This is a genomic window from Amycolatopsis sp. NPDC059021 (genome assembly GCF_042739895.1).
Classification (GTDB): Bacteria; Actinomycetota; Actinomycetes; order Mycobacteriales; family Pseudonocardiaceae; genus Amycolatopsis.
In genome coordinates this window covers 185,694-237,642 of record NZ_JBHYIQ010000001.1, presented here as the reverse complement: position 1 = coordinate 237,642, position 51,949 = coordinate 185,694, and the positions used below count along the sequence as shown (strand labels likewise).

General features: G+C 70.4%; 46 protein-coding genes and 1 pseudogene. 20 read left to right on the top strand and 27 right to left on the bottom strand.

Features of this window, described 5'->3' with window-relative positions; all coding sequences use genetic code 11:
- The first annotated feature begins 309 nt into the window (after positions 1-309).
- The 3 genes from ACFWX1_RS00970 to ACFWX1_RS00960 all read left to right on the top strand — a co-directional run bounded on the left by ACFWX1_RS00970 (position 310) and on the right by ACFWX1_RS00960 (position 3,332).
- A complete protein-coding gene (locus tag ACFWX1_RS00970; protein ID WP_378382739.1) occupies positions 310-747 on the top strand; it encodes a VOC family protein in 438 nt (145 codons plus the stop codon).
- 66 nt (positions 748-813) lie between these two features.
- Entirely contained in the window at positions 814-1,260 is a 447-nt protein-coding gene (locus ACFWX1_RS00965; protein ID WP_378382738.1) for a nitroreductase family deazaflavin-dependent oxidoreductase, read from the top strand.
- A gap of 62 nt (positions 1,261-1,322) precedes the next feature.
- Positions 1,323-3,332: a prolyl oligopeptidase family serine peptidase gene (locus ACFWX1_RS00960; protein ID WP_378382737.1), complete on the top strand. Its 2,010-nt coding sequence runs from the start codon at positions 1,323-1,325 to the stop codon at positions 3,330-3,332.
- Positions 3,333-3,335: 3 nt separating this feature from the next.
- Here the strand turns inward: ACFWX1_RS00960 and ACFWX1_RS00955 are convergent, their stop codons facing one another.
- The 4 genes from ACFWX1_RS00955 to ACFWX1_RS00940 all read right to left on the bottom strand — a co-directional run bounded on the left by ACFWX1_RS00955 (position 3,336) and on the right by ACFWX1_RS00940 (position 7,925).
- The gene (locus ACFWX1_RS00955) at positions 3,336-3,833 is read right to left on the bottom strand and encodes a hypothetical protein (protein WP_378382736.1); all 498 of its coding nucleotides are present in this window, start codon (positions 3,831-3,833) and stop codon (positions 3,336-3,338) included.
- Positions 3,834-4,128: 295 nt separating this feature from the next.
- A complete protein-coding gene (locus ACFWX1_RS00950; protein ID WP_378382735.1) occupies positions 4,129-6,180 on the bottom strand; it encodes a M3 family metallopeptidase in 2,052 nt (683 codons plus the stop codon).
- Positions 6,181-6,273: 93 nt separating this feature from the next.
- A complete protein-coding gene (locus tag ACFWX1_RS00945) occupies positions 6,274-6,987 on the bottom strand; it encodes a histidine phosphatase family protein (RefSeq protein ID WP_378382734.1) in 714 nt (237 codons plus the stop codon).
- Positions 6,988-7,082: 95 nt separating this feature from the next.
- Positions 7,083-7,925 carry an undecaprenyl-diphosphate phosphatase gene (locus ACFWX1_RS00940; RefSeq protein WP_378382733.1) on the bottom strand — a complete coding sequence of 281 codons (843 nt, stop codon included), beginning with the start codon at positions 7,923-7,925 and terminating at the stop codon, positions 7,083-7,085.
- A 149-nt stretch (positions 7,926-8,074) separates the two neighbouring features.
- On the opposite strand from ACFWX1_RS00940, the gene ACFWX1_RS00935 reads away from it, so the two are divergent.
- The 3 genes from ACFWX1_RS00935 to ACFWX1_RS00925 all read left to right on the top strand — a co-directional run bounded on the left by ACFWX1_RS00935 (position 8,075) and on the right by ACFWX1_RS00925 (position 10,398).
- Entirely contained in the window at positions 8,075-9,043 is a 969-nt protein-coding gene (locus ACFWX1_RS00935; protein ID WP_378382732.1) for an aldo/keto reductase, read from the top strand.
- Positions 9,044-9,163: 120 nt separating this feature from the next.
- Positions 9,164-10,177, top strand: a complete 1,014-nt coding sequence (locus tag ACFWX1_RS00930) for a YncE family protein (protein WP_378382731.1) — start codon at positions 9,164-9,166, stop codon at positions 10,175-10,177.
- A complete protein-coding gene (locus ACFWX1_RS00925; protein WP_378323378.1) occupies positions 10,174-10,398 on the top strand; it encodes a DUF5703 family protein in 225 nt (74 codons plus the stop codon). Before ACFWX1_RS00930 ends, ACFWX1_RS00925 begins: the two co-directional genes overlap by 4 nt.
- Positions 10,399-10,457: 59 nt before the next feature.
- Here ACFWX1_RS00925 and ACFWX1_RS00920 read toward each other — a convergent pair whose 3' ends face one another.
- From ACFWX1_RS00920 to ACFWX1_RS00890, 7 genes are all read right to left on the bottom strand, one after another.
- On the bottom strand, positions 10,458-11,204 hold the full coding sequence (locus ACFWX1_RS00920; protein ID WP_378382730.1) for an SRPBCC domain-containing protein: 747 nt from the start codon (positions 11,202-11,204) through the stop codon (positions 10,458-10,460).
- Positions 11,204-11,812, bottom strand: coding sequence for an ArsR/SmtB family transcription factor (locus ACFWX1_RS00915; protein WP_378382729.1), 609 nt, complete (start codon positions 11,810-11,812; stop codon positions 11,204-11,206). Before ACFWX1_RS00915 ends, ACFWX1_RS00920 begins: the two co-directional genes overlap by 1 nt.
- Positions 11,813-11,865: 53 nt before the next feature.
- The gene (locus ACFWX1_RS00910; RefSeq protein WP_378382728.1) at positions 11,866-12,717 is read right to left on the bottom strand and encodes a helix-turn-helix domain-containing protein; all 852 of its coding nucleotides are present in this window, start codon (positions 12,715-12,717) and stop codon (positions 11,866-11,868) included.
- Positions 12,717-13,304, bottom strand: coding sequence for a DUF6879 family protein (locus ACFWX1_RS00905; protein ID WP_378382727.1), 588 nt, complete (start codon positions 13,302-13,304; stop codon positions 12,717-12,719). Before ACFWX1_RS00905 ends, ACFWX1_RS00910 begins: the two co-directional genes overlap by 1 nt.
- A complete protein-coding gene (locus ACFWX1_RS00900) occupies positions 13,240-13,422 on the bottom strand; it encodes a hypothetical protein (RefSeq protein ID WP_378382726.1) in 183 nt (60 codons plus the stop codon). The genes ACFWX1_RS00905 and ACFWX1_RS00900 overlap by 65 nt, the downstream gene beginning before the upstream one ends.
- A 91-nt stretch (positions 13,423-13,513) precedes the next feature.
- The gene (locus ACFWX1_RS00895; protein WP_378382725.1) at positions 13,514-14,398 is read right to left on the bottom strand and encodes an alpha/beta fold hydrolase; all 885 of its coding nucleotides are present in this window, start codon (positions 14,396-14,398) and stop codon (positions 13,514-13,516) included.
- A gap of 22 nt (positions 14,399-14,420) precedes the next feature.
- Positions 14,421-15,743, bottom strand: coding sequence for a M20/M25/M40 family metallo-hydrolase (locus ACFWX1_RS00890; protein ID WP_378382724.1), 1,323 nt, complete (start codon positions 15,741-15,743; stop codon positions 14,421-14,423).
- A 141-nt stretch (positions 15,744-15,884) separates the two neighbouring features.
- Between ACFWX1_RS00890 and ACFWX1_RS00885 the strand changes: the two genes are divergently transcribed.
- On the top strand, positions 15,885-16,640 hold the full coding sequence (locus ACFWX1_RS00885; RefSeq protein ID WP_378382723.1) for a cyclase family protein: 756 nt from the start codon (positions 15,885-15,887) through the stop codon (positions 16,638-16,640).
- Positions 16,641-16,648: 8 nt separating this feature from the next.
- Positions 16,649-17,344 carry a methyltransferase gene (locus ACFWX1_RS00880; RefSeq protein ID WP_378382722.1) on the top strand — a complete coding sequence of 232 codons (696 nt, stop codon included), beginning with the start codon at positions 16,649-16,651 and terminating at the stop codon, positions 17,342-17,344.
- Between the two features lie 68 nt (positions 17,345-17,412).
- Here the strand turns inward: ACFWX1_RS00880 and ACFWX1_RS00875 are convergent, their stop codons facing one another.
- The 3 genes from ACFWX1_RS00875 to ACFWX1_RS00865 are packed head-to-tail and all read right to left on the bottom strand — an operon-like array spanning position 17,413 to position 18,790.
- On the bottom strand, positions 17,413-17,862 hold the full coding sequence (locus ACFWX1_RS00875) for a GNAT family N-acetyltransferase (protein ID WP_378382721.1): 450 nt from the start codon (positions 17,860-17,862) through the stop codon (positions 17,413-17,415).
- Positions 17,859-18,413, bottom strand: a complete 555-nt coding sequence (locus ACFWX1_RS00870) for an AAA family ATPase (protein WP_378382720.1) — start codon at positions 18,411-18,413, stop codon at positions 17,859-17,861. The genes ACFWX1_RS00875 and ACFWX1_RS00870 overlap by 4 nt, the downstream gene beginning before the upstream one ends.
- 29 nt (positions 18,414-18,442) lie before the next feature.
- Positions 18,443-18,790 (bottom strand): ArsR/SmtB family transcription factor, encoded by a 348-nt coding sequence (locus tag ACFWX1_RS00865; RefSeq protein WP_378323390.1) that lies wholly within the window; start codon positions 18,788-18,790, stop codon positions 18,443-18,445.
- 293 nt (positions 18,791-19,083) lie between these two features.
- On the opposite strand from ACFWX1_RS00865, the gene mgtA reads away from it, so the two are divergent.
- The 3 genes from mgtA (at position 19,084) to ACFWX1_RS00850 (ending at position 24,950) form a co-directional block, all read left to right on the top strand.
- Entirely contained in the window at positions 19,084-21,723 is a 2,640-nt protein-coding gene (gene mgtA / locus ACFWX1_RS00860; protein ID WP_378382719.1) for a magnesium-translocating P-type ATPase, read from the top strand.
- A 120-nt stretch (positions 21,724-21,843) separates the two neighbouring features.
- Positions 21,844-23,583 carry an ABC transporter permease gene (locus ACFWX1_RS00855; RefSeq protein ID WP_378382718.1) on the top strand — a complete coding sequence of 580 codons (1,740 nt, stop codon included), beginning with the start codon at positions 21,844-21,846 and terminating at the stop codon, positions 23,581-23,583.
- Positions 23,584-23,609: 26 nt separating this feature from the next.
- Positions 23,610-24,950: a nitrate/sulfonate/bicarbonate ABC transporter ATP-binding protein gene (locus tag ACFWX1_RS00850; RefSeq protein ID WP_378382717.1), complete on the top strand. Its 1,341-nt coding sequence runs from the start codon at positions 23,610-23,612 to the stop codon at positions 24,948-24,950.
- A gap of 140 nt (positions 24,951-25,090) precedes the next feature.
- Here the strand turns inward: ACFWX1_RS00850 and ACFWX1_RS00845 are convergent, their stop codons facing one another.
- On the bottom strand, positions 25,091-26,662 hold the full coding sequence (locus ACFWX1_RS00845) for a Na+/H+ antiporter (RefSeq protein ID WP_378382716.1): 1,572 nt from the start codon (positions 26,660-26,662) through the stop codon (positions 25,091-25,093).
- 200 nt (positions 26,663-26,862) lie between these two features.
- On the opposite strand from ACFWX1_RS00845, the gene ACFWX1_RS00840 reads away from it, so the two are divergent.
- Complete coding sequence (locus tag ACFWX1_RS00840; protein WP_378382715.1) at positions 26,863-27,717, top strand: class I SAM-dependent methyltransferase; 855 nt, start codon at positions 26,863-26,865, stop codon at positions 27,715-27,717.
- A 39-nt stretch (positions 27,718-27,756) separates the two neighbouring features.
- Here ACFWX1_RS00840 and ACFWX1_RS00835 read toward each other — a convergent pair whose 3' ends face one another.
- The 3 genes from ACFWX1_RS00835 to ACFWX1_RS00825 form a co-directional block, all read right to left on the bottom strand.
- The gene (locus ACFWX1_RS00835; protein WP_378382714.1) at positions 27,757-28,398 is read right to left on the bottom strand and encodes a gamma carbonic anhydrase family protein; all 642 of its coding nucleotides are present in this window, start codon (positions 28,396-28,398) and stop codon (positions 27,757-27,759) included.
- Positions 28,399-28,506: 108 nt separating this feature from the next.
- On the bottom strand, positions 28,507-29,085 hold the full coding sequence (locus tag ACFWX1_RS00830) for a GrpB family protein (RefSeq protein WP_378382713.1): 579 nt from the start codon (positions 29,083-29,085) through the stop codon (positions 28,507-28,509).
- A gap of 17 nt (positions 29,086-29,102) precedes the next feature.
- Positions 29,103-29,540: a winged helix-turn-helix transcriptional regulator gene (locus ACFWX1_RS00825; RefSeq protein ID WP_378323398.1), complete on the bottom strand. Its 438-nt coding sequence runs from the start codon at positions 29,538-29,540 to the stop codon at positions 29,103-29,105.
- Between the two features lie 146 nt (positions 29,541-29,686).
- On the opposite strand from ACFWX1_RS00825, the gene ACFWX1_RS00820 reads away from it, so the two are divergent.
- Positions 29,687-30,880, top strand: a complete 1,194-nt coding sequence (locus ACFWX1_RS00820) for a thiolase family protein (protein WP_378382712.1) — start codon at positions 29,687-29,689, stop codon at positions 30,878-30,880.
- Between the two features lie 94 nt (positions 30,881-30,974).
- On the opposite strand, the gene ACFWX1_RS00815 is transcribed toward ACFWX1_RS00820, so the two are convergent.
- On the bottom strand, positions 30,975-31,451 hold the full coding sequence (locus ACFWX1_RS00815) for a cobalamin-dependent protein (RefSeq protein WP_378382711.1): 477 nt from the start codon (positions 31,449-31,451) through the stop codon (positions 30,975-30,977).
- 323 nt (positions 31,452-31,774) lie between these two features.
- On the opposite strand from ACFWX1_RS00815, the gene ACFWX1_RS00810 reads away from it, so the two are divergent.
- The 4 genes from ACFWX1_RS00810 (at position 31,775) to ACFWX1_RS00795 (ending at position 36,409) form a co-directional block, all read left to right on the top strand.
- Entirely contained in the window at positions 31,775-34,690 is a 2,916-nt protein-coding gene (locus tag ACFWX1_RS00810; RefSeq protein ID WP_378382710.1) for a type 2 lanthipeptide synthetase LanM family protein, read from the top strand.
- On the top strand, positions 34,665-34,847 hold the full coding sequence (locus tag ACFWX1_RS00805; RefSeq protein ID WP_378382709.1) for a hypothetical protein: 183 nt from the start codon (positions 34,665-34,667) through the stop codon (positions 34,845-34,847). The genes ACFWX1_RS00810 and ACFWX1_RS00805 overlap by 26 nt, the downstream gene beginning before the upstream one ends.
- Before the next feature lie 31 nt (positions 34,848-34,878).
- Complete coding sequence (locus tag ACFWX1_RS00800; RefSeq protein ID WP_378382708.1) at positions 34,879-35,076, top strand: hypothetical protein; 198 nt, start codon at positions 34,879-34,881, stop codon at positions 35,074-35,076.
- Positions 35,077-35,311: 235 nt separating this feature from the next.
- Entirely contained in the window at positions 35,312-36,409 is a 1,098-nt protein-coding gene (locus ACFWX1_RS00795) for a hypothetical protein (protein WP_378382707.1), read from the top strand.
- An 8-nt stretch (positions 36,410-36,417) separates the two neighbouring features.
- On the opposite strand, the gene ACFWX1_RS00790 is transcribed toward ACFWX1_RS00795, so the two are convergent.
- The 4 genes from ACFWX1_RS00790 to ACFWX1_RS00775 form a co-directional block, all read right to left on the bottom strand.
- A complete protein-coding gene (locus ACFWX1_RS00790) occupies positions 36,418-37,419 on the bottom strand; it encodes an agmatine/peptidylarginine deiminase (RefSeq protein ID WP_378382706.1) in 1,002 nt (333 codons plus the stop codon).
- Positions 37,416-39,239 (bottom strand): ABC transporter ATP-binding protein, encoded by a 1,824-nt coding sequence (locus tag ACFWX1_RS00785; RefSeq protein ID WP_378382705.1) that lies wholly within the window; start codon positions 39,237-39,239, stop codon positions 37,416-37,418. The genes ACFWX1_RS00790 and ACFWX1_RS00785 overlap by 4 nt, the downstream gene beginning before the upstream one ends.
- A gap of 148 nt (positions 39,240-39,387) precedes the next feature.
- A complete protein-coding gene (locus ACFWX1_RS00780; RefSeq protein WP_378382704.1) occupies positions 39,388-40,368 on the bottom strand; it encodes a dimethylarginine dimethylaminohydrolase family protein in 981 nt (326 codons plus the stop codon).
- Positions 40,365-41,114 (bottom strand): phosphatidylserine decarboxylase, encoded by a 750-nt coding sequence (locus tag ACFWX1_RS00775; protein WP_378382703.1) that lies wholly within the window; start codon positions 41,112-41,114, stop codon positions 40,365-40,367. The genes ACFWX1_RS00780 and ACFWX1_RS00775 overlap by 4 nt, the downstream gene beginning before the upstream one ends.
- A 602-nt stretch (positions 41,115-41,716) precedes the next feature.
- Between ACFWX1_RS00775 and ACFWX1_RS00770 the strand changes: the two genes are divergently transcribed.
- The gene (locus ACFWX1_RS00770; protein ID WP_378382702.1) at positions 41,717-44,614 is read left to right on the top strand and encodes an AAA family ATPase; all 2,898 of its coding nucleotides are present in this window, start codon (positions 41,717-41,719) and stop codon (positions 44,612-44,614) included.
- A 92-nt stretch (positions 44,615-44,706) separates the two neighbouring features.
- Here the strand turns inward: ACFWX1_RS00770 and ACFWX1_RS00765 are convergent, their stop codons facing one another.
- The 3 genes from ACFWX1_RS00765 to ACFWX1_RS00755 form a co-directional block, all read right to left on the bottom strand.
- The gene (locus ACFWX1_RS00765; protein WP_378382701.1) at positions 44,707-45,927 is read right to left on the bottom strand and encodes a sulfite oxidase; all 1,221 of its coding nucleotides are present in this window, start codon (positions 45,925-45,927) and stop codon (positions 44,707-44,709) included.
- Between the two features lie 63 nt (positions 45,928-45,990).
- Positions 45,991-46,935: a non-homologous end-joining DNA ligase gene (ligD, locus tag ACFWX1_RS00760; protein ID WP_378382700.1), complete on the bottom strand. Its 945-nt coding sequence runs from the start codon at positions 46,933-46,935 to the stop codon at positions 45,991-45,993.
- Between the two features lie 29 nt (positions 46,936-46,964).
- The gene (locus tag ACFWX1_RS00755) at positions 46,965-47,897 is read right to left on the bottom strand and encodes a LysR substrate-binding domain-containing protein (protein ID WP_378382699.1); all 933 of its coding nucleotides are present in this window, start codon (positions 47,895-47,897) and stop codon (positions 46,965-46,967) included.
- A gap of 245 nt (positions 47,898-48,142) precedes the next feature.
- Between ACFWX1_RS00755 and ACFWX1_RS00750 the strand changes: the two genes are divergently transcribed.
- Positions 48,143-48,922 carry a polysaccharide deacetylase family protein gene (locus ACFWX1_RS00750; RefSeq protein ID WP_378382743.1) on the top strand — a complete coding sequence of 260 codons (780 nt, stop codon included), beginning with the start codon at positions 48,143-48,145 and terminating at the stop codon, positions 48,920-48,922.
- A 17-nt stretch (positions 48,923-48,939) separates the two neighbouring features.
- A complete protein-coding gene (locus ACFWX1_RS00745) occupies positions 48,940-49,935 on the top strand; it encodes an NmrA family NAD(P)-binding protein (protein ID WP_378382698.1) in 996 nt (331 codons plus the stop codon).
- 32 nt (positions 49,936-49,967) lie between these two features.
- Here the strand turns inward: ACFWX1_RS00745 and ACFWX1_RS00740 are convergent.
- Positions 49,968-51,876 (bottom strand): annotated as a pseudogene (locus tag ACFWX1_RS00740) (MDR family MFS transporter); the annotation flags it as partial.
- Between the last annotated feature and the right edge of the window lie 73 nt (positions 51,877-51,949).

Here is a 51,949-nt window from a genome sequence, read left to right as displayed (position 1 = left end):
CCGGCCGCCCCAGCCCCCCCCCACCTCAGCCCATCACTGCTTGCTTGCTTCAAGTGCTGGGAGGTGTTCTTCCGAACGGAGCGTTCGCGACACATCGCCGGGCCCGCCGGAATGCCGTAAAGGCCTCCTTACCGGCGCTGAGCGCTGTGAAGGAGGCCTTCACGGCCTGGCGAACCACCCACCAGGCCCCGACTGAGACTGTGATGGGGGTCACAACTGCTGAACGACTACGGATGTCGAGAACGTGGGGCCCGGTCCGTCACAGGGGCACGAGCGGCCACGAGGGCCGCACGGAACCGGGAGGCAATCATGACGATCAAGCGGATGGATCACGTCGGCATCGTGGTCGAGGATCTCGCGGCCGCCATCGCGTTCTTTGTCGAACTGGGCCTGGAACTGAAGGGCCAGACGACCGTCGAGGGCGCATGGGCGGACCAGCTCATCGGACTGGACGACGTCCACACGGACATCGCCTTCCTGCGGACCCCGGACGGGCACAGCCAGGTCGAGCTGTCGACGTTCCACACGCCCGTGTCCAGCACCCCCGCGCCGAGGGCGCCGGTGAACGTCCCGGGCATCCCTCGCGTCACGTTCGTCGTCGAGGGCCTCGACGACCTCCTCGACCGTCTGCGCGGGCACGGCGCCGAACTCGTCGGCGAGGTGGCGCGGTACGAGGACTACTGCCGGTACGCCTACACCCGGGGCCCCGCCGGGGTCATCATCGGGCTGGTCGAAGAACTCGGCTGAAGCACCACGGTTCACTCCCGTCGTCCACGGAATCACCAAACCTCCACACCGGAAAGGACCGCCGCCATGGCCGTCGCCGCCGACCTCGACCGCGCCACCGACTCGCAATGGGACTGGGTCGCCGAGCAAACCCGTACGTATCTGGCCTCGGGCGGAACCGAGGGACATGAGTCGAACGGCTTGTACACCCTTCTGCTCGCCACGACCGGCCGCAAGACCGGCATTCCGCGTCGCGCCTGCCTGATCTACGGCACCTCGGGGGACGATTTCGTCGTCGTCGCCTCCAAGGCCGGCGAGGACGACGATCCAGACTGGTTCAAGAACCTCCAGGCCGAGCCGAGTGTCGGGGTCCAGGTCGGCACCCGCCGCTTCACCGCCCGCGCCCGTGTCGCCTCCCCCGCCGAACGCGAACGCCTCTGGCCCCAGATGGCGCGCATCTTCCCGCTGTACGACGAGTACGCCCAGAAGACCGACCGCGTGATCCCGATCGTCCTGCTCACCCCAGTGGACTGACGCCCGGTCAGGATCCGGCCACTACGCCCCATGACCACCCTCGATGCGATATGGTCGAACATATGTTCGCTACCGATGCCGCCGCGTTCACCGATCTCGATTCCTTTGTGGACATTCCACGCACCGAAGGACTCTGGCTGTCCCCGGACGGACGGCGGATCGTGGTCGGCGTCGCGACCCCCGATCGGGGCCGGAACCGCTACACGACGGCGTTGTGGGAGGTCGCGCCCGACGGCGCGCTCCCGGCCCGCCGCCTCACCAGGAGTGTCGAGGGCGAGTCCGGGGCAGCGTTCACACCCGCCGGTGACCTGCTGTTCGTTTCGGCGCGGCCACACCCGCTCGTCACCGGTGAGGGAGTCGGTTCGCTGTGGCTGCAGCCCGAGCGGGGCGGTGATGCCCGGCTGATCGCCGCGCCCGCCGGCGGTGTGCGCGGCGTCGTCGTCAGCGAGACGGGCACCGTCGTTTTCGGCTCGACGACACCGTCCTCGCCCGAGGCCGGGGCGGCACGCGCGGCCGCGAAGGTTTCGGCGATCCTGCACGAGGAATTCCCGGTCCGCTACTGGGATCACGACCTCGCGCCGGAACGGACGCGACTGTTCGCGGCCACGCTCAGCGGCGGGGAAGCCCCGCTCGACCTCGCCGATCTCACCGGTCACGTGGGCCGGGCGCTGGACGACGAAAGCACCTGGGACACCACCCCGGACGGGCGCGCCGTGGTCGCCGCCTGGACGGTGGCCGAACCCGGTGGCTCACAACGGCACACCCTCGTCGCGATCGACGTCGCGACCGGGGAACGCCGTGTCCTGCTGGACGACCCCGCTCACGAGTATCACGCGCCCCGCATCTCACCGGACGGCACCCAGGTCGCGGTCGAGGTCGAGCGCCGGTCCACTGTGGACGAACCCGAAGACCGGTTCCTCGGCGTCGTCCCGCTCGCCGGCGGCACGATGCGGCCTCTGGCCCAGGACTGGGACCGCTGGCCACGCTCCCCTGGCTGGACTCCGGACGGCGAGGCACTCGTCGTCACCGCCGACGACCAAGGCCGGGCACCGCTGTGGCGCGTCGACCTCGGTACCGGGGCGGTCAGCAGGCTGACAGCCGACCACGGCACGTACACCGACTTCCGGATTTCCCCGGACGGCTATTGGGTTTACGCGCTGCGCTCCGCCGTCGACAGCCCGCCCGCGCCTGTCCGGATCGCCCTCGACGGCACTTCGATCGAAACGCTGCCCGGCCCCGCGGAAGCACTCGGCGTCGACCTCCGCCTGCCCGGACGGCTGGAGGAGGTGACCACGACGGCCGACGACGGCACCCCGCTGCGCGGCTGGCTCGCCGTGCCCCGAAGCGCGTCCGCCGACGCCCCCGCACCACTGCTCCTCCAGATCCACGGCGGCCCGCACATGTCCGCCAAGAGCTGGCACTGGCGCTGGAATCCGTGGCTCGCGGTCGCTCGTGGCTACGCCGTCCTGCAGCCCGACTACGCGCTTTCCAGCGGATACGGCGCGGATTTCATCCGGCGTGGCTGGGAGCGTCGCGGCGACACGCCCTTCCGCGATCTCATGGCCGTCACCGATGCCGCGCAGCGGCGTCCCGAGATCGACGCGAACCGCGCCGCCGCGACAGGCGCGTCCTACGGGGGCTACCTGGCGAACTGGATCGCCGGGCACACCGACCGATTCGCCGCGATCGTCACCCACGCGTCCATCTGGGACTTCGACACGTCGGCGGCCACCTCCGACCTCGCGTATTTCAAGCGGCGGCAATGGGGCGGCGAACCGGCGAGGGACTCCCCGCACCGGTCCGCCGACGCCATCACCACCCCCATGCTCGTCGTCCACGGCGAGCGCGACTACCGTGTCCCGGTCGGCAACGCGCTGCACCTGTGGTGGGAGCTGTGCGCGCGGTCGAAGGCCGACGACGGGTCGGGCCCGCACAAGTTCCTCTACTTCCCCGACGAAGGCCATTTCATCCGGAAACCCTGCAACGTCAAGGTTTTCTACGCGACGATGTTCGCCTTCCTCGATCACCACGTGCGCGGCGTGCCGTGGCAGCGGCCCGAACTCCTCGGCTGATCCTCACGCGGAAACGGGTTCGAGTACGCCGAACCATCGCCGCATCGCCGTGTCGAGGGCGGCCAGTTCCGCGGCATCCGGGCTCGGGGAATCCGATGCCCGCGCCACGTAGCAGTCCGGCCGCAGCAGCAACGCCGTCGGTGCGTCCGCCGTGGCGCGTCCGGTGACGACGTCGACGCGGTCGGTCCGCTCTGACCACGCGGCGGCCACCGAGCCGTCCTCGGTCAGGTCCACCAGCAGCGGCCGCGCGGTCCGCGTCAGCTCAGCGAGCCGGACGATGTCCTCCCCGAGGCGTAGCTCCAGGTCCGGGGCGAACCGGCCGACGGCCGGCTGGGCGCCGGGCGCGCCCATGTCGTAGCGGACATCGGTGCCCGCGATCAGCTCGGCGACCCGCCGGACGGCGTCCCGGTCCGCCAGCAGTTCGGTGAACAGCTCGCGCAACGCGGTGACCTCGGTGCCCGGCGAGATCAAGGCCTGCTGGGCATCGGCGTGCGTGATCATCCGGCGGGCCGCCCGCCGCCGCTCGACTCGGCAGTTTTCCGCGCCACCTGTATTTGAAGGTCTGCGAAGGCCTCCTTCACGGCGCTCAACGCTGCGAAGGAGGCCTTCACGGATCACTAACCCATAGAGAAAACTTCAACGCGAAGTCGTATAGAGCGTTATACATCAGTCGCGAGTGTGCGCTCAGGTGAATGTCCATTGCGGACGGTCTACTGTGGAGCGGTCACCGTTGTGCTGCCCGCTCCGATGGCGGGCCCCCCCCCCGGGGGCGGCCCCCCCAAAAAACGGGACGTGCTCAGGCTCCGGTCAGGCCACGACGCTTCAGCAGCGGCTCGATCTCCGGATCGCGGCCGCGGAACGCGCGGAAGGCGGCCATCGGGTCGACGCTGCCGCCGCGGCCGAGCAGCTCACGCCGGAAGTGGTCGCCGTTCGCCCTGTTCAGGCCGCCGTTCTCGGTGAACCACTGCACGGTGTCGGCGTCCAGCACCTCGCTCCAGATGTAGGAGTAGTACCCGGCGCTGTAGCCGCCGCCGAAGACGTGGTTGAAGTACGTGGTGCGATACCGCGGCGGGACGCTCTCCAGCGCCACGCCCGCCTTCACCAGCGCGTCGGTCTCGAACCGCTGGACGTCCTCGACGTGATCGTCGACGCCGAGCCCGTGCCACGCCTGGTCGAGCAGCGACGCGGCCAGGTACTCGGTGGTCGCGAAGCCCTCGCCGTACTGCTGCGAGGCGAGCAGCTTCTCCACCTGCTCGGCGGGCAGGGCCTCGCCGGTTTCGTGGTGCTTGGCGTAGTTCGCCAGCACCTCCGGCCACAGCATCCACATTTCGTTGACCTGCGAGGGATATTCGACGAAGTCGCGCGGCACGTTCGTCCCGGAGAACGTCGGGTAGGTCACCGACGACAGCAGCGAATGCAGCGCGTGCCCGAACTCGTGGAACGCCGTCACGACCTCGTCGAAGGTGAGCAGCGTCGGCTCCCCCGCCGGCGGCTTGCCGACGTTCAGCACGTTGACCACCACCGTCTTGCGGTCCAGCAGCCGCGACTGGTCGACGAAGTTGTTCATCCACGCGCCACCGCGTTTGGAGTCGCGCGTGTAGTAGTCCATCAGGAACAGGCCGAGCGCGCTGCCGTCGGCGTCGAAGACCTCGAAGATCCGGACCTCGGGGTGGTACTTCGGCAGGTCGTCCCGCTCGGTGAAGCTCAGGCCGTACAGCTTGCCCGCGGCATGGAAGACGCCGTCGATCAGCACCCGGTTCAGCTCGAAGTACGGGCGCAGCGCCTCGGTGTCGACCTGGAACCGGCTCCGCCGCACCTTGGCCGCGTAGAACGCCCAGTCCCACGGCCGCAACGTCGCGCCCGGCTCGTCGGCCGCCAGCAGTTCCTGGAGTTCGGCGGCCTCGGTGCGCGCGTTGGCCACGGCCACCGGCGCCAGCCGTTCGAGCAGGCCCACCGCCGCCTCGGCCGTCTTCGCGGTCTCGTCGGCGATGATGTACGCCGCGTGGTTCGGATACCCCAGCAGCGCGGCCTTCTCCGCGCGCAGCCGGACCAGCTCGGCGACCAGTGCGTTGTTGTCGAACTCGTTGCCCCGGTTGCCCCGGGAGACCGACGCGGTGAAGATCCGCTCCCGCACCGCCCGGTTCTCCAGCGATTCCAGCGCGGCCTGCGCCGTCGGCAGGGTCAGGTTGAGGACGTACTTGCCGTCCTCGCCCCGCGCCGTCGCGGCCTCGGCAGCCGTCGCGATCGCGCCCTCGCCGAGCCCGGCCAGCTCCGCGACGTCGTCGATGACGACCGCGAGTTCGTTGGTGTCCTTGAGCAAATGCTGCTGGAACCGCGTCTGCAGCGTCGACAGCTGCTCGTTCAGCTCACGCAGCCGGGCCTGCTCGGCCGCCGGCAGCCCGGCACCCGCGCGGGTGAAGTCGGTGTGCCGTCGTTCGAGCAGCCGCAGCGACTCCGCGTCGAGCCCGAGGTCGTCGCGGCGCTCGTACAGCGCGTTGATCCGCGCGAACAGGCGCGGGTCGAGGTGGATCGCGTCGGCGTGCGCGGCGAGCTTCGGCGCCATCTCGGCCTGGATGGCCTGGATCTCGTCGGTGGCATTCGACCCGGCCAGGTTGTAGAACACGCTCGACACGCGGTTCAGCAGCTCCCCCGCGCGTTCGAGGGCGACGATCGTGTTCTCGAAGGTCGGTTCGTCCGGGTTGCCCGCGATCGCGGCGATCTCCGCGGTGTGCTCGGCCAGCCCCTCCTCGAACGCGGGGCGGTAGTGCTCGTCCGCGATGCGGTCGAACGGCGGCAGGGCGTAGGGCAGTTCGCTCGCGGTGGCGAACGGATTGTCCGGCGAAATCATCGGGTGTGCTCCTGGTCGAATCGGCGTTGCCGCCACCCTACGGGGTTTCCGGCAGGCTCCGGCACGGCTTTCCGTAGGGGATCGCGCGGCGCGTCACCGTCCGGTGGAGCCCCCGACGACGGCGTCGCTGGCCCCGGAGGCCCGCTTCGCCTTGCCCTTCTTGGCCTTCGGCGCGGGCGGCACGATGCCCGCCAGATCGCCGCCGTGCTCGTTGACGCGGAGCACGAACGGGCGTGTCTCGGTGTAGCTGATCGCCGAAACGGACGCCGGGTCCACGACGATCCGCTGGAACGCGTCGAGGTGCTGGCCGAGGGCGTCGGCGAGGATCGCCTTGATCACGTCCGCGTGACTGCACAGCAGCCAGACCGCGTGCTCGCCGTGCGCCGCGGTGATCCGCGCGTCGTGCGCCCGGACGGCGGCGACCGCGCGGGCCTGCATCGCGGCGAGCCCCTCCCCGCCGGGGAACACCGCCGCCGAGGCGTGCGCCTGCACGACCCGCCACAGCGGCTCCTTGTAGAGGGTCTTCAGCTCGCGGCCGGTCCACTCGCCGTAGTCCACTTCGGACAGACCGGGTTCGACGGTCCTGGTCAGGTCCCGCGCGGCGGCCAGCGGCGCCAGCGTCTGCTTGCAGCGCAGCATCGGCGAGGTCACCAGCTCGGCCAGCGGCACGCCGTCGAGCCGCTCGACCAGCTTGTCCGCCTGCGACCGTCCGGTCTCGTCGAGCCCGACCTTCGGCGTCCGCCCGGCCAGGATGCCCGAACCGTTCGCCGTCGACCGGCCGTGCCGCACCAATATCACCGTACCCACGAGCCCCACCCTACGTGCCGCTGAAAGGGACGTACGCCGTGAAGGCCTCCTTCACAGCACTGAGCGCTGTGAAGGAGGCCTTCACGGACCATCGATCAGGTGTGGGCGGGACCGGCGTTCGGGTCGAGGACGCCGGTGAAGATCAGCAGGAACAGGATGAGACCGAGCGCCACCCGGTACACCACGAACGGCACGAAGCTGCGCTTCTTGATGTAGGCCATCAGCCAGGCGATCACCAGGTACCCGGCGCCGAACGCGACCAGTGTCGCCAGGATCGTCGGCCCCCACTGCGCCGTCTCGCCGTTCTTGCCGATGTCGGTCAGCTTGTACAGCCCGGAGCCGAACACCGCGGGCACCGCGAGCAGGAACGAGTACTCGGCGGCGTCCGCGCGGGTGTAGCCCATCAGCAGCCCGGCGCTGGTCGTGCCGCCCGAGCGCGACACGCCGGGGATCAGCGCCAGCGCCTGCGCGAACCCGAAGCCGAGGCCGTGCGGCACGGTGAGGTGGTCGAGGTTCCGCCGCTGTTTCGCCACCCGGTCGGCAACCAGCAGGATGAGGCCGAACACGATCAGGGTCGTCGCGGTGATGCGCAGGTCGCGGAACGAGCGGTCGATGGCGTCCTGCAGCAGCAGGCCGAGCACCACGATCGGCAGCGAGCCGACGATGATCAGCCAGCCCAGCCGCGCGTCCGGGTCGTGCCGCCATTCCTTCTTGTACAGCGAGAAGAACCAGGCCATCAGGATCCGGCCGATCTTCTTCCCGAAGTACAGGATGACCGCGAGTTCCGTGCCGATCTGGGTGACCGCGGTGAACGCGGCGCCGGGGTCGTCCCAGCCCGCGAGCGCCGCGGTGATGCGCAGGTGCGCGCTGGAGGAGATCGGCAGGAACTCGGTCAGCCCCTGGACGAGGCCGAGTACGAGTGCCTCGAACCACCCCATCAGCCCACCCCCGCCAGTTCGATCGCCTGTTCCGCCGGTGCCAGGTTTCGTCCGATTCGCACGAGCGCAGACCCTAACGGGCATACCTGCGGCGACACGTGCTCACCTTGGTCAAGTCACGCGGGGTGCTCCGGCTAGGCTCGCGGGTCGTGGAAAAGCGACAGCTCGGCCGGTCGGGACTGCGTGTCTCGCGGATGGCCCTCGGCACGATGACCTGGGGTGGTGACACCGACGCCGAGGAGGCGGCCAGCCAGCTGGTCGCCTTCGTCGACGCGGGCGGCACGCTGGTGGACACCGCGGACATCTACAGCGAGGGCGAAGGCGAACGCATACTCGGTTCGCTGCTGGGCGATCTCGTCCCGCGCGAGGACGTCGTCGTCGCCACGAAGGCCGTCGCCCGGCGCACCGAGGGCCCCTTCGGTGGCGGGGCGTCCCGGGGCGCGCTGCTGACCGCGCTCGACGGTTCGCTGCGCCGCCTCGGCACCGACCATCTCGACCTGTGGCAGCTCCACGCCTGGGACGCCACGGTCCCGATCGAGGAGACCCTCGCGGCCCTCGAGTATGCCGTGACCAGCGGCAAAGCGCGCTACGTCGGCGTCTCGAACTACGCGGGCTGGCAGCTGGCCACCGCCGCCGCGCGGGCGGGCACGATCGCGCCGATCGTGTCCACGCAGGTCGAGTACTCGCTGCTGGAACGCGGCGTCGAACGCGAGGTCGTGCCCGCCGCCGGCCATCACGGGATCGGGCTGCTCGCCTGGGCGCCGCTGGGCCGTGGCGTGCTGACCGGCAAGTACCGGACCGGGACGCCCGCCGACTCGCGCGGCGCGTCCAGCGTCTTCGCCGGGTATGTCGAGCACCACCGGACCGACCGCGCGGCGCGGATCGTGCAGGCGGTCGCCACCGCGGCGGACGGGCTGGGGACGTCTCCGCTGGCCGTCGCGCTGGCCTGGGTCCGCGACCGGCCCGGCATGGTCGCGCCGGTGGTCGGCGCCCGCGACACCGGACAGCTCACCGGCTCGCTCGCGGCCGAGGAGATCACGCTGCCGCCCGCGATCCGGTCGGCACTCGACGACGTCAGCACGCTGGAATTCGGCTACCCGGAGCGCTGGCCGCGGTGACCCGGGGTGTCGATCAAGTTGTGGCTTGGATGACCGTTGGGTGACGCGCACGTGACGCACAGGGCAAGGTGGAGCATGCTGGACGGAACCGTCCGCCGAGGAACAGCTGGAGGCACCAACGTGAGTCGGCGCGCCGCCGTGTCACGGATCGCGATCCCGCTCGCCGGTGTCCTCGTGCTGACCGGATGCTCCTCGGGCAAGCAGCAGGCCGACAGTCTCCAGGTCGTCGCGAACCCGGTGGCCGCCACGGCCGCGCCGTCACCCGCCGTGACGGCCAAGCCCGCGGGCCAGGTCCTGGCGGCGCCGGCGGTCTCGGCCATGGCCGCCGACGCCGCCAGCCACAGCCTCGTCGTCGCCTTCGCGCAGCCGCCCTCCCTGAAGATCTACGACGTCGGCGCGGCCCCGGCCGAGAAGGCCACGATCGCGCTGCCCGGTCCCGCCGAACGGCTCACCACCTCGCCCGGTCAGGTCCTCGCGAGCATTCCGGCGAAGGGCCTGCTCGCCCGCGTCGCACTGCCCGGTGGGCAGCTGACCACGACGCCGATCTCCGGGCAGCCCGCCGCGGGCGTCGCCGACGGGGCGCAGACGCTGGTCGCGGTGCGTGATCGCAAGGCCATCGACGTGCTCGCCGACGGCAAGGTCACCAAGACGATCACCGGCGATCTCTACAGCGCCGACGACGTCGTGGCCACCGGCACCGGCGTCGTCGTGCTGGATCGCCTGCGGACCGCGCTGCTCTCGGTCGACGTCGGCGCGGGCAAGCTCGGCGCCGGCCTGCGCGCCGGGGAGGGCGCCGCCAACGCCGTGGCCGACGACTACGGCCGCGTGCTGGTCACCGACGCGCGAGCCGGGGCACTGCTCGCGTTCTCGGCGGACCCGCTGCTGCTGCGGCAGCGCTATCCGGTGCCCGGCGGCATCTACGGCATCGCTTACGACGGCAAGCGTCACCTCGCGTGGGTCACGCTCACCGGCCGCAACGAGGTGGTCGGGTTCGACGTCCGCGGCGGCGAACCGGTGGAGAAGTTCCGGTTCCCGGCCGTGCGCCAGCCCGACTCGGTCAGTGTCGACGACCAGGACGGCCGTGTGTTCGTCGGTTCGGCCGCCGGAGAAGGGATACAGGTGATCCAGCCATGACGACGGTCGACGAGGCGGTGGTCGAAGGGGACTGGGAGTACCGCCGCCTGCGCCTGCCCCCCGGGGTCTCCCGGCGCGCGGCGGCTACCCAGCTCTCGATCCACGCGGAGTTCGCCGGGTGGGAGCTGTCCACGGTCCGGCTCTACGCCGACGGATCCCGCCGCATCTGGCTCCGGCGCAAGCGCCAGCCCGCGCTGGCCGGGCTCCCCCTGATCACGTGAGGTGAGCTGAAGGGGACTTTCCTCGCATCGGATGCGACGAAAGCGCCCTTCAGCGCGTCCTACGAGACGAAGGTCCCCTTCAGCCACTCCTGCCAGAGCGTCTCGGCGGTGGATGCGTCCGTACTGGGTGAGAACACGTGGTGCGAGGCGACCATCGGGCCGCGAAAGCCTTCCAGGAAGCGGTAAAGCGCGTCCGCGGTCCGGATACCGGCGTTGTGCGCGTCCACCGCGTAGACGACGCCCTCGACCGGCTTCCCGCCGATCTCGAGCCGCACGGCGTCCCCGGCCGACGGCCGCGCGGCGAGGCCGAGCGCCGCGCCCAGCTGCGTCCACGCGGCTTCCCAATCCGCCACCGGCGGACCAAAAGCTGTGACCGGTACAGCATGACGTCCGGCGAAATGCGTGAGGTACTCGACCAGCGTGCGGAAGAAGAACGCCCCGCCCGCCGACATCATCTCGAACTCGTCCTCCCAGTCGTCGCCCGGCAGGAACCCGCTCGTGACACAGCGGACGACCGAGCTGCCGCCGTCGCGCCCCTCGATCAGGAACTCGTACGCGACGAACCGGCCGTCCGGCGCGCGTTCTCCGCCGTAGACCAGCCTTTCCAGCGGGTCCCAGCCGGTGATGCGGTGCTCGGGCCGGTACGCCGCGAACGCCGTCCGGACCGTGCCGCCCTCCCCCGCCTCGACCTCGTTGCGGCCCATGAACCACGAGTCGATGCCCGGCCCGGTCGCGATCGCGTCCCACACCTGCTCGGGGGTCGCGTCGATCTCGGCCTGATCGGTCAGCTCGAATTCGTGGCCCATCAGGACTCCTCGCCCGTCGTCTCGGGGGCATCGGGGACGCTGGGATGCACCGCGACGACCACGCGGTGGTTCCGGCCCTTCTCGGCCTTCTCATCGTGGTACTTGCTCACCAGCGCGGTGACCGCGGTGGTGAGTTCCTCAGCGAACGCCGCGCGATCGGCCGCCGAAGCGAACCGGACTTCGCCGTCCAGCGCGAAAGTCGCAACACGCTTACGCGCCTTCGCGGCTCCGGTGATCAGGAGCCCGACGTCGCGCACCAGTCGTCCGGCAACGGCCAGCAGCCAGCGCGCGGAAAGCCGGTCCGGGGACTGCGCGGGATCCGGCTGAACCGCGGCCAGCGCGGTCGGCGAAATGACGTACGAGGACGCCGTCGCGCGCATCATCCGCTCGGCGACGTTGCCCTTGCGCCGCTCCTCGACCAGCTCGACGAGCCCGTGCTTCTCCAGCGCGCGCAGGTGGTAGTTGACCTTCTGGCGGGGCAGGTCGACCCGCGCCGCCAGCATCGTCGCCGACGCGGGCTGAGCCAGTTCGGCCAGCAGCCGCGCGCGTACCGGGTCCAGCGACACCTCGGCCGCCGCCGCGTCCTCGATCACCGCCACGGGAAACATGGCACCATCGTCGAGCCGAACAGAGAATTTGTCAAGAAGGCCAGATTTGTCGGTCAGAGCTCCCTCCGGAACTCGTCCGCGATGCCGTGCAGGAACGCCCGGCACGCGTCGCCTTCGAGCGCGTGCCGCCGGAAGTGCGCGAACAGCTCCAGATGCTCCGCGACATCGGCCGGGTCACGGAGCGCCAAAGTACCCGCCTCCATCTCGACGGTGACCAATCGCTCATCGTAAACGGCGAAAATGTTGATCGGAACGTTGGCGAACTGCGCGGCGAGCGGGATGACCATCAGCTCGACATTCCCCCGGCGGCTCAAGTTCACCAGATGCTCGACCTGCGCCGCCATTGTCGCCGCGTCCGCGACCCTGCACCGCACCGCGGCCTCGGTCAGCAGGAACCTGAATTCCTTGGCCGGGTCGTCGAGCACGGACTGTCGCGCGAGTTTAGCCTCGACCAACACGTTTAGTTCTGACTCGCTGCCGCGCGACAAGGGGTGGAACACGTCGCTGCGCACGTATTCACGGATCTGCAGCAGCCCGGCCAGCATCGTCGGCAACACGTAACGGACCTGCTTCGCTTGACTCATCAGTGCCGAGAAGTCCTGCTGCCGCCACGCGGATCCCCGTTGACGGCTCCGGCGCCTACTCTCGAAATCGGTATTGGCCGCCCGCGCGAGCTGAAGCAACCGGGCCGATTCTTCCGGAGCGACGCCGAGAGCATGGACAATCCGCTCGACATCCAGTACGGACGGCAGAATCTTGCCCGTTTCGATCCTGGAGATCTTCGACTGGCTCATGTGAGCGCGTAGCGCCAGCCTGTCGCCAGCCAGGTTCTGCGCCTTGCGCAGCATGCGCAGCGCCTCGCCCAGTCCGAGCTGTCCCTCGATCAGGTCGTCCGGCTCGAACATCAGCCCCCGAGACGCTCCTCGAAGTCCAAGAACGGGACCGACCCGGCCACCGCATCTTGCTTGTACGCCAGGTACTCGGACACGTCTTCCGTCGCCAGCAACTCCGGGCCGACCCAAGTACCGTCCGCGTCGTAGTGCACCTTGATGACCGTTGTGTCGTCGAGCAGCATGAAGTCGTAGTCCGGCAACCGGGGCACCGGCATCGTGCGGGAATCGATGATCCTCAGATCTTCACCGGCCAAGGCGAGCTGGTGGTAGTACTTGAAAACGTACCGCTGGTAATCGGTCAAAGGGGTACTCAGCGCGTAGACCCGTTGGGCCAGTTTGCCGTCCGCCCGCCGCTGCCGGGCCCGGGTCAGGGCGGCATCATTGGGATCTATCTCGTAGGTACCGGTAGCGAGGAACTGCTTGAACTCCTCCTCTTCGGCCGCGACCCGGTAGGTCGGATGGATCTGCAACCGAAAGAGGGACTTCCGCATACCACGCGCCAAAGCGGCGTACTCTTCGCGGCTCAGCCATCGGTCAGCGGATCGCACGGGCAGCCTCCACCAGCAAATCGACCGGAATCTCGACGACCGCTTCCCCATTTGGTGCGCCCACGTCCAGCAGGTCACCTTGAACAGCGATCGTTCCCCGATCCGTGACGAAAACGGTAGGACAATCTTCGACGTTCTTGCATGCCCCTGCCAGCCTGACCCACGTCATGGCCACCTCCCCTGCTCAGTTGCCAGAGTAGGGCACGCTACTGACGAAGATCAGGTTCAGTCAGGTTCTCGAATAACCACATCGTGTCAACTCACAGGCCTCGGTAGGCCGTGTGCACCAGCGCCGCTATCCGGGGCAGCACCTGCGCCGACGCCTCCAGCGGGAGCACGTGCCCCGCGCCGGGGAGCACGATCGACGTGCCGTTTTCCAAGCCCCGCACCAGATCCTCGACATCGGAGGCGGACACGATCCGGTCCCGCTCCCCCACCATCGCGATCACCGGGAGGTCGCCGACGAGCGCGAGCGCCGCTTCCCGCGCGTACGCGTCCAGCGCCGGCCGGAACAGCGACACCGTGTGCGGCCAGTTGCCGCGGATCATCTTCACGGTCAGCTCGACCTGCTCCGGCTCGGGATCGTCGCCGAACAGCCACCAGCGCAGCCCGGCGCTGACCGCGCGGCTGGTGTGGTCCCGGACGAGTCCGAAGATCTTCGAGCCCAGCACCATCTCCAGATCGCGCGCGAGCCTGCCCAGCGTGTTCGGCCAGGCGGCGGAGGCCTCCGTCGCGAGCCCGCCCGACGAGGTCCCCAGCAGCACCAGCCCCGCCACGCGGTCGGCGAACAGCGCGTGGTGCCGCTGGGTCAGGGACATGATCGCCAGCCCGCCCATGTCGTGCCCGGCCAGGATCACCTTGCCCTCGGGCACGGCCCGGTCGACAACCTCGGCCAGATCGTCGCCGAGCTGCGCCATCGTGGCCGTCGCGCGCGTCGCACGGCCCGATTCGCCGTGGCCGCGGTGGTCGTAGGTGAGCACCGCGACCGGCTGCTCGACGGCCTCCGGGAGCACCGGCGCGATCCGGCCCCAGCACCGCTGGTCCAGCGCGTACCCGTGCGCCAGCACGACGGTGACCGGCGCGACGGGATCGCCCCTGCGCACGAGGCTCAGCGGCGTCCCGTCGGCCAGCACGAAATCGGCCATCGCGGCGGTTTCCCGTGTCCTGTCAGGAAGAGCGGAGGAACCGGTCGAGCACGCGCGTGCCGAACTTCAGCGCGTCCACCGGCACCCGCTCGTCGACACCGTGGAACAGCGCCGAGAAGTCCAGATCGGCGGGCAGCTGCAGCGGCGCGAACCCGAAGTTGCGGATTCCCAGCTTCTGGAACGACTTCGCGTCCGTGCCACCGGAAAGCATGTACGGCAGCGTCCGCGCGCCCGGGTCCTCGGCCAGCACGGCGGCGGTCATCGCGTCCACCAGCGCGCCGTCGAAGGTCGTCTCGACCGGCGGCAGTTCCAGCCACTCCTTCTCGATGTCCGGGCCGAGGATCTCGTCGAGCTCGCGGTTGAACGCCTCCAGCCTGCCGGGCAGGATCCGGCAGTCCACCGCCGCCTCGGCGACCGACGGGATGACGTTCGACTTGTAGCCCGCGGTGAGCATGGTCGGGTTCGCCGTGTCCCGCAGGGTCGCGCCGATCATGCGGGAGATGTTGCCCAGCTTCGCCACCGAGCCCTCGAGGTCGTCCTCGGGGAAGTCCCAGCCGGTGATCTCGGTGACGCCCGCCAGGAACTCCTTCACGGAATCGGTCAGCACCAACGGGAACCGGTGGTTGCCCAGCCGCGCGACCGCCTCCGAAAGCTTCGTGACCGCGTTGTCGCGGTGGATCATCGAGCCGTGGCCCGCCGTCCCGCGCACCCGCAGCTTCATCCAGCGGATGCCCTTTTCGGCGGTCTCGATCAGGTAGGCGCGGACGTTGTCCTTGAGCGTGATGGAGAACCCGCCGACCTCGCTGATCGCCTCCGTGACGCCCTCGAACAGCTCCGGCCGGTTGTCCACCAGCCACTGCGCGCCGTAAGTGCCGCCCGCCTCCTCGTCGGCGAGGAACGCGAACACCAGGTCACGCGGCGGCACGATGTTGTTGATCTTGTAGTGCCGCGCGAGCGCGAGGGACATGCCGACCATGTCCTTCATGTCGACCGCGCCGCGGCCCCAGACGTAGTCGTCCTGCACCGCGCCGGAGAACGGGTGGACCGACCATTCCGACGGATCGGCAGGCACGACGTCGAGGTGCCCGTGGATGAGCAGCGCGCCCCGGCTCGGGTCGGCCCCGGGCAGCCGGACGAAGACGTTGTGCCGGTTCTTGCCACCGGACTCGACGTAGGTGATCTCGTATCCGGCGTCGGTGAGCTTCTCCGCGACGTACTCGGCGGCGGCGCGCTCGCCGACCAGGGTCGCCGGGTCGCCGGTGTTGGTGGTGTCGATGCGGAGGAGCTCGCTGGTCAGCGTGACGGCCTCGTCCGCGGCGGCTTCGATCAGGTTCGGTTCACTCACCTCGCATTCCTATCATTCCCGCAGGGGTGCGGCGCGGCGGTCGCACCGGCCGGGACACCCGCCCCGAACGCCACCCCTCCGGCCCTGGACCGGGCGGGGTCTTCCCGACATGCTCGGTACGGGCGAGCGAAGGGGCGGCGGATGGCGATACTCGGCGAACTCGTGACGGGCCTGGCGAGCGGGACGGTCGAGGTGGTCGATCTCACCACCCCGCTGTCGGAACGGACACCGGTCATCCAGCTGCCGCCCGAATGGGGTCAGCCGTGGTCGTTCAGCCGTGAGGTCATCAGCCGCTACGACGAGGCGGGACCCGCGTTCTACTGGAACAACCTCCGGCTGTCCGAACACACCGGCACGCATTTCGACGCGCCGGCGCACTGGCTGTCCGGCAAGGACCTCGACGACGTCGCCAGTGTCCCGCCCGGTCGGCTCGCCGGTCCCGCCGCTGTACTCGACTTCACCGCGCAGGTGGCGGCCGATCCTGATTTCCTGCTCCAGCGCGAAGACGTCGAAGACTGGATGGAGGAACACGGGCCGCTTCCGGAGCACGGCTGGCTGCTGTACCGGACGGGCTGGGCCGAGCGTGCGCCCGAGGAGTTCCACAACGACGGCGTCTCGCCCGGCGTCGAGGTCGACTGCGCGAAGTGGCTTGCCGAGGAAACGCCGGTGCTCGGCATCGGCGTCGAGACCATCGGCACCGACGCGGGCGCCGCCGCGCTGTTCGAGCCGCCGTTCCCGTGCCACTGGTACTTCCACGGCGCCGGGAAGTACGGGCTGACACAGCTGCGCAACCTCCACCGCCTGCCCGCGACGGGCGCCGTCGTGGTGGCCGCGCCGCTCCCGATCGTCGGCGGCTCGGGCAGCCCGGCGAGAGTCCTCGCGCTGATCGAACGCTAATGTGCACTGTGGACGATTTCGAGGCGGAGCGGACGCGCCGGCGCGTCGAAGAACTCTTCCGGCACAACGCCGAGGACCCCGACCGGCAGGGTTCCTTCACCCTGTTCGAGAAGGAATGGGTGCTGCTGGACGGCGTGTTCTCCCCCGCCGTCACCCCGGCCACCAGGATCTTCACGTCGTGGCTCCCCTACCCTGCCGACGGTCGTTTCCTGGAAATCGGCCCCGGCGCGGGGGTCACCGCCGTCACCGCGGCACATTCGGGATGCGCGTCGGTGACCGCGGTCGACATCTCCCGCGCCGCCGTGGAAAACACCCGCCGCAACGCCGAACTCCACGGTGTCGCCGGGATCGTCACCGCCCGGCACGGGGATCTGTTCGACGCGCTGGACGAATCCGACCGGTTCGACCTGATCTTCTGGAACTCCAATTTCGTGGAAACCGCGCCCGACGCGGTGAACGAGACCGAACTGCACCACGCGTTCTACGATCCGGGTTTCCGGGCACACCGGCGTTTCCTGGCCGAAGCGCCCGGCAGGCTCGCGCCCGCCGGACGGCTGCTGCTCGGCTTCAGCGACATCGGCAGCTGGAAATCATTGCGCAGCCTGTGTTCGGAACTCGGTCTCGCCATCGAAGTCCTGCGCACCGAACGCCTGGACCTCGACGACCCGGTGTCCCTCCAGCTCCTGGAGTTGCACCCAGCCTGATCACGCGAGATCTCCTTCCCGTCACCCGAGATCTCCCGCTGATCACGCGAGATCTCTCGCCGCGCACGTCAGCCGTGACACAAGCGGAGCTTGTGCGCGGCGGGCCGTCCGATCTCGGCGAACCCGAGCCGCTCGTAGAACGCCTTCGCGCGGACGTTGACCTCCAGCACGTCGAGGACGACCGGAAGGCCGCGCTCCGCCGCCTGTGCCACCAGGGTCCGGACGACGTGCCCGCCGATCCCCCGCGACTGGTAGTCCGGATGCACTTCGATGCGGCCGAGGTAGATCTCGTCCGGCCGCGTTTCGACGATGAGCGAGCCGGCGTCGATCCCGTCCGCGGTGATGATCTGCGTCCTCGCCGCGCTGAACGCGAACCGGGCCCGCTGCTCGGCCTCGTCCCAGCCCCAGATCTGGTCGACGTACGGGCCGAGGGTGTCCTCGTGCAGGCGAAAACAGTATTCGGCGTCGGCGAAGGTGGTCTGCCGCAGTGCGACCCGCACTCCCCCAGCGTCGCTCACGACACCCTCGCCTCCGTCCACGCACGAGCCAGGATCTCGTCCACGGTCTCCTCCGGTGTCTGATCCGAGGTGTCCAGCCACAGCCCGAGCCGTGGCGTCTCGTTCCGCAATGCCTTGTCCAGAGCCACAATCGACCATTCGTCGTAGGCGTCCTTAGAACGGGCCCGCTCGCGCGCGGCGACCGCCTCGACGGCCGGGGCGAGCACCACGACCAGCAGCGGCCGCGCGGTGATCAGCGCCGTGGTCTCCGCGAGGTACTCGCCGAGGATCACGTCCTGGGCGACGACGCTGAATCCGTCCCGGAAGTATTCGTCGCAGGCCATCGCCGTCAACCGATGGCGCAGCCGCAGCTGCCGCACCGCTTCGTCGGACGGCTCGGGCGTCATCTCCGCGCGCCCGCCGGCCACCATGCGCCGGAACAGATCACCCCGGACGTGCGCGGACCGCGGCAGCCGTTCGGCGAGCAGCTGGGCCACGGTCGACTTCCCCGAGGCCTGGATCCCCGTCAGGAGTACGACGGCTTGCTCGTGAGGAGAACGCGAGGAACTCACGCGTTAGCAGTACCACATCCGCGACGCGCTCAGCCGAGGGCTCCGAGCCCGCCGTCCGCCTCCACGCCGTGGTGCGCCACGGCGAGCTTCACCAGCTCGACGACGCGGGGATCGTCGACGAGATACACCTGCCGTTTGCCTTCCCGCCGCGACCGCACGAGACCGGCGAGCTTGAGTTTCGCGAGGTGGTGGCTGACCGTCGGCACACTCTGCCCGACCTCCCCCGCCAACGTCCCGACGTCCCGCTCGCCCGAGGCCAGCAGCCACACCAGCTGCAGCCGCACGGTGGCCGAGAGCAGGCCGAACGTGGCCGCGGCGTCCTGGAGTACCCCGGGCGGCAGCGCGCCCGGCGGGTCGGGCAGGGATCGGACTGGCAAAGGACATCCTTTCGAGTGACGCTCCCAGGGTGACGTAGCACCCAACACTTGCGCAAGTGTTTGACTGAAAGGTCGTGGTCCGGTCTACTGTTACCGGTCGCGCCCGCACGGGCCGCGATCGGGTTGTGCGTCGAGCGCGGAAGGAGGTGAGCCGGGTGACCGGCGAAGGAAGTAGTCCCAACGGCCACGCGGAACACCGGCCGGAACCGGGAGCATCCCGGTAACCGCACACGGTCCGCGTGGAAGACAACGTTGTCAGCACGGCAGCCACCTCCACCGACAGGACCGTTCTCATGGTGCGTACCTCCCCCGCCCCCGTGACCCGCCCCCACGGCGACGCGCGGCTGGCCGATCTCGCCGACGCGCCGGTGCTGACCGTGTTCCAGAGCCTCGAAAGCTCCCCGAAGGGTCTCACCGAAACCGAAGCCGAGGAACGGCTGAGCCGCCACGGTGACAACACCGAGCCCACGACCGCCGGACACGGCCTCGCCGCGCACGTGCTCGACGCCGTCCGCAGCCCGTTCGTCGCGCTGCTGACCGGACTCGGCGTCGTCTTCGTCGTCCTGGGCGACCTGCGCGGCACGATCACCGTCGCGATCATGGTCACCCTCAGCGTGGTGCTGCGGTTCTGGCAGCACACCCGCTCCGACCGCGCCGTCCGCGCGCTGCTCGGCCAGGTCGACACCACCGTCACCGTCCGCCGCCGGGGCGACGCGACGCTCCCGCCGCTCGACCGCGAGGTACCGCCGTCGGATCTCGTTCCCGGCGACGTCGTCCGGCTCGGTCCCGGCGACATCGTGCCCGCCGACCTGCGGGTCGTGGCGGCGTCCGATCTCGTCGTGGACCAGTCCGCGCTCTCGGGCGAGGGCCTGCCGGTCGCCAAGCGCGTCCCCTCCCCGCGTCCGCGCCGGCTCCGCGCGCCGGACCGCCCCGGCCTCGTCGACGCGCCGTCGCTGTGCTTCGCCGGGACGTCGGTGGTCTCCGGCAGCGCCACCGCCGTCGTCATCGCCACCGGGGCGCACACCTACTCCGGCTCGCTCGCCCGCGCGACGGCGACCCCGCGCGCGGTGTCGAGCTTCGACCTCGGCGTCCGCGCGGTCGGCTGGACGCTGATCCGCTTCATGCTCGTCATGGTCCCGATCGTGCTGGTCGTCAGCGGGACCGTCTCCGGTGACTGGCCGCAGGCCGTGATGTTCGCCGCCGCGGTCGCGGTCGGCCTCACGCCGGAGATGCTGCCGGTCATCGTCACGACGAACCTCGCGCGCGGGGCGTCCCGGCTGTCCCGGCGCAAGGTCATCGTCAAGCGGCTCAACGCCATCCAGGACCTCGGCGCGATGGACGTGCTGTGCGTCGACAAGACCGGGACCCTCACCGAGGACCGCGTCGCCTACGCACACAGCGTCGATCTCGCCGGGCGGCCGGACGGCGAAGCCGCCGAGTACGCCTGCCTCGCCGTGCAGTTCCAGGACTTCCCGCACAACCGCCTCGACGAAGCCATCCTCGAACAGCTCGCGGATCCCGAAGACGCGCTGCTCGCCGAGGCGATGTTCACGCCCGTCGACGAAATCGCCTTCGATCCGGCGCGGCGCCGCTCCACGGTCATCCTGCGCGGCCCGGAGGACGGGCACCTGCTGATCACCAAGGGCGACCCCGACGACGTCCTGTCCCGCTGCACGCACGCGCGGGAATCCGGCGCGATCGTGGAACTCGGCAAGACCGAACGCGCGCAGGCCGCCGACGTCGTCCGCGGCTATGCCCAGAACGGGATGCGAGTCCTCGCTGTCGCCGCGAAACAGGGCGAGGCCCGGTTCGTCCCGTACAGCGAAGACGACGAACAGAATCTCGTCCTCGTCGGGTTCGTGGGATTCGTCGACCCGGTCCGCGACGACGCCGCGGACGCGGTTCGTTCGCTCACGCGGCACGGCGTCACGCTCAAACTCCTCACCGGGGACAACCGGTACGTCGCCGCGCAGGTGGCGGCACTGGCCGGGATCCCGGTCGGCGAAATCGTGCTGGGCCACGAGATCGACGAGGCCGACGACGGCGTGCTGCGTGAGCTCGTCGCGAAGACCACGGTGTTCGCCAAGCTCACCCCGGCGCACAAGGCCAGGATCGTGGCCGCGCTCAAGACCGCCGGGCACGCCGTCGGCTTCCTCGGCGACGGCGTCAACGACGGGCCCGCGCTGCGTACCGCCGACGTCGGCATCGCCCCGGACACCGCCACCGCGGTGGCGAAGGACGCCGCCGACCTGATCCTGCTCGACCGCGATCTCGGCGTCCTGGCGCGCGGCGTTGTCGAGGGCAGGCGGACGCTCGGCAACACGCTCAAGTACGTCCACATCACCGCCGGGCAGAACTTCGGCAACGTGCTGACCGTCGTGCTGGCCGCGTTGTTCCTGCCGTTCCTGCCCATCCTGCCGATCCAGCTCGTGGTGCAGAACCTGCTCTACGACGGAGCACAGCTCGCGCTGCCGTGGGACCGCGTCGATCGCCGGTACCTCGCGAAGCCCCGCCGCTGGGACGCCAAGGGCATGGTCCGGTTCATGCTGGTGTTCGGCCCGCTCAGCTCGCTGTTCGACCTCACCACGTTCGCCGTGCTGTGGTGGGTGTTCGACGCGGGCGGGCATCCGGCGGTGTTCCAGACCGGCTGGTTCGTCGAGGGTCTGCTCACCCAGCTGCTCGTGGTCCTGGTGCTCCGGACCGCGGCGCCGCTGCGTGGCACACCGCCCGCCACACCCGTGGTCTGGGCCACCGCGGCGGCCGCGCTGGCCGGGATCGCCCTCACGCTGCCGCCGATCGCCGACGCGCTGCGCCTGACCCCGCCGCCCGCCGGGTACCTGCTCTGGCTGTTCCCGCTGGTCCTCGGCTACCTGCTCGCCGCGCACCTGGTCAAACGGAGCTGGCTGCGCCGATCGTCGGGCACGTGGTGGTAACGCCACCCGCCTGAGCACTCCGTCCACACCGCACAGTCCTCATCGAACAGTCCGTAGTGGACAGTTCGCGGCCGCGTGCTGCCCGCTTCACGTCCATCGAAGAGAAGAACGAGTTCTCCCATGTCCCTGCTTCGCACCTTTCCCAGCCGTGGCGCGCTGGTCCGGCCACGTCGCCGTACCGCCGCCGACGTCGTCGTGTTCCTCGGCGCGGCCGTGCTGTTGTGGGCCCTGATCCGGCTCACCCACGGCGCCGCCGTGCCGTGGGACCAGGCGAACGCACCGTCCACTGTGTCCACCGATCCCGCCGAACTCCCTTACTACGCGGCACGTTCGCTGCTGCGGATGTTCCTCGCCCTCGCCGCCTCGACGGTGTTCACCTTCGTCTACGCCACCGCCGCCGCGCGCTCACGCCGCGCGGCGAAGGTGCTCCTCCCGTTGCTCGACATCCTCCAGTCGGTGCCGATCCTCGGGTTCCTCCCGGTGACGATCACCGGGTTCATCGCGCTGTTCCCCGGTTCACAGCTGGGTTTGGAAGGCGCGGCGGTGTTCGCGATCTTCACCTCGCAGGCCTGGAACATGACGTTCTCCTTCTATCACTCGCTCGTCACCCAGCCTCGCGAGCTGGACGAGGCCGCGCGGCTGCTCCGGCTCTCGCGCTGGCAGCGGTTCTGGCGGCTCGACGCGCCCAGCGGGATGATCGGACTGGTCTGGAACGGGATGATGAGCTTCGGCGGCGGCTGGTTCTTCCTGGTCGCGGCGGAAGCCCTCAGCGTCGACAACCACACCTACGCGCTGCCCGGCGTCGGCTCCTACGTGAAGACCGCGAGCGACGCCGGGGAACTGGATCACCTCCTGCTCGCGATCGTCGCGATGATCGTCATGGTCGTCGGTGTCAACGTGCTCTTCTGGCGGCCGCTCACCGCGTGGGCCGAGCGATTCCGCAACGAGGAGGCCGAGGCCGCCGAGGCACCACGCAGCCTGGCGCTCATGCTGCTCCGCCGGTCTCGCATCCCCGCGTTCCTCGCCCGGTTCCTCGGCAAGCTCGTGTTCCCGCTCGACCGGGCCATGGCCGTGTTCGGGCTGGGCGAACGTCCACTGCGGACCTCGGCGATGCGCCGGCGGATCGGCGACATCGTGTTCGCGGTGGTCGTCACCGCGGCGATCGCGTGCGGACTGTACTTCATGATCGGCTTCATCGACCGCACGGCGGGCTTCGGCGAGGTCGGCAACGCGCTGCTGCTCGGCCTCGTGACCTTCGGCAGGGTCGTGCTGCTCGTCCTGGTGGCGACCGTGATCTGGGTGCCGGCCGGGGTCTGGATCGGGATGAACCCGAAGGTGTCGCGCCTGGCGCAGCCGGTGGTCCAGATCCTCGCGAGCTTCCCGGCCAACTTCCTGTTCCCGCTCGTCACCGCGGTGCTCGTGGCGACGGGCATCAGCCTCAACTGGGGCGGGATCCTGCTGATGGCGCTCGGCGCGCAGTGGTACATCCTCTTCAACGTCATCGCGGGGGCGTCGGCCATCCCGCACGACCTGCGCGAGGCCTCGGCCAACCTGCGGCTGCCACGCAGGCTGTGGTGGCGCCGGCTCGTGCTGCCCGCGATCTTCCCCAGCTACGTCACCGGCGGGATCACCGCGGCGGGCGGCGCGTGGAACGCCTCCATCGTCTCCGAGATCGTGAGCTACAACGGCACCACGCTGCACGCCACCGGGCTCGGCGCGTACATCAAGGACGCCACCGAGTCCGGTGACTACGGACGCCTGCTCATCGGCGTCGTCGTGATGAGCGTCTTCGTCGTCGGCCTCAACCGCCTGTTCTGGCGCCGGCTCTCCACCCTCGCCGAGCAGCGCTACTCGCTCTGACCATCCACAGTAGACGGAGGTTTCCCATGACCACGACCACCACCCCGGCCACCCGCACCGGTGAAGTCCTGATCAGCGTCGACGCGGTGAGCAAGAGCTTCGCCGGCGCGGCGGGCGACGAGCTGCGGGTGCTCGAGGACATCCGGCTCGACCTGCGCGCGGGCGAGATCGTCGCGCTGCTGGGCCGTTCCGGGTCCGGCAAGTCGACGCTGCTGCGGACGATCGCCGGGCTCATCGCCCCCACCCGCGGCGGTGTCCGGTATCGCGGCGACGAACTGCGCGGCGCCAATCCCGGGACCGCCATGGTGTTCCAGTCGTTCGCGCTGATGCCGTGGCTGACCGTCCAGGACAACGTCGAACTGGGCCTCGCGGCGCAGGGCGTCCCGCCACGGGAACGTCGCGAGCGCGCCTTGGCGGCGATCGACCTCATCGGCCTCGACGGTTTCCAGTCCGCGTACCCCAAGGAACTCTCCGGCGGGATGCGCCAGCGCGTCGGTTTCGCGCGGGCACTGGTGCTCGAACCGGACGTGCTGCTGATGGACGAGCCGTTCTCGGCGCTCGACGTGCTCACCGCGGAGAACCTGCGCGGCGAGCTGATGGACCTGTGGGAGACCACGAACTTCCCGACCAAGGCCATCTGCGTCGTCACGCACAACATCGAGGAGGCGGTCCAGCTCGCCGACCGCGTCATCGTGCTGGGCGCGAACCCCGGCCACATCCGGGCCGAGGTCGACGTCACGCTCGCCCGGCCCCGTGACCGGCGCACGCCCAAGTTCGCCGCCGTCGTCGACCACCTCTACGGCCTGCTCACCGGCCGCGACCCGGGCGACCTGGCCGCCGAACCCGCCGAGGCCACGCCGATTTCGCAGCCGCTGCCCGCGGCGTCGGTCGGCGGGCTCGCCGGGCTGGTCGAGATCGTCCACGCGCGTAGCGGCCGCGTCGACCTGCCCGACGTCGCGGCCGAGCTGACGTTCGAGATCGACGACCTGCTCCCCCTCGTCGACGCCGCCGCGATGCTGGACCTGCTGCTCGTCGTCGGCGCCGACCTGTGCTGCACGCCGGTCGGCGAGGCGTTCACGACCGCGGACATCCTGCGCAGCAAGGAAATCTTCGCCGAGCAGGTGCGCAGGCGGGCGCCGCTGGTCCGCACGATCTCGACGGCGCTGGCGACCAGCTCGACCGGGAAGATGCGTGCCGACTTCTTCCTCGACCTGCTGCGGCGCGGCTTCTCCGCCGAGGACGCCGAACAGCAGCTCGACATCGCCGTCGACTGGGGCCGCTACGCCGAGCTGTTCGACTACAACACCGACGACCGCCAGCTGGTCGCCATCCCCACCCCGTCGATCGTCCACAGTGGATCCCGCTGACCGGCCCGGCGTGGGCTGAAGGGGACTTTCCTCTCATCGCATCGGAGGAAAGTCCCCTTCAGCGCGTCTTAGGATCAAGACTGGACGCGTAGCGTCTCCGTTGAGGGTGGCGGCGGGGGCATGGGCGGAGAAAGTCCCCTTCAGCTCGCGGCCGGGTCGTCGCCGAGGCCGGCGGTTTCGAGGTCGAGGAGGCGCTGGATGCGGCGACGGGTCGAGTCGGTGATCACGCCCCGCTCGAACAGGCGCGTCAGTTCGGCGCCTTCCACTTCGAGGACTTCGCGGCGCAGGACCCGGTACGCCGCGAAACGGGACATACCGTCCGGATCCTCGCTGTCGTCGTTGCGGATGCGGTCGATGCGGGCCCGCCAGCTCTGCCGGAGCTGATCGACGACGAACTCCGGCGCCGATTCGGTCTCGGCCAGGTGTTCCAGGTGCGAGAGCCCGGCTTCGGCGATCCGCAGGCGGGCGTCGAAGTGCTCATGGCGGATATCGGCCGGGTCGAGCGCGATCCCGGTGCGCCGGACCAGCGGCGCGAGCGTGAAGCCCTGCACCACCAGCGTCACCACGATGACCGCGGTCGTGAGCAACAGCACCAGGTCGCGCGAGGGCAGCGGTGACCCGTCGAGCGCGGTGAGCGGCAGCGACAACGCGGCGGCCAGCGGCACGACTCCGCGCGCGCCCGCCCACGAGATCACCGCCGGCGCCTGCCACGACACCCGCCCGCCGCCGCGGCGCTGCCGGATCGTGCTCAGCACGAACACCAGCAGCAGCCGCGCCAGCACCAGGGTCACGGCGATCGCGAGGGCCTGCAGCGGCCACCACGCGGTGGTCCCGGCCAGCCGCCGCACCAGGGTCGGCAGCTGCAGCCCGATCAGGCCGAAAACCACGCTTTCCAGGAGGAACACGACGGTCTGATACACCGCGCCGACCTGTAGCCGGATGCGCGCGGTCGTCAGCCGCTCCGCCTGCGTCCCGAGGATCACGCTCGCCACCACCACCGCGGTCACCCCGGAGACACCGACCGACTCGGCCAGCACGTATCCGGCGTACGGCGTCACGAGCGCCACGACCGTCTCCACCATCGGGTCCTCGGTGTGCCGCCGGATCACGAACGCGCCCGCAGCGATGATCGCCCCGACGAGCAGGCCTCCGCCCGCGAGCATGGCGAATTCCGAGAGCGTCCGTCCCCACGACGCGGCACCGCCCGCGATGGCGAGGAACAGCGCGACGCGGAACAGCAGGAGGCTCGTCGCGTCGTTGAACAGGCTCTCCGCCTGGATCAGCGCCTGTACCCGGGGCGGCAGCGAAAGGCGGCGCGCCAGCGCGGTGACCGCGACCGGGTCGGTGCTCGCCAGCACCGCGCCGAGCACGAAGGCCATCCCGACCGGCATCGGCGTCACCGCGACCGCGACCCCCACGACCGCCGCCGCCGAGAGCAGCACCAGCCCGACGGCCAGCGTCGCCACTGGCCTCGCGACCGCGCGCAGGTCCCGCCATGGCAGTTCCTCGCCCGCGGCGAACAGCAGCGGGGGCAGCACGACGAGGCTGATGATCTCCGGGGTGATCTCGACCGACGGCACGCCCGGCAGCAGCCCGACCACGACACCCGCGACGACGAGCAGCGACGGTGCCGGGACCCGCAGGCGGTTCGCGAAGGTGGCCACCACCGTCGCGACCACCACGAGGAACAGCACCGTCTCGACACCGCGCATGACCGGGTCCTTTCTTCGTCCAGTCCCGAATGCCGACCAGACTTCCCGGCGCGCCGGGACCAACCCTACGTCAGGAACACGTCAAGACCGGACGCAGGTACGGCCGTCATCGCAGCACGAAACCGCCCGGCGCACCCGTCGGCGGATCACCCGAACGGAGAGCCGCCGCTGCCGTACGGTGAGCACCGGGAGGTGGATCAATGACCGCGTCACCGGACTCGCTGCCCGCCGTCAGCAGGACCGCCCTCGGGGTGGCCGGGCTGCGCGCGCTCGAAAGCACCCGGCCGGACAAGCTGTTCGACGATCCCTACGCGCGGGCGTTCTTCGAAGCGGGCCGGGACCTGTTCCCCGAGGCACCGGATTCCGCCGAGGAGCTGACCTCGTCGAATCCGGCGAACCGGCTCGGCGCGGTGTTCTACGCGCACGTGGTCGTCCGTACCCGGTTCTATGACGAGTACCTGCTCGCCGCCACGGCCGCCGGATGCCGGCAGGTCGTGCTCCTCGCGGCGGGGCTCGACACCCGCGCGTACCGGCTCGGCTGGCCCGGCGGGCTGCGGCTGTTCGAACTGGACCTGCCCGACGTCCTCGCGTTCAAGGACGACGTGCTGACGCGGGAGTCCGCGACGCCGCGGTGTGCCAGGACCGTGGTGCCCGCGGATCTGCGCGAGGACTGGCCGGGCGAACTCCGCGCAGCGGGTTTCGATCCGGCGCTGCCCACAGCGTGGCTCGCCGAAGGGCTGCTGGTCTACCTGTCCTACGACGAGGCCACCCGGATGCTCGCGACCGTCGGCGACCTGTCGGCGCCGGGTAGCCGTCTGGCCTGCGAACACCGTCCGGACGGTGATCAGGACGGGCTCCTCACCCAGGCCCGCGCGCTGCGGGGCGCCGAGAACGTGACCAGCCTGTGGAAGGGCGGGCTCGGCACGCACGCGACGGACTGGCTCTCCGATCACGGCTGGCAACCGCAGACCTACAGCCGTTCCTCCCTCGCCGTCGCCTATGGCCGCGAAGCCGACGGGACCGCAGGCGGCTTCCTCATCGCCGTCCGGGACTGATGGCTGCGGCCCAACAGCACAAGGGCCGCTGATGCGGCGCTAGCCGGGATTCAGAACCTCATCGTCCGCGTGCGTGCCGAACTCGGCGACGCGCACCTCCGCGATGTGCTCGTACCGGCTGATCCGGTCTGTCCACTCCGTATCGACACCGAACGCCACCTGCGCGAAGCCCACCCGCCTGACGGCCTCGGCCAAGGCCGGATCGCCAGGCGCCAGCAGCCGCACCGGCGCCTCGAGCGCCACGGTATACGGCGGCACGAAGTACTCGTCCGGCACAACGGTGCGCGCATGCACGAGTGCGCCGACAGCGACAACCGAGCCGGCCCCCAACCGTGCGCACTGCAGGACCGTCGCCGCGGTCGCCACATAGACGCACCTGCCGACCTCGCAGCCCAGCAGCGTGGCATGCGGCCCCACGAAGACGTGATCGTCGACGAGCACCGGCTGATCGCCAGCGACCGCGGACCCGCGCAAAACCGCGTTCTCGCAGATCACCGCCGCCTCCCCGACCTCGATCCGAGACCCCTCGGCATCGAGCACCGCGCCGTACATCACCCGTGCCCTCGGCCCCACGCGGACATCACCGACGAGCGTGGCTGTCGGGGCAACGTAAGCGGTGGGATGGACCTGCGGTTCATGCCCGCGGTGCCGGATACGGATTCCCCGCGCTTCAGCGATCATGAGCGGATACTCGCCCGGCCGACCGCGAGCATGCTGGCGAATTTCCGACGTCGCGTTCGCCGAAACCTATGCCGGCCACCGATGGGTCCACGTCCAGCCGACGGCCTTTCAGCGCGGCCCCGGAATCCGCCAGCCGGTGTCCGCGGCCCACCGTTCGGCCGCGGCCATCAGGACCTCGGTGGCGGGCGCCTTGATCTGGCCGTAGTCCGCCCAGTCCGGCACGCTCTCCGCCAGTCGCAGTTTGAACGCTCCCCAGGCGTCGCGCGCGGTTGCGTCGGCCCGCAGGTAATCCCGGAACAGCAGTGCGAAGCGCGCGTTGGGGCCGCCGTGTTCCCGGATGTGGACGTTGCACCGGCGCGCACCGGGCGGCGGCGCGAAGACGAGCTTGCGGCACCGCGTCCCGGCCGAGGTCTCGGCGCGGTTCCACGGCTCCGGACGGCACCGGAAACCGATGGCCGCGAACAGGGAGACCAGCCGTTCCTCGTCGAGCGCCGCGACCCGGACCTGGATGTCGACGCAGTCCTTGGCCGCGAGGCCGGGCACCGACGTCGAGCCGACGTGGTCGATCGCGAGGGCGACCTCGCCGAGCGCGTCCCCGACCACCTTCGCCAGCCGGCCGAACTCCCGGGACCAGTCCGGCCGGTGGCCGACCACCGTCACAGGCGCGATCTCGTCGGGAAACGGCATGGGCCCGACGGTACCGGTCAGCGCACGGCACCGATCCGCAGCGGTTTCGTCCCGGGCGCGTCGATCGGTTCACCGCACGACGCGCACACCGTCTCGGGCTTCAGTTCGGCGCCGCACGCGTGCTGCCACACGGTCGGCGGTGGTCCATTGTGGACATACTGGTCGCCCCAGGCCATCAGCCCGAGCAGGATCGGCTGGAGCGCGCGGCCCGCCTCGGTCGGCAGGTAGTCGTAGCGGGGCGGATGATCCTCGTACTGGCGCTTTTCGAGCACGCCCGCCTCGACGAGCTTGCGCAGCCGGGCGGCGAGGATGTCGCGGCTCGCGCCGGTGTTCTCGGCGATCTGGTTGAACCGCCGCTCCCCCAGCATGATCTCCCGCAGCGCGAGCAGGCTCCAGCGTTCGCCGATCACCTCCAGCGCGTCCGCGATCGAGCAGTCCCGCCCGCGCGCCGCCATCCCGGACCTCCTTCAGTCGTCAAATCCAACCTAGCACGTGGACCGGCCGCTGTGACCTCGGCGACACCAGCGGGGCCAGTGGGTTGTGGAATCCAACTCACTGGGCGTATACCGGATTTCCTCAGGCACAGAAGGAGGAACGGGCCATGACCGACGCAGTGATCATCGACGCCGTACGCACCCCGATCGGCAAGGGCAAGCCGAACGGCACCCTCGCCGGGGTGCATCCGGTCGACCTGCACGCGCACGCGATCCGGTCGCTGGTGGAGCGGACCGGGATCGACCCCGCCCGGGTCGACGACGTCATCAGCGGCGCGGTCGGCCAGATCGGCGAGCAGAGCATGAACACCGCGCGCTGGGCCGCGCTCGCCGCCGGGCTGCCCGAATCGGTGCCGGCGGTGACGGTCGACCGCCAGTGCGGCAGCAGCCAGCAGGCCGTGCACTTCGCCGCGCAGGGCGTCATCAGCGGGGCCTACGACGTGGTGATCGCCTCCGGCGTCGAGTCGATGAGCCGGGTGCCGATGGGCAGCCAGGCCGCCGGGCAGGACCCGTTCGGCGCCGGCGTCGCGGCGCGGTACCCGGAAGGGCTGGTGCCGCAGGGAATCAGCGCCGAGCTGATCGCTGCGAAATGGGGATTCTCGCGAGAACGTCTCGACGCGTACGCCACGGAAAGCCACCGCCGCGCGGCCGCCGCGTGGGCCGAAGGGCGCTTCGCCCGCGAGGTCGCCCCGCTCAAGGCGCCCCGCCCGGACGGGACGCTCGCCGACGTCACCACCGACGAGACCGTCCGTCCCGGGACGACCCCGGAGATCCTCGCCGGACTGCGGCCCGCCTACCGCGCGGACGTCTGGGAGCAGCGCTTCCCCGAACTGGACTGGCGGCTCACCGCGGGCAACGCGTCGCCGATCAACGACGGTGCCGCCGCCGTGCTGATCACCAGCAGCGAGACCGCGGCGAAGCTCGGGCTGCGTCCCCGCGCGCGGCTGCACAGCTTCGCCGTCGCGGGCGACGACCCGATCTACATGCTCACCGGGATCATCCCGGCCACCCGCAAGGTGCTCGACAGGGCCGGACTGTCCCTTTCGGACATCGACGCCTTCGAGGTGAACGAGGCGTTCGCGAGTGTCGTGCTGGCATGGCAGGCCGAGCTCGGCGCCGACCTGGCGAAGGTCAACGTCAACGGCGGCGCGATCGCGCTCGGTCACCCGCTCGGCGGCAGCGGCGCGCGGCTGCTCACCACGCTGGTGTCCGTGCTGGAGCAGACCGGTGGCCGCTACGGCCTGCAGACGATGTGCGAGGCGGGCGGACTGGCCAACGCGACCATCGTCGAACGCCTCTGATCATCCGTGGGGGCCTCCTCGATGGACCCAGAGGCCCCCACGGACCGCAGCCGAGACGCACCGGGGGCGTCCCCTCGGTGCGTACCCCCATTTCTCAGCACGCGCGCGTGGAAACGAACTCCCGCAACGAGGCCACCGCCTTCCCGGTGTCGGCGGAATCGACGTGGAACACCTCGTCGAAGCCGAGCCCCAGCAACTCGGCGCGGGGATCGCCGCCCGCGCCGAGCCTGCCGCCGAGCACCGCGGTGAGACCGGCGAGCGCGGGATCGGCCCGCACCCGTGAGATCACCCGCGCGGCCTCCTCCTGGCCGCGGCCGGTGACCGTGCTCAGCACCAGGCAGTCCGGCCGTTCCCGGCGGCAGGCGGCGAGGACCCGCGCCACGTCCGCGCCGGCACCGAGGTTCACCACCTCGTGCCCCATGCCCTCCATGATCAGCTGCAGTGCCACCAGGTTCCACGCGTGTGTTTCCGGCGGCAGGCCGGAGAGCACGATCTTCAGCGAGCGGCAGGCCCGCGCGCGGCGCCGCGGGCGACGGCCCCGCGCGGGTTCGGAGTACCGGAACGTGGTCATGGTTCGTTGCGCCCCCTGAGTTCGACGCGGCGAAGAACGTGCACCGACACCTCCCTGCCACCAGCGGCCCCCCAGCCGACCACCAGATCGTGACGCGTTCCCCGCGCGCGCACATGGGGGCACGGACCCCAAATTCCGCTCCCGCCCCGGCCTGCCGCGCGCCGCGGGCGGGCGGACACCCCCGCGTCCGCTGCCCCAACGGGCGGACCTGGCACCGCTGGCCGACGATCCTCGCAGGTCAGGACGTCGCGGCGGCTACGAGCCGGAAAATACGGGCGTCGCCCCCATGTGCCCGCCCGGTCCCCGCTGGCACCATCATCGGAGTGATTCCCGAGCGGCCCACCACGGCCCTGCCACCGGGCTGGTGGACCCCCGGCCACACGGCACGCGAGCGGCGCGCCGGCGAAGCCCGCCCGGACTGGGCGGCGTTCATCGCCGAAGCCCTCGGCGCCACCACGCCGCGTACTCCTCCGGCGAGTGCCCTTCCGGCGCCCGAGGACTGGCGGGCGACGTTCGCCGGTGTGTTCCACCCGCTCGTCGACGTCGTCCGCCACCGCCTCGGCCAGGCCGCCGCGGACCTGCCCGGCATCGACGAGGACACCCTCACCGAACGGGTGGCGGCCGAGGCCGGGGACCGGCTCGTCACGATCGCCGTGCGGACGCTGGTGCGTGAGCTCGACCGGGCCCGTGCCGCGGGCGCGCTCGGCGGATCGACCCCCGACGAACGGTTCGCCGCCTTCGCCCGCCGCACCGGCACCCGGGAAGGACTCACCGGACTCTTCACCGCGTACCCGGTCCTCGCCCGGCTGCTGGCGCAGCTGTGTCTCCAGACCATCGAGTCCACTGTGGAGGTTCTGGGCCGCTTCACCACCGATCGCGCGCGTATCGCCGAAAGCTTCGCCGACGGCGATCTCGGGACGCTGCTGCGGGTGTACGGCGGCGCCGGGGACTCGCACCAGCGCGGCCGGTCCGTCCGGCTGCTCGAATTCTCCAGCGGGCGCAAGGTGATCTACAAACCGCGGCCGCTGAGCCTGCACACCCGGTTCTCCGCCATCGTGGCGTGGCTCAACGCGCGGGTCCCCGGCCTTCAGCTCCGTACCGTGGACGCGCTGGTGCGGCCCGGCTACGGCTGGCTGCGGTTCGTCGAGCACCGGCCGTGCGCGTCCCTCGACGACGTCGACCGGTTCTACCGGCGGCAAGGCGTCCTGCTGGCCCTGCTGCACGCGCTCGACGCCACCGACGTGCACTACGAGAACGTCATCGCCTGCGGAGACCAGCCGGTGCTCGTCGACGTCGAAACGCTGCTGCAACCGGCGCTGCCCACCCCGGGGCACCAGCCGGATCCCGCCGCGGACGTGCTTTCCCGGTCCGTCCAGCGCACCATGCTGCTGCCCCAGCTCGTGGTCGGCGAACGGGGCGCGATCGACGTCTCCGGGCTCGGCGGGCGCGGCGGGCAGCTGCCGAGCGACCAGGTCCGGTGGCTCGACGCGGGCACCGACCGGATGCGGCTCGGCCGCGTCCCCGGGATCCTGCCGGGCGCGCTCAACCGGCCCCGCCTCGACGGGCGCGACGTCGACCCCGCCGAGCACACCGCCGCCCTGCTGAGCGGATTCCGGACCGGCTACGACACGATCGCCGACGCCCGCGACGAGCTGGCCCGGCTGGTGCGCGACAGCGGCGGCGACACGATCCGCGTGCTGATCCGGCCGACCAACTTCTACGCCCGGATCCTCGACGAAACCACGCATCCGGACCTGCTGCGCGACGCGCGGGACCGCGACGGCGCCTTCGACCTGCTGGCCACCGACTCCGCGGGCGACCTCGCCCGCGAGCGGCTCGTCCCGGCCGAACGCGAGGATCTCTGGGCCGGGGACGTGCCGATGTTCACCACGCGGCCGACCTCGTCTGCGCTGTGGGATTCGGAAGGGCACCGGATCGACGGCCTGCTCTCCTCGCCCGCGCTCGACGCCGTACTCGCGAAACTCGGCGCGATGAGCACGGTGGACCAGCGTGATCAGGAATGGCTGATCTCCGCGTCGCTCGCGAGCGGCGCGGCCGAGGTCACGCACCGCTGCGCGGACACCGTCGCCGACGCCGCGCCCAGCAACGCGCCGGGCACCGCGCAGCTGCTCGTCACCGCGTGCGGGATCGCCGACCGGATCCTCGCGCGCGCCTTCGGCGACGAACGGCGTGCGAACTGGCTCGGGCTCGAGGTGATCGACGACCGGTACTGGGCCGTGCTGCCCATGGGCGCGGGCCTCGGCGAGGGCTATACCGGCGTCGCGCTCTTCCTGGCTCAACTCGCCGAGCTGTCCGGGATCGCGCGGTACCACGATCTCGCGGTCCAGGCCGTGCGCCCGCTCCCGGCACTGCTCGAAAAGATGCGGACCGACCGGGAACTCGCCGACGCCGCCGGGTGCGGCGGGCCGCTCGGGCTGGGCGGCGTCGCCTACGCCGCCACCCGGCTGACCGCCCTGCTCGGCGACGACGTGCCCGCCGGACTCGTCGAACAGGCCGTCGCCGCGATGCCCTCGGCGAGCGCGGACACCCCGGCGCAGTTCACGACCGGGCTCGCCGGCGGGCTCGCGGCGATGCGGGCCGTCCACGCGGAGACGGGCCTCGACCAGGCCAGGCGGCTCGCGCAGCGGTACGCCGAGTTGCTGCTCGACCGCGGACCGTCCACCGATGACGGCTTCGCGACCGGCGCCGCGGGCGTCGCGTGGGCGCTCGCCGGGGCACACCAACGGGTGGACTTCCGGGCGTCCGGCCGGGCCGGTTTCGCCGCCTTCCGGGGCACCGGCCGTGGCTGGTGCGGCGGCCTCGCCGGCGCCGCGCTCGCCCACGCGCAGGTCGGCACCGGCGGGGTCGTCCTGGACGAGGCCGTCGCCGCGCTGGCCGATCAGGCACCCCTTAAGGACATGAGCCTCTGCCACGGCGAAGCCGGGATCGTCGAGGCCTTGTGTGTGCTGGCCGAGGATGGTCACACTGGCGCCGCCGCCGCGGTCCGGTGCCGCGTCGGCACGCTGCTGGCGGCTCTGGATCGCCACGGCCCGCGGTGTGGCACACCGGGTGCCGTGCCGTCACCGGGGCTGCTGACCGGCCTGGCCGGGATCGGCTACGGGCTGCTGCGGCTGGGATTCGCCGAGCGGGTCCCGTCGGCACTGCTGTTGCGGCCGGGGGCGGCGAACAGCACCACGGAGAGAGGAACCATCGATGCCGGAGAACAGCCTGTCGGGTAAGGGCGACGCGATCGGCGAAGTCATGTTGCCCACGCCCACGACGTCGGCACGGCGCAACAACGCGCTCGCGGGGGCGTTGCCGCACGCCAGCGCGGACACCGTGCACACGGTCCACAGCACGCCGTTCTGCACGGTCGCCACCACGCACCCGTTCTGATCGGCACGCGGGCACCACAGGGGGAAAACGCATGTACGACAAGGAAGAACGCACCACCGAGGACCCGCTCGGCGCGGTCCTGCTGCCGCGCCCGAGCGGCATCGGCAAGCGCAACCAGGCGCTGGCGGGCGGCGGGACCGCGATGAGCGCCAACCCGCTGATCACGCTGCAGGGCGACCCCGGCTCGCCCTCGGTCGCCACCGCGCTCACCGTGCTGCTCGGATCGTAGGCGAGGCGGATTTCCCGGGGTGGCGGCACCGGCCGGTACCGCCACCCCGGCTTCACCGGGAAATCGGCTGAGCGCTCACTCGAAATCGCGTAGCCTTTTCGCACGGCAATCACTGCGGCTCTCGGCGTAATGCGCTGAGCCGACGGGTTCCCTTGTGCGCACCGGGTCCGTTCCGATACTGTCATCAGGTCGATAAGCAAATGTCCGGGTCAATTTCGACGATGGAAGTGGCCTGATGATCAACGGCTTTCGCAGAAAGAGTCTTTCCCGTCATCGGGAAATCCGTGTTCCGGTAGCGCTGGGCGCCGCCGACGACCGGCTCACGCTTTGGGCGTCACCGGGCGAGTACCCGGTCTACGATTCCTACGACTACGACTACATGGCCGAGGACAAAGTATGTGAATCGGCCTACGAATCCGCGTTGCGCGCGGTGTCGGCCGGACGCACCGTGCTGGACATCGGCACCGGGCGTGACCTGGACTGGGCCACGCTGGCGCTGGAATACGGCGCGCGCCACGCCACCGCCGTCGAAGGCATGGAAAGCACGGCCGTGCTCGCGCGGAAAACACTGGAGAAATCGCCGTATCGCGATCGGCTCACCCTCGTGCGGTCCTGGTCGACCGAACTGGAAACCGATCGGCGTTTCGACCTCTGCGTTTCCGAGATCATCGGTTCGATCGGCGGTTCGGAGGGCGCGGCGGCCGCACTCGCCGACGCGCACGCGCGGTTGCTGGCACCGGGCGGGGTCATGGTGCCGGACCGGTGCGTGACGATGGCGGGCGGCATCTGCGTGCGGGATATCGTGCCGGATCTGGCTTTCCATCCCGAATCGCTACCCTATCTCGACCGGATTTTCGCGAGCACCGGTCATCCGTTCGACGTGCGGCTGCTGCTCAGCCATCCCACGCCCGAAGCGCTCTTGACCGACCACGCCCCGGTGGAAACCCTCGAATTCGCGGCGGGCGTGACCGTCGAAGCGGTCGAGACCGCCGAACTGACCGTCCACACGGCGGGCCGGATCGACGGGCTGCTGCTGTGGATCAACCTCTGGGCCCATCCGCAGGATCCGCCGATCGACGCGCTGGCCACCGAAACGGCGTGGGGCACCACCTATCTGCCCTGTTTCGACGAGCCCGTCGACGTCCGGCCCGGCGACCGGTTGTCCGTCCGGCTCGGACGGACGCTGAGCGACGACGGCCGGCATCCGGACTACCATCTGCGGGCCCGGCTGGAAACGGTGACCGGCACCCACCACGGTTCGTTCCTGTCCACCCATCACGGCCGGGTCTTCCGGAGCAATCCCTTGTACGAGGAGATCTTCTCCCTTCGTTGAGCCGGTTTTCAGCCCGGCATCGGCAGCTGCGCGGGGATCGGCTGCGTCAGGCAGCGGATGCCGCCCCCGCCCCAGGCGAGGGTGGCGGCGGGAACGCCGACGACCTCGCGCCCGGGAAACTCCGCCTCGAACAAGGCGAGCGCGGCCTCGTCCTCGGGCACACCGCCCACCGGCACCACCACGGCGCCGGTGGGCAGGGCGAAGTTCACGTAGTTCAACGCGATGGCCTCGTCCCCCAGATAGATCTCCGGGTACTGGGGAATCTCCACGACCTCCAGCCCGCGCCCGCGCGCGTCGGTGCTCGCGCGTAGCACGTCGAGATTACGCGCCAGCCGCGCCTCGTCCGGCTCACCGCAGTCCTTCCCGGTCTGCGCGAGCACCCGCCCCGGGGCGAGGAACGCCGCCACGCCGTCGACATGCCCGTCCGTCTCGTCCCCGAAAAGCCCGTGCGGCAGCCAGATCACCACCTCGGCGCCGTACGCCCCGGCCACGATCCGGGTCAGTTCTTCCTTGCCCAGAGCCGGATTCCGGCGGAGCAGGCACTCCTCGCCGACGATCAGCGTGCCCTCGCCGTCGGTGATCACCGCCCCGGCGTCCACCACCGCCGGCATCCGCCGGGACGGGACGCCGAGCAGCGCGCACAGTGCGCGCGCTACGGACGCGTCCCGCCGCCACGCGACGGCTTTCCGCCCCCAGCCGTCGAAACCGGCGTCCAGCCCGGTCACCACCCCCTGCTCACTCACCGCGAACACCGGGCAGGTGTCCCTCGCCCACAGGTCGTCGCAGGCCAGCTCGGCGACCCGCACCGCGAGGCCGCAGCGTTCCCGCGCCTGTTCCGCCACCGCGGGATGTGCCAGGACGAGCACGGGTTCGAACCGGGCGATCGTGCGTGCGACGGTGACGAACTCGCGCTGCACCCCGGCCAGCTGCCGTCCCCACACCCGGTACAGCCATGGCCACACCAGCACATGCGCGCTGTGGGGCTCCCATTCGGCGGGGACCCGGATCATCGGGACGGCCGGTCGCCGTTGGCCCGGGTCCCGGAGGCGTCGACCAGCTCGCGGTACACCGGATCCGAGCGCAGCAGTTCCTCGTGCCTGCCGACCGCGCGGACCTCGCCGTCCTCCAGGAAGACGAGCCGGTCCGCCTCCGCCGCGACCGAGAGCCGGTGCGTCACCGCGAGCACGATCCGGTCGCGCGCCTCGTGGGCGAGGGAGTCCAGCAGCACTCGCTCGCTGATCGCGTCCAGCTGCGACGTCGCCTCGTCCAGCAACAGCACGTCCGCGCCACGCAGCAGGGCGCGCGCGACGGCCAGCCGCTGCCGTTGCCCACCGGAGATCGACACGCCGCGCTCCCCGACTCGCGTGTCGAGACCCTCGGGCAGCGAATCGACCCAGTTCGTCAACGCCACCGAGCGCAGCGCCTGCCGGAGATCGGCTTCGGAACCCTCGGCGCCGTACAACGCCGCCTCGCGCACGGTTTCACCCAGCAACGGCGCTTCCTGCTGGACATACGCCAGCCGATGGCGCAGCTCGGCGCGGTCCAGCTCCCGCACGTCGACGCCGTTGAGCAGCACTCTGCCCTTGTCGACGTCCGCGAACCGCTCCATCAGGCTCAGCAGCGTCGTCTTGCCCGCGCCGGAGGTACCCACGAGCACCGTGAGGCCGACCGGCGCGACGAACCCGACGTCCCGGAGCACGGGCCGGTCCCGGTACCCGAACCACACTCCTTCGCAGCGCACCTCCGGCGGGCCGTCCGGTATCCGCGCCGCCGAGCCGGTCGTGACCGGCCGGGGGCGTTCGGTCGGCAGCTCCCGGATCTCCTCCACCCGGCGCACCGCGGCCAATCCCTCGGAGATCTCCGACGCGGCATGGAACACGGCTTCGACCGGCTCGTGCAGGTACATCAGGTACAGGAGGAAGGCGACCAGGTCGCCGACGCCGAGGGTCCCGTCCGCCACCCGCGTGGCGCCGACAGCGAGCACGATGAGAAAGGTCAGATCCACCGAAGCGCCCGCGATCACCTCGACCCAGGCCTCGGCGCGGACCGAACGCACTCCGGCGTGATAAGCGGCGTCGGCCTCCGACCCGATCCGGTGTTCCTCCGCGCGTTCGGTGCCGGACGCCTTGACCGTGCGGAAGGCGATCAGCACCCGTTGCAGCGCCGACGTCATCGACGCGACCCTCGCCTGTTCCTGCTCGACGGCCTCCCCCACCCGCCGCAGCGCGAACTTCTCGCCGAACGTGGTGACCGCGAAGAGCCCGACGACCAGGCCGAGCATGCCGAGATCGATCGTGCCCATCAGGACGATCGCGCCGAGCACCGCCACCGGCGCCGCCGCCGCGTTGATGACCGCGCCGCCGACCGTCTCCTGCAGCAACGTGGTGTCGCTGCCCACCCGGGAAAGGAAGTCGCCGACCGGGCGGCGTTCCACCGCGGCGACAGTCCCGGCCAGCACCCGCCGGGTCAGCCGGCGGCGCATGTCGCGGACGAGTCCCATGCCCGTCCGCCCGAGCAGGAAGGTGCAGATCCAGGACAGCACCATGCCGACGAGCGCGATCCCGGCGAGCATCAGCACCGGCCCGATCAGCCCGCGGCTGCCTTCCTCCAGATGCTCCATCACCCAGCGGGCGACCAGCGGTTGCACCAGGGTGGCGCCATGCGCGACCAGTTCCAGGACCAGCAGGCCGATGAGCAGGGGGCGAACGGGCCGCAAATAGCGCCAGAGCACCCGCAGCGCTTTGCGGTGCGTACCGGGTTCCGCGGCGTTCTCGGATCCGGTTTCGGTTTCGGGGTGCGGCGGTGCCTGCACGACGATCTCCTCGATCACACGAAGTCCGCGCGCGAAACGCGCGGAAGAACCGGAAATGGGCACCACAAGGTTTCGTCCCCGCGAGCGCGATTCCGCGTCCGGGCGCCGGCCGTGCCGCCGGGCCGTTTCCGGCGGAGCGGCACGATCGGCGCGCCGGCGACCGTCTTCAGATCAGCTGGAACGCGTAGGAATAGCGGTTGAGGTGCAGCACCATGCACGAGAGCAGCGCGCCGCCCTTGTGGTACTCACTGAGGTTGATCAAACTCAGCTCGAAGGCCAGGTTTCCGGCGATATCCTCCAGCGCGCGGTTCTTGCCGATCTCGGACTGGTAGTCCTCGGTCCCCACCTTCAGATCGTGGATGTGCGAGGCGTTGAGGATCGTGTTGTGCAGCCGCACCGAGTTGCAGATACCGGCATAGCACAGATCCGCGCTGACGTCGATGATCTCGGTGTACTGCTCGAGTTCGGCGATCTCGTCCTCCTCGTACATCTCGGTGCACACCAGTGTCTGTTCCCTGGTGATCGGGAAGACGGTGCAGTCGAGGTGATAGAGATACCGGTCGGTCGCTTCGAGTTTGACGACCTTCATGTCGAACTCGCGTTCCATCCAGTCGTAGGTCTCCCGCTGGGAACGCTGCCCGTATCCGCCGACGTAGACGTTGTCGTGGAGGTGTTTCAGCTCGGCCTCCCCCTCGAACCAGGTCTCCGGCACGAAGGTCCGGTACCCCATCGACTCGAAGAACGGGACGCCGACCGCGGTCTCCCCGCGCCGCGGCACCGAGGCGAAATTCGACACGACCACGGTGTCCTTGTCCGGCAGGTGTTCCAGCACGATCCCGAGGTTCGCGGTGAACACCAGGTCCTGCAGGCCGTCGGTCCGCGGGGTCGGCAGGACGTAGACCAGGGCGTCACCCGCGAGGAAGCCGTACAGCTCGAGGAACTGGGTCATCGCCTTCCGCGAGTCCGGAACCCGTTCGGCGTCGGCCAGTTCCTCCATCCAGATGTTGTTCGCCACGTCGGTGCGGTAGGAGAACGGCGCGTTGAGCAGGAACGCGGGGCGCTGCAGCTGGGTCGGGTTGGCCGCGGGCCGGTCCGGACCCGCGCCCACGGCGGGTTCCGCGGGCGCCTGGGTGGTCGTCGACGTCATCTCGCCGCTCCTTCCGCCGCGGCGGTGTCCCGGTCCGTGATCCGCACCAGCGGGTCGACGCCGCCCTCGACGTGATCCCCTGTCCGCTGCAGCGGCGCGAGGTCGTAGCGATCCGACACCGGGATGACCAGGTCCACCTGGGAGCCGTAGCGGATCTGGGAGAAGCGGTCTCCCTGGGAGACCGGCTGATTCTGTTTCAGGTCGAAGGGGGTGATCGAGTCCACGTCGTAGTCGGCGATCTGCAGGACGTAGTACGGCCCGTTCAGATCCGCGTTGTCGAACCTGTTCACCATGCGCTGGTTGTTGTGCAGGTACTCCGCGTCACCCGTGGCGATCCTGAGTTCCTCCACCAGTTCCTTCTCCACCGCGAGCATCGGGAGGTTCAGGGTGTCGATCGCATCGAGTTCCCGGTACGAGAGGCGCCCGGAGTAGGGCACCCGGTTGACGTGCACGTCGAAGAAGGTCATGAAGATACCGATGACCAGGCTCGTCTTGCCGTAGGCGGGATCGCGCAGCGCGTCCCGCAGGGAATACGGCTTCCCCTTGATGTCGACCAGGCAGTCGCCCGGCTCGACGACCTCCTGATAGAGGATGACCCCGTCCGCCGGCGAGAAGAAATAATAAGGGTCGATGTAGGCAGGCCGCGTCGGATCACGGAAGAAGTAGTACTGGGACAGCCAGGACAGCGATTTGTCCTGTACCGCGCGCACATCTGTCTCGATCCATTCTTCCAGAGACTTCGCCATATTTCGCAACTCCATCACGTGGCTCTCGCCGCCACGGGGACGCGCTCGTTCGAAAGCGCGCGCGGCGACGGTGAACAGAGGACGAAGAAAGACGAGGCCCGGCAAGACCTGATGCACACCAAGGCGAAACGTGGCCATGCGCCCCGGATGGCCGGATCCGGCCCCCGCCGCCGGTCACGATACTGCATCGCGGATATGAGCGGAAAGGGCCATTCGCCTGATCACACCGCCATCCGCGACGACCGCCGCGCACCACGCCGTCAATCGGCACACCGGGAAAAACACCCGGACGACCTGTCCGGGACAGGGACGTACCACACGCATACATTTATGCCGCCGCGCGCGAAACTCGTCGTGAACTGGGAAAAAGGCGCGAACGTCACTCCTCGGATCCGAGCGGGTGATTTCGTTACACATATCCGGAAACTTTTTCCGCGACGCGCGAAAGCGGTGGTACCGGACCGGACCCGCGCTCGATACCGGTGGACGCCGCCCACCGAGGACGTCTCCGCCCCTTATGTCCTGTCCAGCTGTCCTGTCCCGGCGCGGGGACGGCACCCGGCGGCCCGGTCGCCGCCGCCGGTGATCGCTATAGTCGCTCCGTGGCGCTTCGTTCATCGCGGGTGATCGGCCGGGAGAACGAACTCGGCGACCTCGCCCACGCGCTGGACTCCGCCGGGTCCGGGCGCGGTGGCGCGATCTTCCTGACCGGGGAAGGCGGGATCGGCAAGTCCCGGCTCGCCGCCGAGACCGCCGCCCGCGCGCTCGCCGCGGACATGCCGGTGCTGCGCGGACGGGCCAGCTCGATCGGCCCGATGGTGCCCTTCCGCCCGCTGGCCGAGGCCCTGCTCTCCCACTTCCGCGGCGGCTGCCCGCCTCCTGACCCTGAACTCGGCCCGTTCGTCCCGGTGCTCGCCCAGCTCGTCCCCGACTGGCGGGACGGCGACCGCCCGCACGACAACAGTTCGCTCGTCGTCCTGGCCGAGGCCGTGTACCGGCTCCTCGCCGTCACCGGGCGCGAGCGCGGCTGTCTCGTCGTGCTCGACGACCTCCAGGACGCCGACGCCGAAACGCTGTTCATCCTCGAATACCTCGTCGACAACCTGGCCGCCAGCCCGGTCCTGCTGGTCGGCACCCTGCGCGGCGACCCGCCGGGCGCCCTCGGGCTGGTGACCGCCGCGGTCCGGCGCCGGAGCTGCGTCCTGCTCGAACTCGACCGGCTCGGCCCCGAGGACACGAGGCGGCTCGCGGCCGCGTGCCTGGAGACCGAGGCGGGGAAGCTGCCCGACGCCGCGGCCGAGCTGCTGTGGCGCAACAGCGCGGGAATCCCCTTCGTGATCGAGGAACTCCTGCACGGAATGCTCAACGACGGGGTCCTCGTCGCGGGCAAGGACGGCTGGCGCACCAGCGGCGAACTGCGCGCCCGGGTGCCCGCGGCGCTGGTGAACAGCGTCGGCTCCCGCGTCGACCAGCTGGGCGGAGACGCCGAAACGCTGCTGTCGGTCGCGGCCGTCCTCGGGCACCGCTTCCCGCTTTCGGTGGTCCAGGCCGTGACCGGAATGGACGATCGGACCCTCCACAATCACCTCGGCGCCGCGGTGTCCGCGCATCTGGTCACCACCGACGAAACCAGTCCCGGCTGGTACGCCTTCCGGCATCCGCTCACCACCGAAGCCCTGCTCGCCCGCCTCGTCCCCGCCACGAAGGCCCGGCTCGCCCGCTCCGCGGCCGAGGTGCTCGAGGAGCAGTTTCCCGGGCTGCCCGGCGAACTCTGCGCGCTGGCCGGTTCACTCCGGCTGACCGCGATGGACGAACCGGGCGCCGGGGCGCTGTTCACCGAAGCCGGGCGGCGCGCGCTCGACGCCGGGGCGGCGGACTCGGCGGTGTCGTTGCTGTCCAAGGCACTGGACCTGCTCACCACCGCCGGCGCGGCCGCCAGGGCGGACGTCCTCGAAACCCTGTTGCGGGCGCTGGGCCAGACCGGGCAGTTCGATCGCGCGGTCCGGCTGGCCGACCGGTTCGCCGAGGTCGGCACCCTCGACCAGGTCGCGCACCTGCACACCCAGCTCGCCTGGGCCGCCTACGTCGCCGGGCGGCACGACGAATGCCTCGGCCAGCTCGAGCGCGCCCGCGCCCCGCTGGGCTCGGAGATGCGCGACGAACAGTGCGCGGCGATCGACGCGGTCGAGGCCAACCTGTGGCTCGACGTACCGGGGCGTGACCACACGCTCCGTGCCGAGCGGCTGGCCGCGCAGGCGTGGCGGATCGCCGAACGCGCCGACGCGCCGTTCGTCGCCTGCCAGGCACTCCAGGTGCTCGGCATGATCACGATCGAGCGCGACACCGAGGAGGCCTTCCGGTACCTGCGCCGCGCCCGGCGCGTCGCCGAGGAGCACGGGCTGCACCATCTGGGGGTCCAGGTCCTCGTCCGGCACGGCGGGCAGAGCATGATCGCGGACGGCGACGAGAGCATCCTCGAACTCGCCGGGACCGAGGCCGCGCGCACCGGCGCGATCACCCTGAGCTGCGCGGTCGCCGTCGTCCGCGCCATCCACGCCGTCATGCGCACCGACTTCGCCGGGGCGCGGGAACTGCTGGAGGCGAACCAGCCGGTGATCACCCGGCTCAGGCTCACCGCGCTGCGGCAGTACGCCCTGATGGTGCGCGCCGTGCTCGCCGCCCACCAGGCCGACCGCGCGGGTATGGAACGGGCGCTGGACGACTTCCGCGCCGCGGGCGGCGAGGACGCACAGGAGCGCGTGCTCAGCATCGGGATGGGGCGGGTGTTCTGTTCCCTGCTGGAGGAGGACTTCGCCCGTGCCCGCGACGAGCTGCGCCAGGTGTCTGCTTTGGAGGAACGCAAGCCCAGCCGGTTCCACCTCGCGGGCCAGCACGGCCTTCGGCTGCTGGTCGAAGCCGTGGCGGACACGGAACCGTCCGAAGTGGACTACGAATCGGCAGCGGGCGGGCTGCGCTGGAACCGCCAGTTCGCCCGGCTCGCCGAAGCGGTCCGGCTCGGGCGGCTCGGCCGCGTCGAGGAGGCGAACGCCGCCGCCACCCTCGCGCTGGAGGCCGCCGAGCTGTACCCGGTGGCCCGGCATCTCGCGCTGCGCCTGGTGGCCGCCTGCGCCGCCGCCGACGGCTGGGGCGAGCCCGTGACCTGGCTCAAGGAAGCCGAGGAATACTTCCACACCGCCGGGATCCCCGCCGTCGCCAGTGCCTGCCGGGGCCTGCTGCGCGGCATCGGTGCCCCGGTCCGGCAGCGCCGCACGGGCATCGACCGGGTGCCGGACGACCTGCGCGCGGCGGGGATCACCGTGCGGGAGTACGAGGTCCTGGTGCTGGTCGCCGACCGGCTGGGCAACAAGGACATCGCGCAACGCCTGCACATCTCGCCCCGCACGGTGGAGAAGCACGTCGCGAGCCTGATGGCCAAGGCCCAGCGCGCCGACCGCGCCGCCCTGGTCGACTACGCCGCGGGCCTCCCCGGCCTGCGGTGACACGCCTCCAGGTCCGTGAAGGACTCCTTACCGGCACTGAGCGCCGGTAAGGAGTCCTTCACGGCATGGCGACCCCGGATGTGCCAGCCGGGTCACGTGACGGTGACCGGGTGCGCGACGACCGCGCCGAACAGGTAGCCCTGGGTGTTGTACGGCGCGACGTCCGGCTGGGTGACACCGCTCGAATCCGTGGCCCGCGCGCGGACGGTGTAGGAACCCGGCCCCGGCGGGCGCCACGGAATCGCCCACCGCTGCCAGCCGTGCCCGGCGCCCATCGGGGTGGTGTGCCGCCAGGTCCGCCCGCCGTCGGTGCTGACCTCCACCCGCCGCACCCGTCCGGTCCCCGACCACGACCGGCCGCGCAGGACGTGCTCGCGGCCGCCGCCGAGGGTCGCCGCCCACGGCAGTTCGAACGCGCTCTTGGTGTTCTGCCGGGTGACCAGTTCGCCGCCGGCCGGATACCCGGGGCCGACGAGCCGGTAGTACTGCGTGTTCCACGGCGAGTACAGCGGCCGGTCCGCCACCTCGATCCGGCCGAGCCATTTGATCGACGAGATGCCGATCCAGTCCGGGACCACCAGCCGCACCGGGAAACCGTGGTCCGGCGGCAGGGGTTCGCCGTTCATCTCGTACGCGAGCAGCACGTCTCGGAGCGCCTTGCGCACCGGCAGCGGGCGCCGGACCCGGCCGAGGTTCACCCCGCCCGTGACGTACTCGCGGTCGAGGCCCTTCGGCAGGATGTCCACCGCGGACGTGGTCAGGCCCGCGCGGCGCAGCACCGTCCCGAGCGGCACGCCCCGCCAGCGCGCGACGCCGACCGCGCCGAGGCCCCATGCCGTGCCCTCGACCCGTTGTCCCTGCTGGCTGGTGAAGAAACTCCGGCCGTTCCCCGCGCATTCGATCCGCGCGGTGACCGTTCGCGAGGGCAGCCGCCGCAGGTCGTCGTAGCCGAACTCGACCGGGCGATCCTCGGGCGGCGCGCCACGCAGGCCGCTGCCCCACAGTTTCAGCCGCCAGCCCGCCGCGTCGATGCGAGGCGTCTCGGTGTGGTCCCGCACGAAGAACCGGTCGACCGGGACGAGCTCACCCTGCCCGCTCATCGACTCCCAGCGCATCTCCGCGTTGCTGCCGTAGACGACGAACTTGTCCGCGGGCAACGGTTTCACGATCGGGCTCGCCGCCGACGCCCGCCCCGTCCACAGTGGACCGGCCGAGACGGCCGCGCCCACCACCCCGGCCAGCCGCAACGCGGTACGCCGCGACAGCCCGGCCAGGCGGCTCCGGTCGTACTCGGTTTCTTCGGTCTCCCGCATGGGACGTCACGATGCCCTGGTCCGCGCCCCGCTGTCCTCCACGTCCATCAGGCGAGACAGCACTCAGGAGTCTTGCTGCTCGTCGAGTCCATCGCGGTCGGCCCATTCGAGGAGAGTCTCCAGCGAATACGCCGTGTCGTCGATTCCCGCGTGGAGGTCGCCGAGTTCCGCGAAGCGCGCGGGCACTGTCGCGATCGTGCAGTCCCGCGGTTCGACGTCGTCGATCTCGTCCCAGCGGATCGGGGTGGACACCGTGCCCTCGGGCACGCCGCGGACCGAGTAGGCGCTGGCGATCGTGTGATCCCTGGCGTTCTGGTTGTAGTCGACGAACAGCATCGCCGGGTCACGATCCTTGCGCCACCACGTCGTGGTCACGTCATCCGGCGCACGGCGCTCGACCTCCTTGGCGAAGGCCAGCGCCGCACGCCGGACGTCGGCGAATCCCCAGCGCGGTTCGATCCGGACGTAGATGTGCAGTCCCCTGCCGCCCGAAGTCTTGGGCCAGCCGGCCGCGCCCAGTTCGTCGAGCACCTCGTGGGCGACGTGCGCGACCCGCCGGACGCGGTCGAAGCCGCAGTCGGGCATCGGGTCGAGGTCGATCCGCCACTCGTCCGGCCGCTCGGTGTCGGAGCGTCGCGAGTTCCACGGGTGAAACTCCACAGTGGACATCTGGACCGCCCACGCGACGCTCGCCAGCTCCGTCACGCACAGTTCGTACGCGTGCCGACCGTAACGCGGGAAGTCCACGCGCACGGTCTCCAGCCACGGCGGCGCGCCGTGCGGGACCCGCTTCTGGTGGACCTTCTCCCCCGCCACGCCGGACGGGAACCGATGCAGCATGCACGGCCGCTCGCGCAGCGCGCGCACGATCCCGTCCCCCACCGACAGGTAGTAGTTGACCAGGTCGAGCTTGGTTTCCCCGCGGGCGGGGAAGTAGACCCGGTCCGGGTTGGAGACACGCACCGTCCGGTCCCCGACCTCGATCTCCACCGCGGAATCCTTCGCCATGGAAGAGAACGTAACCGCAAACCGGCCCGCTACGCCTCTTCTGCGCCGTTACTCGCGGGTCGCCGTCCGGCGGGTTGCCACTCGTGTGTCGTCGCACACCGCACGAAGCCGGCCACGAGCTTGGTGCCGTCGTCCGCCCGGGTGGCCAGTACGGTTTTGCTCGGCGCGATTCCCCGCAGCGGGATCAGCTCCAGGTCCGGCCGGACGAGCTGACCGTGGCTCAGCGCGACGACGGCGAGTGTCTGGCCGGACGCGACGAGTTCCCACGTGTCGTCGAGCGCGGGCATCGAGGGTCCGGCCGGAGTGACATGACCGTCCGGGCGTGGTTCGAGACGCCAGAAAGCCCGCACGTCCGGGTCGAGATCGGGTACCCACGGCATCGGCTCGTCGGCGATGTCCTCCATCGTGACGAATGCCCGGCCTGCCAGGCGGTGACCACGGGGGACCACGAGGAGCCGAGGTTCGTCGTGGAGCGGCGTGATGTGCAGGCCCGCCGTGGGGAACGGCAGGCGCACGACCGCGACGTCCACCTGCCGGTTGAGCAGGACCTCGGCCGGGCGCCGCCAGCCCAGATACATCGTCCGGACGGTGACGCCCGGGTGCGCACCCCGAAACTCGCGGACGACCGGGGTGACGACGAGGCCGGGTGAATAGCCGACCGTCAGGGAGCCGTGCCCAGGGATGTTCCGCGCGGCCGCGGTGGCCTCGGCCGCCGCACGCAGCAGCGCCCGCGCCTTGGGCAGGAACGCCTCACCGGCCTCGCTGAGCTGTGCTCCCTGCGCTGTCCGGTCCAGCAGTCTCACGCCGAGTTGCTGCTCGAGATCGCGGATCTGCCGGCTCAGCGTGGGTTGTCCGACATGCAGAGCCGCCGCGGCCCGGCCGAAGTGCGCGTGCTCGGCGACCGCCACGAAGTACCGGACGACGCGGAGATCGAGGTCCGGCGACGGCTTGAACTCACCCACCGCCGAATCGTAACCGGCCGGTCTTCGACAGCACCACTTACGCGGGCCAGGGCTGATGCGCACCAGGCATGAGCCTTGCAAAACCGGCATTGGATTCCGCCGGCCGCGGGAAGATAAATTGAGTCCACAAGCGACAGGAGCACGAAATGACTGTGGATTCCCGACCACGCCTCCGTCCACGAGATTCAGCTCTGTTCGCAGTGGACACACCTACGAAGTGGCCCGGAGGCAAGCAAGCCGCGGTGATGATCACCGCGGCGCTGGAACTGTGGTCGCCGGGCAGCTGGCCGCCGTATGCCCCGATGGCGGCCGCGTGGCCGACGCCGGGCCAGTACGACACGCACAGTGTGTCGTGGTCGGAGTACGGGGTGACAACGGGAGTCTTCCGCCTGCTCGACATTCTGCGCGCACACGAAACACCCGCCACATTCGGGATCAACGCGCTCGTAGCCGAACGCTTTCCCGAGTCGGTATCGGCGGTTTACGAATCAGGACACGAAGTCGCCGCCCATTCCTATGATCAGGACGTCATGCCGGCCGCCCTCGACACCGCGGCCGAGCGTGAGAACATCCGCACCTGCACGGAGATCCTCGAATCCCTCGGCGGAGTCCGTCCGGTCGGCTGGATGAGCCCGCGAGCCTGCGCCTCACCGCGGACCGCGGATTTGCTGGCCGAGGCCGGGTATACGTGGACAGGCGATTACAACGACCACGAATTGCCGCAAGTGGTGCCGACACCCGCCGGCCCGCTCGTCGCCATCATGCACAGCGAATTTTCCGACGTCCGCTTCTCCGGCACCCCGCGCGCGTTCCTGGACGTGCACACGGACCTGCTCGACCATGTGCTGAGCGCGCCGAGTCCCGGCATTCTCAACGTGACCGTCCACGCGCACGTCGGCGGCAGGCCGTTGTTGTCGGACATGTTCGATCGGCTCCTCGGCCAGATCGACAAGCATCGGGACGATGTCTGGCTCGCGACCCATCAGCAGGTCGCCGAGCTGATCCTCGACAACCACACGAGCTGAGCGGAGGAAACAGACCGATGTCTCGCACACTCGTCATCGGCGGAACCGGCGCCATGGGCAGCCGGGTCGTCCGGCGTCTCCTGCAAACGCCGGACGCGGAGGTCACCGTGTTCACTCGTGATCCCTCCTCGCCGGGGGCCGGGAAAATCCTCGATCTCGACCGCGACCGGGTCCGGCTCGTCGCGGGTGATCTGAACGTGCCTGAGTCCGTCACGGCGGCCATGGGTGACGTGGACCGGGTCTTCTGCAACACCGACTTCTTCGGTAACGGGAGCGTCCTGGCCGAACATCGCCAAGGAATCGCGGTTCTCGAAGCGGCGAGGGCCGCATCGGTCGAGAAGTTCATCTGGTCCTCGCTCGACCATGCCGCCGTCCTCACCGCCGGGAACACTCCTGTCCCCCACTACGACGCGAAGGCTTCGGTCGCCGCGCACATCGGCACCCTTCGCTCCGAGGAGCTGATGCAGCGCGACGCCGACGCGTGGTTCACCGATCACGTGTCGATCCTCACGACGTCTTCGTATTTCGAGAACCTCCAGTCGCGGCTCACTCCAGAGCCGGGTGTGCTTCCCGACGGCCGTGACGGCCTGGTGTTCACCCTTCCCCTCGGAACGGGAAAATATCCGCTCATCGGCCTGGACGACATCGCCTGGTTCGCCGGCTTCGTGTTCGATCACTGGCAGGACTGGGGAAGCCGCGATCTGGCGATCACCGCGGACAGCCTCACCGGCCACGAGATCGCCGAGACCTTCGAACGGGTCACCGGAACGCCGAGCGGCTACCAGCCCCTGTCGCTGACCACGCTGGAATCGTCCATGCCGGTCGCCGGGCACGATTTCGCCGCCATGTTCCGGTTCTTCCAGGAACGTGACGTCTTCCAGCTCGACCGCGATGTCGCGCTCCTGCGCCGGATCCATCCGAAGATGATGACCTTCGAGGACTGGCTTCGCACCACCGAGTGGGACGGCAGCAGGCAGGACGTGCAGAAGTTTCCCCTTCGCCCGCGCCGCTGAGCCGGCGCGCTGCCGGACTTCACCGGAGCTGCTCAGACCGCGACCGCGTGCTTGCCGTGCGGGCGGTCGTCGGCCGCCTGGTCGAGGATGCGGTTGGCCACCCGGCCGAGCGCCGCGTGCAGTTCGTCGTGTCCTTCGGGGCCCCAGTCCTGGAGCCGCTCGGCCAGCCAGTCCTTCCAGGCCCCGATGAGCTTGTCGAGTTCGGCGAGCCCGAGTTCGGTGGTCGCCCACTGGCCGCCGCGATAGGTCAGGTGCCCGGTCAGCTCCAGCCTCGCGAACGCGGGCTCGAACACCTCCGGCGGGACGCCGTAACGCTCGCCGATGACCGTCAGCGACGTCGGCTTGTCACGGCGTTCCCGCAGCCGTACCTGCCCGACGCACCACAGTCCGCCGCGGTCCAGTTCGCAGCCGGAACGCGCGACGATCCCGGCGGACGCCGCACGTCCCTCGCGCGCGAGGATCCGGCCCACCGCGCGTTCCAGGTCCTGGTCGCGGTCGCTCGGGTCCGGCATCGCGAAACCGTCGCCGAGGTCCGGGGCGCCGGCGCGGGCGGTGTCGCGCAGCGGGACCTCCTTGAGGAAGAAGGCCAGCACGAGCGCCACCAGGCCGACCGGCGCGGCGTAGAGGAACACGGAGTGGATCGAATCGCTGTAGGCCTGGATGTACGGGGCCGCCACCGGCTCCGGCAGTTTGTGTAGCGCGATCGGGACCTGCACGGCCTGCGGATTGATCCCGGGCGGCAGCGGGTGTTCCGCCGACGCCTTCGCCATGTTCGGCGCCAGCTGGTTGGCGTAGATCGTGCCGAAGATGGCCGCGCCGAACGAGGATCCCATGGACCGCAGGAAGGTCACCCCGGACGTCGCGACGCCCAGATCCCGGTATTCGGCGGTGTTCTGCACGACGATGACCAGCACCTGCATGCTCAGCCCGATGCCAAGACCGAGCACCGCGAAGTAGGCCGACATCTCCCAGAACCCGCTCGCCGGGGTCAGTCGCGAAAGCAGGTACAGCCCGGCCGTCAGCCCGACGCCGCCGAGGATCGGGAAGATCTTGTACCGCCCCGTCTTGCCGACCAGGTTGCCCGCGAAGACGCCCGCGATCAGCAGCGCGATCACCATCGGCAGCATCCGCACACCGGAGCTCGTCGCCGAGATGCCGTGCACGTACTGCAGATACGTCGGCAGGTAGGACAGCGCCCCGAGCATCGCGAACCCGACGACGAAGCTCAGGATCGCCGACACGGTGAACACCGGGTTCCGGAACAAGCGCATCGGCAGGGTCGGTTCCGTCGCCCGTTTCTCCGCGAAGACGAACAGCACCAGCAGGATCACCGAGCCGGCGGCCATGCCGATGATCGTCGGCGAGTCCCACGCGTACTGCGTCCCGCCCCAGCTGGTCACCAGCGTCAGCCCGGTCGCGGCGAGGCCGATGAGCAGGATGCCCAGGTAGTCGATCACCGGCTTCGCCGCGGCCTTCACGCTCGGCATCGCGCTCGCCGCGACGATCAGCACGACCACCGCGACCGGGACGTTGACGTAGAACGCCCAGCGCCACGAAAGGTGATCCACGAACAGGCCGCCCAGCATCGGCCCGAGCACCGTGACGACACCGAACACCGAGCCGAGGACACCCTGGTACTTGCCGCGGTCGCGCAGCGGGACGACGTCGGCCACCAGCGCGGTCGCGGTGACCATCAGCCCGCCCGCGCCCAGCCCCTGCACCGCCCGCGCCACGATCAGCCAGATCATGTCGTTCGCGAACCCGCAGAAGAACGAGCCGCCGGTGAACACGATCACCGACAGCTGGAACATCAGCTTGCGGCCGAACAGGTCGCCGAGCTTCCCGACGACCGCGGTCATGATCGTCTCAGCGAGCAGGTACGAGGTGATCACCCAGGACAGGTGCCCGGCGCCGCCGAGATCGCCGAGGGGAGGGGGGGGCGCGCGGGCCCCCCAAGAGGGGGGGCCCGCCCCCCCCCCCCAGCCCCCCGAGAGCCCCGCGCCCACCCCCCGTT

Coding starts and splice junctions, on each gene's coding strand:
- ACFWX1_RS00970 (WP_378382739.1), top strand. CDS start 310: ATGACGATCAAGCGGATGGATCACGTCGGCATCGTGGTCGAGGATCTC.
- ACFWX1_RS00965 (WP_378382738.1), top strand. CDS start 814: ATGGCCGTCGCCGCCGACCTCGACCGCGCCACCGACTCGCAATGGGAC.
- ACFWX1_RS00960 (WP_378382737.1), top strand. CDS start 1,323: ATGTTCGCTACCGATGCCGCCGCGTTCACCGATCTCGATTCCTTTGTG.
- ACFWX1_RS00955 (WP_378382736.1), bottom strand. CDS start 3,833: ATGATCACGCACGCCGATGCCCAGCAGGCCTTGATCTCGCCGGGCACC.
- ACFWX1_RS00950 (WP_378382735.1), bottom strand. CDS start 6,180: ATGATTTCGCCGGACAATCCGTTCGCCACCGCGAGCGAACTGCCCTAC.
- ACFWX1_RS00940 (WP_378382733.1), bottom strand. CDS start 7,925: ATGGGGTGGTTCGAGGCACTCGTACTCGGCCTCGTCCAGGGGCTGACC.
- ACFWX1_RS00925 (WP_378323378.1), top strand. CDS start 10,174: ATGACGACGGTCGACGAGGCGGTGGTCGAAGGGGACTGGGAGTACCGC.
- ACFWX1_RS00920 (WP_378382730.1), bottom strand. CDS start 11,204: ATGGGCCACGAATTCGAGCTGACCGATCAGGCCGAGATCGACGCGACC.
- ACFWX1_RS00915 (WP_378382729.1), bottom strand. CDS start 11,812: ATGTTTCCCGTGGCGGTGATCGAGGACGCGGCGGCGGCCGAGGTGTCG.
- ACFWX1_RS00910 (WP_378382728.1), bottom strand. CDS start 12,717: ATGTTCGAGCCGGACGACCTGATCGAGGGACAGCTCGGACTGGGCGAG.
- ACFWX1_RS00905 (WP_378382727.1), bottom strand. CDS start 13,304: ATGGGGAAGCGGTCGTCGAGATTCCGGTCGATTTGCTGGTGGAGGCTG.
- ACFWX1_RS00900 (WP_378382726.1), bottom strand. CDS start 13,422: ATGACGTGGGTCAGGCTGGCAGGGGCATGCAAGAACGTCGAAGATTGT.
- ACFWX1_RS00895 (WP_378382725.1), bottom strand. CDS start 14,398: ATGGCCGATTTCGTGCTGGCCGACGGGACGCCGCTGAGCCTCGTGCGC.
- ACFWX1_RS00885 (WP_378382723.1), top strand. CDS start 15,885: ATGGCGATACTCGGCGAACTCGTGACGGGCCTGGCGAGCGGGACGGTC.
- mgtA (WP_378382719.1), top strand. CDS start 19,084: ATGGTGCGTACCTCCCCCGCCCCCGTGACCCGCCCCCACGGCGACGCG.
- ACFWX1_RS00855 (WP_378382718.1), top strand. CDS start 21,844: ATGTCCCTGCTTCGCACCTTTCCCAGCCGTGGCGCGCTGGTCCGGCCA.
- ACFWX1_RS00850 (WP_378382717.1), top strand. CDS start 23,610: ATGACCACGACCACCACCCCGGCCACCCGCACCGGTGAAGTCCTGATC.
- ACFWX1_RS00845 (WP_378382716.1), bottom strand. CDS start 26,662: ATGCGCGGTGTCGAGACGGTGCTGTTCCTCGTGGTGGTCGCGACGGTG.
- ACFWX1_RS00840 (WP_378382715.1), top strand. CDS start 26,863: ATGACCGCGTCACCGGACTCGCTGCCCGCCGTCAGCAGGACCGCCCTC.
- ACFWX1_RS00835 (WP_378382714.1), bottom strand. CDS start 28,398: ATGATCGCTGAAGCGCGGGGAATCCGTATCCGGCACCGCGGGCATGAA.
- ACFWX1_RS00830 (WP_378382713.1), bottom strand. CDS start 29,085: ATGCCGTTTCCCGACGAGATCGCGCCTGTGACGGTGGTCGGCCACCGG.
- ACFWX1_RS00825 (WP_378323398.1), bottom strand. CDS start 29,540: ATGGCGGCGCGCGGGCGGGACTGCTCGATCGCGGACGCGCTGGAGGTG.
- ACFWX1_RS00820 (WP_378382712.1), top strand. CDS start 29,687: ATGACCGACGCAGTGATCATCGACGCCGTACGCACCCCGATCGGCAAG.
- ACFWX1_RS00815 (WP_378382711.1), bottom strand. CDS start 31,451: ATGACCACGTTCCGGTACTCCGAACCCGCGCGGGGCCGTCGCCCGCGG.
- ACFWX1_RS00805 (WP_378382709.1), top strand. CDS start 34,665: ATGCCGGAGAACAGCCTGTCGGGTAAGGGCGACGCGATCGGCGAAGTC.
- ACFWX1_RS00800 (WP_378382708.1), top strand. CDS start 34,879: ATGTACGACAAGGAAGAACGCACCACCGAGGACCCGCTCGGCGCGGTC.
- ACFWX1_RS00795 (WP_378382707.1), top strand. CDS start 35,312: ATGATCAACGGCTTTCGCAGAAAGAGTCTTTCCCGTCATCGGGAAATC.
- ACFWX1_RS00790 (WP_378382706.1), bottom strand. CDS start 37,419: ATGATCCGGGTCCCCGCCGAATGGGAGCCCCACAGCGCGCATGTGCTG.
- ACFWX1_RS00780 (WP_378382704.1), bottom strand. CDS start 40,368: ATGACGTCGACGACCACCCAGGCGCCCGCGGAACCCGCCGTGGGCGCG.
- ACFWX1_RS00775 (WP_378382703.1), bottom strand. CDS start 41,114: ATGGCGAAGTCTCTGGAAGAATGGATCGAGACAGATGTGCGCGCGGTA.
- ACFWX1_RS00765 (WP_378382701.1), bottom strand. CDS start 45,927: ATGCGGGAGACCGAAGAAACCGAGTACGACCGGAGCCGCCTGGCCGGG.
- ligD (WP_378382700.1), bottom strand. CDS start 46,935: ATGGCGAAGGATTCCGCGGTGGAGATCGAGGTCGGGGACCGGACGGTG.
- ACFWX1_RS00750 (WP_378382743.1), top strand. CDS start 48,143: ATGATCACCGCGGCGCTGGAACTGTGGTCGCCGGGCAGCTGGCCGCCG.
- ACFWX1_RS00745 (WP_378382698.1), top strand. CDS start 48,940: ATGTCTCGCACACTCGTCATCGGCGGAACCGGCGCCATGGGCAGCCGG.